47 protein-coding genes (2 of these 47 running past the window's edge) are annotated in these 57,131 nt (G+C 64.4%); 25 read left to right on the top strand and 22 right to left on the bottom strand.

Going from position 1 to position 57,131, the window contains the following annotated elements; all coding sequences use genetic code 11:
* Positions 1-341, top strand: the 3' portion of a protein-coding gene (locus AC56LY_RS14205) for a transposase (protein ID WP_499580519.1). The gene continues 61 nt to the left of window position 1, outside the view; only the last 341 of its 402 coding nucleotides appear in the window; the start codon falls outside the window, past its left edge; its stop codon occupies positions 339-341.
* A gap of 264 nt (positions 342-605) precedes the next feature.
* Here the strand turns inward: AC56LY_RS14205 and AC56LY_RS14200 are convergent, their stop codons facing one another.
* From AC56LY_RS14200 to AC56LY_RS14190, 3 genes are all read right to left on the bottom strand, one after another.
* Entirely contained in the window at positions 606-1,688 is a 1,083-nt protein-coding gene (locus AC56LY_RS14200) for a porin (protein ID WP_499580517.1), read from the bottom strand.
* A 138-nt stretch (positions 1,689-1,826) separates the two neighbouring features.
* Positions 1,827-3,230: a cation:dicarboxylate symporter family transporter gene (locus AC56LY_RS14195; protein ID WP_499580515.1), complete on the bottom strand. Its 1,404-nt coding sequence runs from the start codon at positions 3,228-3,230 to the stop codon at positions 1,827-1,829.
* Between the two features lie 26 nt (positions 3,231-3,256).
* Positions 3,257-4,624: a class-II fumarase/aspartase family protein gene (locus AC56LY_RS14190; protein WP_499580513.1), complete on the bottom strand. Its 1,368-nt coding sequence runs from the start codon at positions 4,622-4,624 to the stop codon at positions 3,257-3,259.
* A gap of 118 nt (positions 4,625-4,742) precedes the next feature.
* On the opposite strand from AC56LY_RS14190, the gene AC56LY_RS14185 reads away from it, so the two are divergent.
* Positions 4,743-5,483, top strand: a complete 741-nt coding sequence (locus tag AC56LY_RS14185) for a GntR family transcriptional regulator (protein WP_499580511.1) — start codon at positions 4,743-4,745, stop codon at positions 5,481-5,483.
* Between the two features lie 22 nt (positions 5,484-5,505).
* Here the strand turns inward: AC56LY_RS14185 and AC56LY_RS14180 are convergent, their stop codons facing one another.
* The 3 genes from AC56LY_RS14180 to AC56LY_RS14170 form a co-directional block, all read right to left on the bottom strand.
* Positions 5,506-7,005: a fumarate hydratase gene (locus AC56LY_RS14180; RefSeq protein ID WP_499580509.1), complete on the bottom strand. Its 1,500-nt coding sequence runs from the start codon at positions 7,003-7,005 to the stop codon at positions 5,506-5,508.
* 191 nt (positions 7,006-7,196) lie between these two features.
* Positions 7,197-8,075 (bottom strand): tripartite tricarboxylate transporter substrate binding protein, encoded by an 879-nt coding sequence (locus AC56LY_RS14175; protein WP_482899727.1) that lies wholly within the window; start codon positions 8,073-8,075, stop codon positions 7,197-7,199.
* Between the two features lie 228 nt (positions 8,076-8,303).
* A complete protein-coding gene (locus tag AC56LY_RS14170) occupies positions 8,304-8,960 on the bottom strand; it encodes a DUF4230 domain-containing protein (protein ID WP_499580507.1) in 657 nt (218 codons plus the stop codon).
* Between the two features lie 123 nt (positions 8,961-9,083).
* Between AC56LY_RS14170 and AC56LY_RS14165 the strand changes: the two genes are divergently transcribed.
* The gene (locus tag AC56LY_RS14165; protein ID WP_499580505.1) at positions 9,084-9,755 is read left to right on the top strand and encodes a methyltransferase domain-containing protein; all 672 of its coding nucleotides are present in this window, start codon (positions 9,084-9,086) and stop codon (positions 9,753-9,755) included.
* An 18-nt stretch (positions 9,756-9,773) separates the two neighbouring features.
* Here the strand turns inward: AC56LY_RS14165 and AC56LY_RS14160 are convergent, their stop codons facing one another.
* The 4 genes from AC56LY_RS14160 to hepT form a co-directional block, all read right to left on the bottom strand.
* Positions 9,774-12,602: an Hsp70 family protein gene (locus AC56LY_RS14160; RefSeq protein ID WP_499580503.1), complete on the bottom strand. Its 2,829-nt coding sequence runs from the start codon at positions 12,600-12,602 to the stop codon at positions 9,774-9,776.
* Positions 12,599-14,500: an Hsp70 family protein gene (locus AC56LY_RS14155; protein ID WP_499580501.1), complete on the bottom strand. Its 1,902-nt coding sequence runs from the start codon at positions 14,498-14,500 to the stop codon at positions 12,599-12,601. The genes AC56LY_RS14160 and AC56LY_RS14155 overlap by 4 nt, the downstream gene beginning before the upstream one ends.
* Positions 14,497-15,093 (bottom strand): DUF2760 domain-containing protein, encoded by a 597-nt coding sequence (locus tag AC56LY_RS14150; protein WP_499580499.1) that lies wholly within the window; start codon positions 15,091-15,093, stop codon positions 14,497-14,499. Before AC56LY_RS14150 ends, AC56LY_RS14155 begins: the two co-directional genes overlap by 4 nt.
* Before the next feature lie 121 nt (positions 15,094-15,214).
* Complete coding sequence (gene hepT, locus AC56LY_RS14145; RefSeq protein ID WP_499580497.1) at positions 15,215-15,652, bottom strand: type VII toxin-antitoxin system HepT family RNase toxin; 438 nt, start codon at positions 15,650-15,652, stop codon at positions 15,215-15,217.
* A 225-nt stretch (positions 15,653-15,877) separates the two neighbouring features.
* Between hepT and imuA the strand changes: the two genes are divergently transcribed.
* The 11 genes from imuA to AC56LY_RS14090 all read left to right on the top strand — a co-directional run bounded on the left by imuA (position 15,878) and on the right by AC56LY_RS14090 (position 25,473).
* Positions 15,878-16,585: a translesion DNA synthesis-associated protein ImuA gene (gene imuA / locus AC56LY_RS14140; RefSeq protein WP_343025089.1), complete on the top strand. Its 708-nt coding sequence runs from the start codon at positions 15,878-15,880 to the stop codon at positions 16,583-16,585.
* On the top strand, positions 16,515-18,050 hold the full coding sequence (locus AC56LY_RS14135) for a Y-family DNA polymerase (protein ID WP_499580495.1): 1,536 nt from the start codon (positions 16,515-16,517) through the stop codon (positions 18,048-18,050). The genes imuA and AC56LY_RS14135 overlap by 71 nt, the downstream gene beginning before the upstream one ends.
* Before the next feature lie 374 nt (positions 18,051-18,424).
* Positions 18,425-19,522: a calcium/sodium antiporter gene (locus AC56LY_RS14130; RefSeq protein WP_499582051.1), complete on the top strand. Its 1,098-nt coding sequence runs from the start codon at positions 18,425-18,427 to the stop codon at positions 19,520-19,522.
* A gap of 9 nt (positions 19,523-19,531) precedes the next feature.
* Positions 19,532-21,784, top strand: coding sequence for a hydrogen gas-evolving membrane-bound hydrogenase subunit E (gene mbhE, locus AC56LY_RS14125; protein WP_499580493.1), 2,253 nt, complete (start codon positions 19,532-19,534; stop codon positions 21,782-21,784).
* A complete protein-coding gene (locus AC56LY_RS14120; protein ID WP_499580491.1) occupies positions 21,781-22,206 on the top strand; it encodes an MnhB domain-containing protein in 426 nt (141 codons plus the stop codon). The genes mbhE and AC56LY_RS14120 overlap by 4 nt, the downstream gene beginning before the upstream one ends.
* Positions 22,203-22,589, top strand: coding sequence for an NADH-quinone oxidoreductase subunit K (locus AC56LY_RS14115; protein ID WP_499580489.1), 387 nt, complete (start codon positions 22,203-22,205; stop codon positions 22,587-22,589). Before AC56LY_RS14120 ends, AC56LY_RS14115 begins: the two co-directional genes overlap by 4 nt.
* On the top strand, positions 22,586-24,055 hold the full coding sequence (locus AC56LY_RS14110) for a complex I subunit 5 family protein (RefSeq protein ID WP_499580487.1): 1,470 nt from the start codon (positions 22,586-22,588) through the stop codon (positions 24,053-24,055). The genes AC56LY_RS14115 and AC56LY_RS14110 overlap by 4 nt, the downstream gene beginning before the upstream one ends.
* A complete protein-coding gene (locus AC56LY_RS14105; RefSeq protein ID WP_499580485.1) occupies positions 24,052-24,399 on the top strand; it encodes a Na+/H+ antiporter subunit E in 348 nt (115 codons plus the stop codon). Before AC56LY_RS14110 ends, AC56LY_RS14105 begins: the two co-directional genes overlap by 4 nt.
* Positions 24,396-24,662: an MrpF/PhaF family protein gene (locus AC56LY_RS14100; RefSeq protein ID WP_499557668.1), complete on the top strand. Its 267-nt coding sequence runs from the start codon at positions 24,396-24,398 to the stop codon at positions 24,660-24,662. Before AC56LY_RS14105 ends, AC56LY_RS14100 begins: the two co-directional genes overlap by 4 nt.
* Positions 24,659-24,979: a monovalent cation/H(+) antiporter subunit G gene (locus tag AC56LY_RS14095; protein WP_499580483.1), complete on the top strand. Its 321-nt coding sequence runs from the start codon at positions 24,659-24,661 to the stop codon at positions 24,977-24,979. The genes AC56LY_RS14100 and AC56LY_RS14095 overlap by 4 nt, the downstream gene beginning before the upstream one ends.
* 131 nt (positions 24,980-25,110) lie before the next feature.
* Entirely contained in the window at positions 25,111-25,473 is a 363-nt protein-coding gene (locus AC56LY_RS14090; protein ID WP_499580481.1) for a hypothetical protein, read from the top strand.
* Between the two features lie 55 nt (positions 25,474-25,528).
* Here AC56LY_RS14090 and AC56LY_RS14085 read toward each other — a convergent pair whose 3' ends face one another.
* The 3 genes from AC56LY_RS14085 to AC56LY_RS14075 form a co-directional block, all read right to left on the bottom strand.
* Positions 25,529-26,278 carry an AAA family ATPase gene (locus tag AC56LY_RS14085; protein WP_499580479.1) on the bottom strand — a complete coding sequence of 250 codons (750 nt, stop codon included), beginning with the start codon at positions 26,276-26,278 and terminating at the stop codon, positions 25,529-25,531.
* A 66-nt stretch (positions 26,279-26,344) separates the two neighbouring features.
* The gene (gene tyrS / locus AC56LY_RS14080; protein WP_499580477.1) at positions 26,345-27,568 is read right to left on the bottom strand and encodes a tyrosine--tRNA ligase; all 1,224 of its coding nucleotides are present in this window, start codon (positions 27,566-27,568) and stop codon (positions 26,345-26,347) included.
* A 226-nt stretch (positions 27,569-27,794) separates the two neighbouring features.
* A complete protein-coding gene (locus AC56LY_RS14075) occupies positions 27,795-29,717 on the bottom strand; it encodes a M61 family metallopeptidase (protein WP_499580475.1) in 1,923 nt (640 codons plus the stop codon).
* 211 nt (positions 29,718-29,928) lie between these two features.
* On the opposite strand from AC56LY_RS14075, the gene AC56LY_RS14070 reads away from it, so the two are divergent.
* From AC56LY_RS14070 to AC56LY_RS14055, 4 genes are all read left to right on the top strand, one after another.
* Positions 29,929-30,399 (top strand): Hsp20 family protein, encoded by a 471-nt coding sequence (locus AC56LY_RS14070; protein ID WP_183555607.1) that lies wholly within the window; start codon positions 29,929-29,931, stop codon positions 30,397-30,399.
* Between the two features lie 228 nt (positions 30,400-30,627).
* On the top strand, positions 30,628-32,175 hold the full coding sequence (locus tag AC56LY_RS14065) for a Do family serine endopeptidase (protein ID WP_499580473.1): 1,548 nt from the start codon (positions 30,628-30,630) through the stop codon (positions 32,173-32,175).
* A gap of 52 nt (positions 32,176-32,227) precedes the next feature.
* Entirely contained in the window at positions 32,228-32,890 is a 663-nt protein-coding gene (locus AC56LY_RS14060) for a response regulator (RefSeq protein ID WP_258835222.1), read from the top strand.
* Positions 32,887-34,239, top strand: a complete 1,353-nt coding sequence (locus AC56LY_RS14055; RefSeq protein WP_499580471.1) for an ATP-binding protein — start codon at positions 32,887-32,889, stop codon at positions 34,237-34,239. The genes AC56LY_RS14060 and AC56LY_RS14055 overlap by 4 nt, the downstream gene beginning before the upstream one ends.
* Here AC56LY_RS14055 and AC56LY_RS14050 read toward each other — a convergent pair.
* On the bottom strand, positions 34,236-34,724 hold the full coding sequence (locus AC56LY_RS14050) for a hypothetical protein (protein WP_499580469.1): 489 nt from the start codon (positions 34,722-34,724) through the stop codon (positions 34,236-34,238). The genes AC56LY_RS14055 and AC56LY_RS14050 overlap by 4 nt on opposite strands.
* A 155-nt stretch (positions 34,725-34,879) precedes the next feature.
* On the opposite strand from AC56LY_RS14050, the gene AC56LY_RS14045 reads away from it, so the two are divergent.
* Positions 34,880-36,010: a branched-chain amino acid ABC transporter substrate-binding protein gene (locus AC56LY_RS14045; RefSeq protein ID WP_499580467.1), complete on the top strand. Its 1,131-nt coding sequence runs from the start codon at positions 34,880-34,882 to the stop codon at positions 36,008-36,010.
* 26 nt (positions 36,011-36,036) lie between these two features.
* On the opposite strand, the gene AC56LY_RS14040 is transcribed toward AC56LY_RS14045, so the two are convergent.
* Both AC56LY_RS14040 and AC56LY_RS14035 read right to left on the bottom strand, forming a co-directional pair.
* Positions 36,037-36,771, bottom strand: coding sequence for a hypothetical protein (locus AC56LY_RS14040; RefSeq protein ID WP_499580465.1), 735 nt, complete (start codon positions 36,769-36,771; stop codon positions 36,037-36,039).
* Positions 36,772-36,898: 127 nt separating this feature from the next.
* Positions 36,899-39,304, bottom strand: a complete 2,406-nt coding sequence (locus AC56LY_RS14035) for a TonB-dependent receptor plug domain-containing protein (RefSeq protein ID WP_499580463.1) — start codon at positions 39,302-39,304, stop codon at positions 36,899-36,901.
* A gap of 208 nt (positions 39,305-39,512) precedes the next feature.
* Between AC56LY_RS14035 and AC56LY_RS14030 the strand changes: the two genes are divergently transcribed.
* Positions 39,513-42,704 carry an error-prone DNA polymerase gene (locus AC56LY_RS14030; RefSeq protein WP_499580461.1) on the top strand — a complete coding sequence of 1,064 codons (3,192 nt, stop codon included), beginning with the start codon at positions 39,513-39,515 and terminating at the stop codon, positions 42,702-42,704.
* A 234-nt stretch (positions 42,705-42,938) separates the two neighbouring features.
* Positions 42,939-43,961, top strand: coding sequence for an HTH-type transcriptional regulator GntR (gene gntR / locus AC56LY_RS14025; RefSeq protein ID WP_499580460.1), 1,023 nt, complete (start codon positions 42,939-42,941; stop codon positions 43,959-43,961).
* A gap of 6 nt (positions 43,962-43,967) precedes the next feature.
* Here gntR and cynS read toward each other — a convergent pair whose 3' ends face one another.
* Positions 43,968-44,417, bottom strand: coding sequence for a cyanase (gene cynS, locus AC56LY_RS14020; protein ID WP_499455110.1), 450 nt, complete (start codon positions 44,415-44,417; stop codon positions 43,968-43,970).
* A 249-nt stretch (positions 44,418-44,666) separates the two neighbouring features.
* Here cynS and AC56LY_RS14015 point away from each other — a divergent pair, with 249 nt between their 5' ends.
* Together AC56LY_RS14015 and AC56LY_RS14010 are read left to right on the top strand one after the other, a co-directional pair.
* A complete protein-coding gene (locus AC56LY_RS14015) occupies positions 44,667-45,179 on the top strand; it encodes a gluconokinase (RefSeq protein ID WP_499580458.1) in 513 nt (170 codons plus the stop codon).
* Positions 45,180-45,522: 343 nt separating this feature from the next.
* On the top strand, positions 45,523-47,304 hold the full coding sequence (locus AC56LY_RS14010) for a glycoside hydrolase family 16 protein (protein ID WP_499580456.1): 1,782 nt from the start codon (positions 45,523-45,525) through the stop codon (positions 47,302-47,304).
* Between the two features lies 1 nt (position 47,305).
* Here AC56LY_RS14010 and AC56LY_RS14005 read toward each other — a convergent pair whose 3' ends face one another.
* Together AC56LY_RS14005 and AC56LY_RS14000 are read right to left on the bottom strand one after the other, a co-directional pair.
* Positions 47,306-49,675 (bottom strand): GH36-type glycosyl hydrolase domain-containing protein, encoded by a 2,370-nt coding sequence (locus AC56LY_RS14005; protein ID WP_499580454.1) that lies wholly within the window; start codon positions 49,673-49,675, stop codon positions 47,306-47,308.
* Positions 49,672-51,048, bottom strand: coding sequence for an MFS transporter (locus tag AC56LY_RS14000; RefSeq protein ID WP_499580452.1), 1,377 nt, complete (start codon positions 51,046-51,048; stop codon positions 49,672-49,674). Before AC56LY_RS14000 ends, AC56LY_RS14005 begins: the two co-directional genes overlap by 4 nt.
* A 195-nt stretch (positions 51,049-51,243) precedes the next feature.
* Between AC56LY_RS14000 and AC56LY_RS13995 the strand changes: the two genes are divergently transcribed.
* On the top strand, positions 51,244-52,512 hold the full coding sequence (locus tag AC56LY_RS13995) for a DUF2254 domain-containing protein (RefSeq protein WP_499580450.1): 1,269 nt from the start codon (positions 51,244-51,246) through the stop codon (positions 52,510-52,512).
* Positions 52,513-52,758: 246 nt separating this feature from the next.
* Here AC56LY_RS13995 and AC56LY_RS13990 read toward each other — a convergent pair whose 3' ends face one another.
* A complete protein-coding gene (locus AC56LY_RS13990) occupies positions 52,759-52,932 on the bottom strand; it encodes a hypothetical protein (protein WP_499580448.1) in 174 nt (57 codons plus the stop codon).
* A 52-nt stretch (positions 52,933-52,984) separates the two neighbouring features.
* Here AC56LY_RS13990 and AC56LY_RS13985 point away from each other — a divergent pair, with 52 nt between their 5' ends.
* Positions 52,985-53,938, top strand: a complete 954-nt coding sequence (locus AC56LY_RS13985; protein WP_499580447.1) for a formylglycine-generating enzyme family protein — start codon at positions 52,985-52,987, stop codon at positions 53,936-53,938.
* A gap of 115 nt (positions 53,939-54,053) precedes the next feature.
* Here the strand turns inward: AC56LY_RS13985 and AC56LY_RS13980 are convergent, their stop codons facing one another.
* The gene (locus tag AC56LY_RS13980; protein ID WP_499580445.1) at positions 54,054-56,261 is read right to left on the bottom strand and encodes a hypothetical protein; all 2,208 of its coding nucleotides are present in this window, start codon (positions 56,259-56,261) and stop codon (positions 54,054-54,056) included.
* Positions 56,262-56,283: 22 nt separating this feature from the next.
* Positions 56,284-57,131, bottom strand: the final stretch of a protein-coding gene (locus AC56LY_RS13975; protein ID WP_499580443.1) for a type VI secretion system Vgr family protein. It continues 2,113 nt past the right edge of the window; 848 of the gene's 2,961 nt are visible here — the last part of the coding sequence; the start codon falls outside the window, past its right edge; it ends in the stop codon at positions 56,284-56,286.

Here is a 57,131-nt window from a genome sequence, read left to right as displayed (position 1 = left end):
GGTCGCTGCAACGCTGCTGCCCGCATTGCGGTTGCCGGCAACTGAACCGGCATGGCCAGGCCAATAACCGCCAGCGCTTTCGCTGTCGCCAGTGCCTGCGTACATTCAACGACCTGACCGGTACACCGCTGGCGCGACTCAGGCTGCGCGAGAAGTGGCTCGATTACATTGTCATGCTGCGCGAGGCCCGATCGGTGCGGGCAGCGGCGGCGCAGGTTGGCGTGCACAGCAATACCGCGCTGCGCTGGCGGCATCGTTTTCTGGACGAGACTGATAAAGAACGGTTGTGGCCTGCTGATAAAGTGCGCCGCAGGCTTAAAAAGTCCACGACGGCGCAATGAAGTTTGCCATGACAGGCGGGGCATTCCGGTGCCTGCGTCATGAAGACGTGGTTCGGGCAGCGGCGCCAGGCATGTCTACAAGCGCCTGAAGGCCGACATCGTTGCGCCGGTACTCACAAGAAAATGGTAGCGTCATTTCAGTGGCGGGCTATCCCTCCTGGTTTTGGTGGGGTAATTTCTGCTCGTCGATACCCGGCAACATGCAAGCGCTCATTCGGCCACCACGCATCGGCCGAATGAGCGGTTTTGCATGGTGCTTCGTTTCTAGAATGTGTGACGCATTCCCATATTGAACTGGCGATTGCCAGTGCCCGCTTCCGAATTGTTACCTGCTGTGTAAGCAGCACCGTTTTGATTGCTTACCGCGCCGTAGGACGTGTACAGCGTGCTGCGTTTCGAGAGCACATAATCATAGGCGATGCCCCAGCCGCGCGCGTCCTGGTCAAAGCTTGTTTCGTCGTCTTTGCGCATCACCGAGGCCATCAGGACGCCGCCGGGCACCGGTGCCGAGAGACCAAGCAGGATGACGTTGCTATCGGTCGAGGCAGTAGGTGCGATGCCGCCGTAGGGATTGCCTGCACTGCGCAGCGGGGCGCTGTTGAAACCTTTGTCCTTCCCGTAGCCGCCATGCAGTTTCAGGACACCGAAGTCATGGGTGGCAGCCAGGAGTTTGTTGCTGCTCGATCCCCGTGTCACGGGAAGTACGCCAGGTGCTGTTGCGACATCGGTGTTCCGGTTGTTGTAACCGAAACGTACGGCGAGTTTTCCGGCACTGTAGCCGAGCGAAGCCCCCATCTGCCGTCCAATCCTGCTGCTCTCGGTCTGTTCGCCGAAGCCATAGGCCAGGGTGCCGGAAAATCCCTGAACGGTCGGCGTCGCATATACCACCGAGTTATTCATGCGGACGTTGGTCCCCGAGTCGGGGAACAGGTTCTTGGACGTTCCTGCGTAGCCGGTCTTGAATGGGTCGGCTACCTGCGAGAGCGTCAAGTGCCAGGGGGTGTACTGACGCCCGAGCGTCAGCGTGCCGGCCCGGGTTTTGAGGCCGACCCACGCCTGGCGATTGAAGAGCGTGTTGTTCACGTCGAGTTCGCCCGTGTCCATGCGCACGCCGCTTTCCAGTGTGAAGATGGCAGATACCCCATTGCCGATTTCTTCGCTGCCGCGAAAACCGAGACGCGAATACGACGAGGCGCCGCTGGTAATCTTGCTGACATTCCCGGCTTCGCCGCCCCGTTCGCCTGCATAACCGACATCGGCGATCCCGTAAATGCTGACATTCGACTGTGCGATTGCAGTGTGCGCGGCAAGCGCGGAAACCAGCGCGGCCATCATTTTCTTGTTCATGTGTGTCTCCTTATTAATTGCATCAGTGCTGTAAAGCTGAGGTATGCGGACCCTGTCCCGGGTCTGGCTGCATACCTCGTTTGACTTCGCCGGCAAACGTTTTCCCGAACGCCGCCAGGCGCAAACGCCGTTTCCGGTTCAGGCCCGATGGGTCTGGATACCCTCGGGGTGGGGTGTGCCATCGCGGCTGTCTTCGGGCAGGAGGTTGCCGTCGGCCAGGGCCGAATCGGCTTGCGCGATTCCCGGAAAACGCTCCGGATACAAATGGCGCTCCGCAACGCTCGCATCGAAGGTGCCCGACCACTTTGCAATCACGACAGTGGCGACGCTGTTGCCGATCGTATTGCAGGTGGCGATCGCCATCGACAGGAAGCGATACACGCCAAAGATCACGGCGACGCCTTCGATCGGCAAAATGCCGGTCGAGGTGACGGTTGCGGCAAAGACCACGAACGAACCACCGGAGACCGTGGCTGCGCCTTTGGAAGTCAGGAGCATCAGCACGAGGATGCCGAGCTGGGCATCCAGCGAGAGCGGAATGCCATAGGCATGGGCAATGAACATCACACCCATCGCCATGAAAATCGACGTACCGTCCAGGTTGAAGGCGTAGCCTGTGGGAAGCACCAGGCCCACCGTCTGCTTGCCGCAACCCAGGCGTTCCAGCTTGATCAACAGACGTGGCAATGCGCTTTCCGACGAGGCGGTGCCGAGGACGATGAAGATCTCGTCCTTGATGTACTTCAGGAAACGCCACAGGCTGAATTTGCTGAGTTTGGCGATCAATCCCATCACACCGAAGATGAAGAGGAGAATGACTGCGTAGAAGCTCAGCACCAGCTGCGTCAGCGCGATCAGGACGGCGGCGCCACTGCTCCCGACCGAATAGGCTACCGCGCCGAAGGTGCCGATCGGCGCGAGTTTCATCACGAGGTTGATGAACGCGAACAGCACCTCGGAAATCTGGTCAAGGCCCTCATTGATCTTGCTGCGCTTGCCGTCAGGAATCGCCAGGATGCCGATGCCGGTCATGACGGCAAGCACGACGACCTGGAGCAGTTCACCTTTGGTGAAGGCGCCGATAAAATTGTCGGGAACGATGTGGGCAATAAACTCAAGGAATCCCTGCGGCGCTGCCTTTGCCGCAGCCGCGGGCACGGTGCCGCTTCCGGCGACCGTCGTCATGCCTGCGCCAATGTTCAGGACATTCCCGGCAACCAAGCCGATCAGCAGGGCCAGGGTAGAGACGATCTCGAAATACACGATCGCGCGCCAGCCGACCCGGCCGGCGCTCTTGATGTCACCCGCCGACGCGATGCCGTGCACGATCGTCAGGAACACCAGCGGGGCCACGCCACATTTAATGAGTGAAAGAAACATGTCGCCAAGAATCTTGAACTTGGCGGCGAACTGTGGGAAAGCGAAACCGAAAAGAATGCCGAGAATAAGTGCGAGAAGTACCTGGATGCCGAGCTTGCGGTACCACGGCAGGGTACTTTTCGGGGGGATGCTGTCGTGTGTCTGGTTGGTCTGTATTGTCATGATTGTCTCCTCCAACGGTCTGTGCCTTAAATGACTTTTGACAGTGCGACAGCCCGGTCCACCATGTCTGGCGCCAGGCCGAGATAGTTGGCCGGATCGGTCATCCTGTCGATTGCCGCACGGTCGAAATGCTCTGTCACGGCCGGCAAGGCCGCCAGGGCATCGGCCAGGGTCCCGCCCTGTTCATTCACGGCGCGGCATGCGTCGTACACGATATCGTGGGCCTGCTGGCGGCCGATGTGGGGCGCCATGCTCATCATGACGGCCTCGGCAACGATCAGGCCTTTCGTCAGGCCCAGGTTGTGTTTCATTTGCCCGGTGTTGACAACCAGGCCGCCCAGGGCAAACTTTGCCTGATGCAATGCCCCGGCGGTCAGGATGAAGCTCTCGGGAATCGCGATCCATTCGGCGTGCCATGGACCGGTCGCGCGTTCGAAGTCCTGGACCATGGCATCGACCATCAGCCCGGCGTGTTGCCTGACCGCCTTGGACGCGGCCAGCATCAATTCGCTGGAGATCGGATTGCGCTTTTGCGGCATCGTGCTGCTGGCGCCGCGCCCTTTGACGAACGGCTCGGCCACTTCGGCGAATTCGGTCGAGGCCATGATCATGATGTCGAGGGCGATCTTGCCGAGAGAACCGGTGATCAGGGCCAGCAAGTTCACCGCTTCGGCAAAGCCGTCACGCGCCACGTGCCAGGTCGTTGCCGGCACGCCCAGGCCAAGCTCGTCCGCCATGGCCTCCTGCACCTCGAAGCCTTTCGTTCCCAGCGAGGCAAGCGTGCCGGCAGCGCCGGCAAACTCCACCAGCGCAACGCGCGGACGCAGTTCCGCCAGGCGCTGCTGGTGGCGGTCGAACATGGCCAGCCAGATCGCGACCTTGTAGCCGAAGGTCACCGGCAGCGCCTGCTGCAAGTGGGTACGTCCGGCCATCGGCGTATCGCGGTGCTTGACCGCCAGGTCCGCAAGAATGCTGCGCAGTTCGCGGATGTCCGCGTCGATGATGTCCAGCGCATCGCATATCTGCAGTGCGACGGCGGTATCCATGATGTCCTGGGTGGTTGCTCCCCAGTGAACGTAACGGCCGGCGTCGCCGCACATCTCGACCAGTTGGTGCACCAGCGGCAGGATCGGGTAGCCAACGATGTCGGTCTCGGCGCGCATGTGGTCGAAGTCGATCCGGTCGATCCTCGATTCCCGGGCAATGACCTCGGCGGCTTCGGCCGGGATGACGCCGACCCTGGCCTCGGCTTTCGCCAGCGCTACCTCGGCGTCGATGTAGCGCTGGATCAGCGCGTGATCCGAAAAGACCGCGCGCATGGCGGGGGTGCCAAAGGCGTCACGGTACAGGATCGAATCGACGACGGTGCAAGCCATCGGAATGGAAGTGCTCATATTGTTTTCCTCTAAAAATCGGTGATCTTCTCGTCCGTGGCGTTGATATGTCCGGACATATGTAAACCTAATATGTCCGGACATAGAAAGCAAGGATTAAATGGCCTAAAATCCTGCTATGAAAAAAAACAATACCAAACCACTTTTCGCCCAGATCGCCCAAGAGTTGACGGACGGAATCGCCAAACACCTCTATCCGGTCGGGAGTGTCCTGCCAGGTGAACTGGAGCTTTGCGAGATTTACAATACGAGCCGGCATACGGTGCGGGCCGCACTGAATGAATTGCAGCAACGAGGACTGGTCTCGCGCAAGAAGAACGCTGGAACGCGGGTGGAATCGGCTACCCCGAAGAACGATTTTCGCTCGTCCCTGGACTCGATCGAAGACCTGGTGCAGTTCGGTTCGACACATGTCCGGGTGATGCAGTCAGCCCGCCAGCTCGTCGCACACGGAGAACTGGCCAAGACGCTCGGTAGTGTCGACGGTACGCCCTGGTTGTGTATTTCGAGCCTGCGCAAGGATAGCCAGACGGCAGAGCCGGTCGGCTGGACCGATGTCTATATCGATCCCCAATACGGTGACATTGTCGAGAAGGTCAAGGCATCCCCCGACGTCCTGATCAGCACCCTGATCGAACGGCACTATGGCCGCCGGGTCGTGGAAATTCGCCAGATCGTCCGTGCAGTGTTGATAGACGAAAACATGGCTGCGGCGTTGAACGTGCAGACAGGCATTGCTGGCCTGGAAATCGTTCGTCAGTATTTCGATGCGGCCGAAACGCTGTTTGAAGCATCGGTGAGTGTCCATCCTGCGAACCGCGTCGCCGTGGCGATGCGGCTGAAGCGTTCGGTTTCATAGCCGGCGGGCAGGTGGGCAGGTGTCAGGTCGCAAGTTGAAAAACGCGGTGGATGCTGTTGCCCGAAGAATCGACGGCCACCGTGACGGGCATGTTACGCACCTCGAATTCGTAGATCGCTTCCATTCCCAGATCCGCAAACGCAATCACGCGTGCCGATTGCACCGCTTTCGACACCAGATAGGCTGCGCCGCCCACGGCGACCAGGTAAGCCGCTTCGTGCTGGCGAATCGTCTGGATCGCCTCACGTCCGCGTTCCGCCTTGCCGACCATGACGAGTAGCCCGGTCTGTTCAAGTAATGGCGCAACGAATTTGTCCATGCGGGTCGACGTCGTCGGCCCGGCCGGGCCAACCGCTTCGTCGCCGACCGGATCCACGGGGCCGACATAGTAAATGGCACGATTGCGCAGGTCGACCGGGAGTGGCTCTCCGGCAGCCAGCATGTCCGTCAACCGTTTATGTGCAGCGTCACGGCCTGTCAGCAATTTTCCCGACAAAAGCAGCGTCTGCCCAACTTTCCACTGCCTGACTTCATCCTTGCTCAACTCGTCGAGATCCACGTGAATCCCGCCGTCAGTCGGCATCATGTCGGGAATCCCGTCCCAGATGGCCGGTTCGGGTGGCGTCAGCATGGCGGGGCCTTGGCCGTCCAGGAAGAACGTGACAAACCGTGTCGCCGCGCAGTTCGGGATGAGCGCAATCGGCAAGGTGGCTGCGTGGCAAGGCGCCTCCAATACCTTGACGTCGAGGACGGTCGTCAATCCCCCCAGTCCCTGGGCGCCGATCCCCAGCGCATTGACACGGTCGGCCACTTCCAGACGCAGTGCTTCGGCCGGCGTGGCGGGGCCACGCGCGCGAAGTGCGGGAAGGTCGATTTCCGAAAACAGGGATTTCTTTGCGAGCAGCATGGCCTGCTCCGGACTCCCTCCGATCCCGATACCGAGCACGCCCGGTGGACACCAGCCGGCCCCCATTCCCGGCAATTGTTCGACAATCCAGTCGGCAGGCGAATCGCTGGGATTCAAGGTGGCAAAACGCGCCTTGACGTCTCCACCGCCGCCTTTGGCAACGACGGTAACGCCTACCCCGCTACCGGCAACCATCTCGACCTGCACGATACCAGGGGTGTTGTCGCGTGTGTTTCGACGGGCGCCCAGAGGCTCGGACACCATCGATGCGCGCAGGGGATTGACGTCGCTGCGGTAAGCGCGCCTTACGCCTTCGTCCACCGCTTCCTGGACTGTGGGCACCGCGCCACCATGACGGGTGCGGAACTGCGCCTCCATGCCGATCTTCAGGAATACATGGGCAACACCCGTGTCCTGGCAGATCGGCCGTTTCGCCATGGCGCTGAGGCGGCTGTTGATCAGCAATTGCAGGATTGCGTTCTTTGCTGCCGCCCCCTGCTCGAGTTCGTAAGCATGCTTGAGAGAGTGGATGAAATCCGCTGGATGGTAGTAGCTGATGAACTGGAGAGCGTCAGCGACGCTTTCAGTTAAGTCTTCTGTGTAGATGACAGTCATGGAGCATGCTCGCTATATATGTTCGGACATATTAACTATAGTCTGTCCGCACATGGCACGCAACTCGTTGACGATTTGTTATCGGGCTCGTATCAAACTTCATTGTTTGTCCGTGACGATGACACATGAAAAAACGGGTGACCCGGCAAAGCCGCGTCACCCGTTTCAGGGCACTACCGAATCGCTGACAATCAGTCGACGGTTGCGCCGCTGTCTTTCACGACTTTCGACCATTTGGTGGTTTCAGCCTGGACGAACTTGGCGAAGTTCTCTGGCGTGTCGCCCACGTACTCGGTGCCGGTATCGGCCAGCACGCGCTGGAAGTCAGGCGACTTCATGACCTTCTGCGTTTCGGCGTTGATCTTGTCGACCACGGCCTTCGGCGTCTTGGCTGGCACGAACATGCCGTACCACGCATACGATTCGATCGGCAGGCCGGCTTCGGCGAAGGTCGGTACATCCGGCAGCAGCGGCGAACGCTTGTTGCCTGAAATGGCGATTGGCTTGACCTTGCCGCTCTTGATGTGCGGCATGATTGCGATGGTGCTGTCGAACATGATCGGGATGTGGCCGCCCAGCAGGTCGGAAATTGCCGGCGCCGAACCTTTGTAGGGCACGTGGACCATGTCGAGCTTGGTCACGCCGCGGAAGATTTCACCGGTCAGGTGTTGCGGGGTACCGTTACCGGCCGACGCGTACGAGAACTGGCCGTTCTTCGACTTGATCAGGGCCAGCAGTTCCTTGACGTTCTTGGCCGGGACCGATGGGTGCGCAACCAGCACCAGCGGCGCGCGCAGCAGGTTGGTGACCGGGATCAGGTCGGTCGCCGGGTTGAACGCCATTTTCTTGTACAGGCTCGGGTTGATCACGATCGGTGCGCTCGAGGTGATCAGCATGGTCTGGCCATCGGCCTTGGCGCGGGTGACCGCTGCCGAACCGATATTGCCACCGCCGCCGCCGCGGTTATCGATGACGAACGACTTGCCCAGCGCAGTCGTCAAGCCTTTGGCCAGCGGGCGCGCCGCGATGTCCGACGGGCCGCCTGCCGGCCATGGGACGACGACGGTCACGGTGTCGCTTGGCCACGTTTGGGCGAAGACGCTGGTGGAAAGAACGGTTGCCGCGAGAGCAAAGACAAGGGTTTTTCCGCTGGATGGGAAGACGCGCATGGTGTTGTCACCTCTATATAGTTGATTTATCTCGATAACCTGCTGAGGAGATTCTACACGAAGGGTCAGGCCGGTTGCGTCATCACAGGTGTAATCTTTTGTTTCTATGTGGGAATTTTTTACAACAGATTACGGTGTGGTGACAGCCTTGGATTGGCCAGTGCTGGCCTCCCACACCACGGTCGGCGTCCAGCCGGTGGCCAGCAGCGTGGCCTGCATCACGGTGGCCGCATTATCCTTCGCCGTGTTCAGCACCGTCGGCTGGCTGCAGGCAGCTTGTACTGCTTTCTGCGCCGTGGCCAGCACGTTGTTCATGGCCGTGGTGCGCGTTTGCGCCGATGGAATAAAGGCCTGCAAGCCCTGGTCGGTGATCGCATAGAAGTACGAGCCGCCCTTGTCGCGCGGTTCGTGGTTGATGCGCGCCTGCAGCGGCGAGGGCGCCGGCAGCACGACCGTCAGCGTGCGCGCCGTGTTGTCGATGTCTTCGTAGCGTGCCTGGCGCAGGTCGGTGGCCAGCGTGCAGTCGCCGCGCGCGACCAGCAGCACGCGGGTGCTGCCAAGCTGTACTTGCCACTGTGACCATGGAATACCGACGGCATTCGGCTGGGTGAATTCGATCACGTCCGAATAGTTCATCTTGAGCGACACCAGGTGGCCCATCTTTTCGAGCGACACCAGCGGCGGCGGTGCGGGCGCTTCGTCGACCGGGCGCTTGATAAGGGCGAAGGTGATGACGGCGGCAAGGACGGCGACGAGCAGGAGCGGCAGGTGTTGCGATGGTTTCATGGGCGGGCAGGGCGGGTGCGTTGGCGGAGTCGGCGCCAGTCTATCCGATCCTGTGGATGGTTGTCGTTCGCGGGTGTGACGCTACTGCCTGCGGCATAATGGTGTCATTACAGGAGAAACCCCATGCCCGGTCTTACCGATGCCGCCGTCCTCGACGCGTGGTCGCGCAACGTCGATCCCTGGACTGCCGCCGTGCGCGGCGGGGAAATCGAAACACGCACGCTGGTCACCAATGCCGCCATCGTCGACGCGGTGTGCAGCCTGGATCCGGCCACGGGCGTCGATCTCGGTTGCGGTGAAGGCTGGCTGGTGCGCGCACTGCCGGGCGTGGCGATGGTCGGTGTCGATGCGATTGCCGCGCTGGTCGAAAAAGCCGATGCCGCTGGCGGCGGCGACTTTTGCGTGCTGTCGTTCGAGCAGATCGCGCAGGGCCGGCTGGCGCTGGCAGTCGATGTCGCGGTCTGCAATTTCTCGTTGATCGGCAACGAGGCGGTCGATGGTCTGCTGCGCGCGGCGCCGACCTATCTGCGCGAGGGCGGCTCGCTGGTCGTGCAGACCGTGCATCCGCTCATGGCGTGCGGCGATGCACCGTATGTCGACGGCTGGCGCGCCGGCAGCTGGGCGGGCTTTTCCAGCGACTTCGCCGATGCGCCGCCGTGGTACTTCCGCACGATCGCGGGCTGGGTTGCGCTGTTTGCGAAAAACGGGTTGCGGGTCACCGCGATGCGCGAGCCGCTGCATCCGCGTACCGGCAAGCCGGTCTCGCTGATCCTGATCGGGCAGCTGGAAGCGTGATGCGTCGTTCGACCGCGCTTAACGCAGCAGCTTGAGCCCGGGCGGCAGCGCATCGCCCAGCATGCGCGCTTCGCTGGCCTGATCCAGTTCCACGACCTCGCGCACCATCGCCGTCCATGCCGGCGGCGCGCCGCTGGCCGCCAGGCGGCGCAGCACGTCACCGCGCACCGCGTCATCGATGTCGCGCGAGCGGTCGCCCGTCATGCGCGCGATGTGGGCGGCGGCAAAGCCGGCCGGCTCCACCTTGCGCCAGTCGAGCAGCAGGAGCTGACGCAGCCAGCCCTCGGCCACGTCGGGCGGCGCCACTTCGTGTGCGCTGGACTGGAACGACTGGCGCGCACCCACGCGGCCCAGCGCCCACAGATAGCGGCCGTAGCGCGCGCTGGCGCGGGCATCGAGCTTGCCGCCGGCAGGGATGTCGGCGATCTGCTTGAACAGCCATTCCCCGATCTCGGCCTTGTAGGCCGACGGGATGCGTTCGAGGGACGCGCCCACGCGCAGCAGGTCTTCTTCGCTGCCATCGACCAGCGTGACGGGGCGCCGGCCACGCTCGGCGGCATCGGCCTGCAGGTTGAAGGCGAAATCGTCCAGCACGCGCAGTTGCGCATCGAGCGACAGGCCGCCGGCCACGCGGCGCCACAGCGTCCACCATTCGGCGCGCACCTGGCTGTCCTTGTGGTGCTGCACGCCCGCTTCGAACAGTGCCCACAGCCCTTCCATGCGCCACTCGTCGAGCGGATGGCCGAAGCCGGGACGCAGGCTGTAGCCGGCCAGGTTCAGCCACGCGCGCTCGTGCTCGACCGAGCGGCGTCGGCCTTTCGCACGCGCCATCAAGGCGTCGAACAGGCGGCGTAGCAGCGGCGTGGTCCAGCTTTCGCGCGGGCCGAGCAGATGTTCCAGGCCAGCGCGCAGTTGCTTGACTTCCTTCGGCTCGATCTGTTTCGAGCGGGCGCCGAACACGCGCTCGATCTTGTCGATCGCTGCGTCCAGGTTCGCGGGCAGGGCCTCGTCCGGCGCGTCGATATCGCCGTCATCATCGCTATTGCCACGCAACTGGAACGCCAGCTGCCAGCGCCCGCCGCCGTCTTCGGCGACGCAATGCATTTCGAGCGAACCGGTTTCGCTCAGCGTCGTCACCAGGTGCACGGGAATCTCGGTCGTGGTGGTGGACCCTGAGGCGCGCAGTACTGTCGCAATCGGCGGCAGGCGCACCACGTCGGCCAGGTCGAGATCGACCAGGTCGCCGGCCTGCGGCGCCGCGCCGGCATCGGCAATCGTCGAGACCAGGTGAAAGCGCACCGGCCGGCCGACGCGCAGCGCGAAGCTGCGGTTTGCCAGCGTGACTTCCGTGGCAGCTGGCGTGCCGCGTGGCAGCAGGCAGACGGCGCGCAGCAGGCCGGCGCGTGCTTCGCCGTCGAGGAGCAGGTAATAGTTACGGGCCGCGCCGCTGTCGATCGCCGGCGCCAGGCCCTGGCGCGCCAGCGCGTAGGCGACGCCGCCACGGGCGACGGCGATATCGGGATTCTCGTTGTGCAGCACGCGTACTGGCGCATCGCGCCAGCCGCTCAGCGTGTCGACCAGGCGCCGCGCCAGTGCGGCGCCCCTGAACACGCCGCCGTTGAGCAGCACGGTATCCGGAATCGGGACCGCGCCGCCTTCCAGCCCGAGCGCCTCGCGCGATGCCGCTGCATGCTGGCGCAAAAAGCTCGCCAGATGCCGCGTGATGGCTGGGTCGCTTGCATACGGCAGGCCGAATTCGACGATGCCGGCGCGGGCGCGCGTCGGTTCGTCCTGCGCGGCGTTGAGTGGTAAAAAGCCGTCGAGCACGATGCGCTCGATGTCGCTGCGCAGCAGGTCGGCTTTGCGAGCGGAGCCGATCAGGCGGCTGCCGGCGCCGAGCAGCGTGACGGCGACCGACTCGGGTGCATCGTCGGCCAGCAGTTGTTCCTTGGCGGCGCGGCAGCGTTCCGTGAGCTGGGCCAGGCGCGCGGCCGACAGGCGCGTGCGCGCATTGTCATTGTCATTGTCTGCGCCGGCCATGCGCGCTTCGATCAGGTGGGCGAGCGCCAGGTCCATATTGTCGCCACCCAGGATCAGGTGGTTGCCCACGCCGATGCGCGTCAGGTGCGGCTCGCCGTCCCTGGTATCGACCTTGACCAGGCTGAAGTCGGTGGTGCCGCCGCCGACGTCGGCCACCAGCACCAGCCGCGCGTCGCCCAGATCGTCGGCCAGGCTGGCGCGATGGCGGTACAGCCAGTCGTACAGCGCGGCTTGCGGTTCTTCCAGCAGCGCGACCTGCGGCAGGCCGGCCAGCCTGGCCGCTTCGAGCGTCAGCGCACGGGCGCCTTCGTCGAACGACGCCGGCACCGTGAGCACGATCTGCTGGCGTTCAAGGGGTTGTTTGGGAAAGCGCGCATTCCATGCGGCGCGCAGGTGCGCAAGGTAGCTGGCGCTGGCGGCCACCGGCGAGACTTTGGGCACGTCGTTGTCGACACCCCACGGCAGGATCGGCGCCATGCGGTCGACGCCGTCGTGCGACAGCCAGCTCTTGGCGCTCGTGACGAGCCGGCCCGGCGTGGCCGCACCGAGCACGCGCGCCAGGCGCCCCAGCGCAACGCGCTCGACGCCGGCGACGTCCGGCTGCTGCCAGGGCAGTTGCAGGGCGCCGGGCGCGAGTTCGTCCGGCCCCGGGTGGTAGCGCATCGACGGCAGCAGCGGTGCGCCGGCCACTTCGCCGGGCGCCACCAACTGATCGATCTGGAATAGCTCGATGCCGCCCGGGCCATTGCGGCCGTAGGACAGCACCGTATTCGTGGTGCCCAGATCGATGCCGACGAGCCAGGTCACTGGACCCCGGCCGCCGTACGCACGTCGAACTCGATCTTCCAGCGCTGGCCGTCACGCGCCACTGCCAGCAGTTCGAGCGTGCCGGCGTCCGTCGCCAGCGCATGCAGTTTTACCTGCACAACATCACCTGCTGCGCGGCCATCGGCCGGCAGCGTGGCCTGGATCTCGTTCATTTCGTGCAGCTCGTCCGGGCCCCAGAATTCGAGCACGTCGCCGATGCGATCCTGGCGGCGCGTGGTGGAGCCGAAGAAGCGGAACGTGACCGGCTCGCCGATCACCAGGCCGAATTCCTGGCCCGGCAGTTCGAGTTCGCTGCCTTCTTCCATGCCGAACGGCGCCACGCACAGGGCTTCGAGTGGCGGCTCCATGCCCGGGATGGCCGGCATCGACGACTCCACGCCAACGTAGTACGAGCGCGCCGTGCCGCCGCGAATGCGCACGCCACCGCCGCGCCGCGCGTAGCTGAAGTAGGCCGCGCCGCGCGCGACAGCCAGATCGAGATCGGCGCCTTCGAGCATGCGCGCCGGTTCGGCGCCTTCCATGTACAGCCAGTCGTTGATGGTGTCCATCACGCGCTGGGCCAGGATGCTTGACTTGAACACGCCGCCGTTGAACAGCACCGCGCTCGGATGCAGGAACGTGTGGTCGGCCGTGACGCGGCCAGTGAAACCTTCGAGTTCGGCGGTGGCGCCGGCCTGGCGCGCAAGGAACGCGGCCAGGTGGCGCGTGATCGCGGCATCTTGCGCGTACGGCAGGCCAAGCTGGGTCAGGCCGGCGCGGGCGCGCACGGTTGGCCGGGCCGAAGCTTCCACGCGCGGGAAGAAGCCGTCGGTGATGAAGGCGGTGACTTCGTCGCGCGTGAGTTCGGTGCGGATCGAGCCGCCGATGAGTTTCGAGCCGCGGCTTGGCACCACGATCGGGTGCGTCGTCGCATTGGCGTCGGCCAGCAGCGCTTCCTTGGCGCTGCGGCAGCCGTAGGTCAGTGCGCGCATCTGCCAGGCGTCGAGCTGCGTGCCGTTGGCCGAGAGTTTGCGGGCCACGAAGTGGGCCAGCGCCAGGTCCATATTGTCGCCGCCCAGCAGGATATGGTCGCCCACGGCGACGCGGTGCGGTTCGAGCTTGCCATCGCGCTCAAGGATCGCGATCAGCGAAAAGTCGCTGGTGCCGCCGCCGACGTCGACCACCAGGATGATGTCGCCCGGTGCGACCTGCTTGCGCCAGCGGCCGCCGCTGCCCTGGATCCAGCTATACAGCGCTGCTTGCGGCTCTTCGAGCAGGGTTGGCGTGAAGCCGGCAAGGCGCGCGGCGTCCAGCGTCAGCTCGCGCGCGCCCGGATCGAACGAGGCAGGGATGGTGACCGTGACCGATTGCTGGTCGAACGGCGCTTCGGGGTGCGCAGCGTTCCAGGCCTGGCGCAGGTGGCGCAGGTAGTGGGTCGATGCATCCAGTGGCGAAACACGGGTGACTTCGTCCGGCGCATCCGTTGGCAGGATCGCGGCGCGGCGGTCCACGCCCGGGTGGCACAGCCAGCTCTTGGCCGACGAAACCAGGCGGATTGGCGTGGTCGCGCCGCGGTTGCGCGCCATCTCGCCGGCGATCGCCGACATGGTAGTCGCTTCGGTGTCGCTCCACGGCAGCGCGCGCTCGCCGGCCGGCAGTTCGTCCGGGTGCGGCAGGTACAGGAACGATGGCAGCAGCGGCAGCGCTTCGATCGTGCCGGGCGCGGTCAGTTGCGGGATCGGCAGCACGGCGTCAACGGCCTGTTCGCCATCGCTGGCCTGCAGGTCGACATACGACAGCGCGCTGTGGGTGGTGCCCAGATCGATGCCGATGGCGTAGCGCGGCTCGGCTGCATTGTTCAGCGATTCGTTCGATGGGGCGTTCACGATGTCGTTCACAGTTCCACCTCCGCCGGGGCCAGCACGCGCGCATCGTGGCGCTCGGCCAGTTGCGGCAGCGTGACGCTGGCAGCGCGCCAGCCGCGATGGCTCAGGGTGCCGTTGAACGGCGCCGTGCCGACCACGTTGCCGGTCAGGCGCACGCTGGCGGCATCGAAGCCTTCGTTCAGCGTGATGCGTGCACCCTCGGCTTCGCTGCGCACCGGCTCGATCGTGAAGTGCTCGCGCAGCACGCGCGCGCAGCCTTCGTGCACGACGCGTGCGGCGGCGCCGATGTCGGCGTCCGAATAACTGGTGAGGTTTTCGTGGGCGAAGTCGATCAGGCGCGCTTCGCGCTGGAAGAGGCTCAGCAGCTGCAGGGCCGAATCGGGCGTCGGCGCGCGCAGGGGCGTCGGCGCTGGCGCTGGTTTCACGACAGGTGCCGGTGCCGGTGCCGGTGCCGGGGCTGGCACTGGTGCCGGAGCGGCGGTCGGGCCGACGCCGTCATCGCGCACGCGCGCAGCAAATTCGGCGTCGCCGAGCGATTTGAACAGGGCGCCGAAGGCGATCGACAAGCGGCTGAAGAAGCCGGGCAAATTGGTCTGTTGGGTCATGGTTGTTTTGATTGGTCAGTGCGAAAGCGGCGACCCGGCGCATCCGGCGCCAGAGAATGCCGCTCCCAAAAGAGGCGCATGATACCAGCAGGCGCACCGTTGGCGCACTGACAAGACATTGTCAGGGTTGGCCGACAGCGCGCGCGCCGCTCGTCAGCGCTGCTGCGTAATCGGTGAAATCGCCAAGGCCGCGCTTGATGATCGTGACCAGGGCGGGCAGGGGCGCGGCCTGGTAATCCCATTCGGCGCGGCAGAATTCGCCGGTGCGCTTGAGGTTTTCGGCCAGGGTCGGCGCGATCCAGCCGTGCTCGGCCAGCAGCGTGATGACCTCGCGCTCGTCCTGCGGTGGCCCCAGGCGCGCGCAGCCGATCACGTAGTCACCCATCTCGATCGTCGCTTCCCAGGCCCGGATCACGTTGAGCGTGGCCGCATCCTGTCGCGTGATGTCGTCGGTGAACGTCGTGGGGTCGCGCTCGTATTCTTCGCGGGCGCGGTTGCAGCAGCGTTCGATGATGCCGGCTTTCTTTAGCAGGAGATCGGCACTGGTCATAGTGCTCATTGCGTTGCTCATTGACAACTCCATGGTCAGGGGGCACGAAGAAAATATATGGCGTCAGAAAGCCGGTCTACAAGGTGCTGCTACGGGCGTAGGGCGCTTTGCACGGCATTTAATCTCCATAAATCCAGCTAAGCGGCTTGATGTAGACAAAATGAAAAGCTCTTGCCAAGCCCCGTTTCAACGAGTACTGTACGTTTATACAGTACTTGCATTGTTATCACTACCATGAACCCTTCTTCCATCCTTGCCGCACCAGAGGCATTGCACCCATCGCTGTGGCGCGCATCGCAGCTGGCGCATGCCGACACGCGCTGTATCGACACGGGCCACGCCACCTTGTCGGGCCAGTTGCCCGGCGGTGGCTGGCCCGGCGGCACCCTGGTCGATCTGTTGCTGCAACAACCCGGCATCGGCGAAATGCGGCTGCTGCGCCCGGCGCTGGCCGCCTGCGCATCGCGCCGCATCGTGCTGCTTCAGCCACCGCATCCACCCCAGGCGCTGGCGCTGGCCGCGCTGGGCCTCGATCCATCCCAATTGCTGTGGCTGCGCTCGACGCGCAGTGCCGATGCGCTGTGGGCGGCCGAGCAGGTCTTGCGCAGCGGCAGTTGCGGCGCGCTGCTGTTCTGGACCAACCACGTGCGCAGCGACAGCCTGCGCCGCCTGCATCTGGCGGCGCAGGGGGGCGAAACCCTGTTCTTCATGTTCCGCCCCCTGTCTGCAGCGCAAGACGCGTCGCCCGCGCCGCTGCGCCTTGCGCTGCGTCCGGCTGCTGGCGGCATGACGATCGACTTCCTCAAACGCCGGGGACCGCAGCGCGACGCGCCGCTGTTCCTGCCCCTTGGTTCTTCACTACTGCAACGCCATGCGCCTCTGGATCGGCCTGTATTTGCCCCAGCTACCGCTCGAAGTCTTCAGCCCACGCTGGTGCAATAGCAATAGCGACGGTGCCGATGGCGCCGATGCTGCCGATGCTAGTGCTGCGGGTGATCCCGGCATCGTGGTTCTGGAGCAGGAGCGGGTGATGGCCTTGTCGAAGGCGGCGCACATCGAAGGCGTGCTGCCCGGCATGCGGCGTGGTGGCGTGCTGATGCTGATGCCCGACGCGCGCATCGTCCAGCGCAGCCACGAGCGCGAGGCCGAAGCCTTGCAGGCGGTGGCGATGGCGATGCTGCAGTACACGCCGCAAGTGGCGCTGGCCGAAGAAGCCACGCTGCTACTCGACATCGGCGCCAGCCTGCGCCTGTTCGGCGGCATCCGGCAGTTGTGCGCGCAGGTGCGGGCCAACCTGCGCACACTTGGCTTTACGGGTTGCATTGCCTGCGCGCCCACCGCGCGCGGCGCCTGGCTGCTGGCGCGCCGTAATGCGGGGCGCGCGGTCAAGATGGCGTCGCTCGTGCGGCGGCTCAATCGCCTGCCGGTGAGCCTGCTGCCGCCGGCGCGGCCGTTCGCGGCCTGGTTCGATGGTCTCGGCTGCCGCCGACTGGACGAATTGCAGCGCCTGCCCCGGCCCGGCCTGCAGCGGCGCTGCGGGCGGGCGCTGCTCGACATGCTCGACGCCGCGTATGGCCACAGTCCCGAACTGTTGCAATGGATCGAGCCGCCCGAACGCTTCCAGGCCCGGCTCGAACTGTTCGACCGGCTCGAACACGCCGACCTGCTGCTGGCTGGCGCCCACCACCTGGTGCTGCAAATGACGGGCTGGCTGTGCGCGCGCCAGCTGGCGGTCGAACGCATCCTGCTGCTGCTCGAGCACGAGCGGGGCAGGGTGGCCTGTCCGCCCACGGCGGTCGAAGTCGCGCTGGCCGAACCCACGTGGCGCGACGAACACCTGATGCGGCTGCTTCGCGAACGCCTGGCCAAGCTCGAACTCGTCGCACCCGTGATTGGCATCCGGCTCGAAGCCCAGCAATTGCAGGCGATGGCGCCGCCGACCGACTCGCTGTTTCCCGATCCCGGCGGTAGCGAAGAAGACCGCATGCGCATGATCGAACTGCTGGTCGCGCGCCTGGGCCCTGACAACGTGCTGCAGGCGCTGCCCCATGCCGACTACCGGCCCGAGATCGCCAATGCCTGGGTGCCGGTGCACCAGAAAGTCAGTGCGGCGGCGCGCGCTGCGCAAATGCCGCTCGATGTGCAAAGCCTGCCCCGGCCAAGCTGGCTGCTGGCCAAGCCGCTCGCGCTGCTGATGCGCGACCACCGGCCATTCTATGGCTCGCCATTGCGGGTGGCATCCAATCCCGAGCGCATCGAGGCAGGGTGGTGGAGTCAGACGCAAACGCGCGATTATTTCATCGCCGAAGGCAAGGACCACGCGCTGTACTGGATCTACCGCGAGCGCATCAACGGCTCGGGCGAGGATGCCGCGCCGCGCTGGTTCCTGCATGGCTTGTTCGGGTGAGGTTTCTGCTTGTGTATCAGACGCAGCTGGACGACTTTCTGTGCGGGGCTCATGCAAATTCCTGCCGCACTGTGGGTGTGGGAAACCATGCCTGGCATCGGCCGGCGGGGCTGACGCGCCGGCGCGTCGCGCTGCCACGGTGAGGCCGTTTGTGCTCGCGCGGCGCCCGTGCAACAGTCGTGTTGTGGGTAGCAAAATCGATTCGGGTGTGCGTGCCGTCCGGCTTCAAAGCGTCCTATAATTGGCGGCAAAGCTGCTCCAGGCGAGTCAGCAAGCGAGCTGGTCCGGCGACGTCGAGTCGTCAGCGGCAAGCCTTGCTTTGCCTTGTTTTGCCAGGAGCATTGCCGGTGTTACGTGAGAAGGAGGCGCCAATGATGGACGTGCTCTTGTTCTTGTTCGGACTCATTCTGCTTGTCGCCGGCGCCGAGGCATTGGTGCGCGGTGCTTCCCTTCTGGCACTGTCGGTCGGCATGTCGCCCCTCGTGATCGGCCTCACCGTCGTTGCGTTCGGTACCAGTGCCCCCGAGCTGGCCGTCAGCCTGCAATCGGCTGCGTCCGGCAGCGCTGACCTGGCGCTGGGCAACGTCGTAGGCAGCAATATCTTCAACGTCCTGTTTATCCTCGGTATATCGGCCCTGATTGCACCGCTGCTCGTGGCGCAGCAGGTCGTGCGCCAGGAAGTGCCGTTCATGATCGGCATCTCGCTGCTACTGCTCGCACTGGCGCTGGACGGGCGCATCGGTCGTGGCGATGGCGCCCTGCTGTTGGGTCTGCTGATCGTCTACACCGCCTTCCTGGTCTACCAGTCGAGGCGACAGCATCGGCCCGACGACGCCAGCCTTCCAGACGGCGTGCCCGGCCCGTCCAAAGGCTGGGACAGCCACCCGGCAATGCAACTGCTGCTCATTGTCGCCGGACTCGGCCTGCTGGTGCTGGGGGCCACCTGGCTGGTGGACTCGGCCGTCAGCTTCGCGCAGTACCTCGGCGTTAGCGAGCTCGTCATTGGCCTGACCATCGTTGCGGCCGGCACGTCGCTGCCCGAGGTGGCCACCTCGATCATTGCGGCGCTGCGGGGCCAGCGCGATATTGCGGTCGGCAATGTGGTAGGCAGCAATGTATTCAATATCCTGGGCGTGCTGGGCCTGTCATCGCTGGTGACATCGTCGGGGATAGGGGTTGCCCCTTCGGTGCTCGCATTCGACCTGCCGGTCATGATCGCGGTGGCAATCGCTTGCCTGCCCATCTTCTTCACAGGCAATCTGATTGCTCGTTGGGAAGGCGGGCTGTTCCTGGGGTTGTACGCGGCCTACATGGCTTACGTGCTGCTGGCGGCCCAGCAGCACGATGCGTTACAGCCGTACAGTACCGTCATGGCGATGGCGGTATTACCCCTGGTCGCCATCACACTGGCGGTCGTTGCATGGCGCGAGTGGCAGGGGCGGCGCATGCAGCAGGACAGGTCATCCCGCTAGGCGCCCGCCATGGTGCAGACAGCGCTCCCTGTCGCATCGCAGGCGGTCTGGCTCCGCGGGGCCTGGCTGTTGCCCCTGGCGTTGCTGCCGGTAGTGGCCGGCCTGCCAGCCGAACCAGCAAGCTGGTCGGTTTCCTGGGTGGCGCCGCTCGGCATCCGCCTGGGGTTTGCTGCCGATGGCCTGGCGCGCCTGTTCCTGCTCCTGGTGTGCGCCGTCGGCGCGGCGGTGCTCGCGTATACGCCCGGCTATCTGCGCGGCCATGCCCGGCTGGGCCAATTGATGGGCCTGCTCATTGCGTTCACGCTGGCCATGGCCGGGGCAATTCTTGCCGATGACCTGTTGTTGCTGTTGCTGTTCTGGGAGGCGACCAGTGTGCTGTCCTTCCTGCTGGTGGGTTTCGAGCATGACAGCCACGACAGTCGTGAAAGCGCGCGCCAGGCGCTGCTGATCACCGGCGCCGGCGGGCTGGCGCTGCTTGCCGGGATCGTCCTGATCCTGCTGGCTGCGCCCGGACTGCGGCTGAGCGACCTGGCGCACCTCGATCCTGCCGTGCTTGCCGAGCCGCGCTTCCAGGCGGGGGTGGCGCTGGTGCTCGCTGGCGCCATGACCAAGTCGGCCCAGTTCCCGTTTCACTTCTGGCTGCCGGGCGTAATGGCCGCGCCGACCCCGGTCTCGGCCTATCTGCACTCGGCGACGATGGTCAACCTCGGGGTGTACGTGATGGCCCGCTTCGACGAAGCGATGGGGGCAGTTGCATGGTGGGAAGGAACGCTTCTGTCGATCGGCACACTCACCGCCTTGTGGGGCGCCGTGCTGGCACCCCGTGAACGCGACCTGAAACGCATTCTGGCATGGTCGACCGTCTCCGCGCTGGGCATGCTGACCGTGCTCATCGGCTTGCCCAACGACCTGGGCGCGCTGGCCTTTGTCGCCTTTCTGCTGGCCCATGCGCTGTACAAGGCGCCCCTTTTTTTCGTGGCCGGCAATATCGACCATGCGACCGGAACGCGCCTGGTCGACCGGCTGCGCGGGATGCGCCACGCTATGCCGGTCACTGCGCTGGTGGCGTTGCTGGCCGGCCTGTCGATGGCCGGTCTGCCGGCCACGGTCGGCTTCGTTGCCAAGGACAGCATGAAGGCCGCCAAGGAGATCAGCGACGTCTTGTGGGTGGTCGAAGGCGCCAGCCTGCTGGTAAGCACCGTCGGCGTGGCGGTCGCCAGCGTGGCGACCGTGCGCATCTTTTTTGGCCCGCCAACCCATCCCGCAGACCATGCGCCACACGAGGGCGGATGGCGGCTCACGATCCCGCCGCTGGCGCTTGCCGGCATCGGCATCGTGCTCGGTTTGTTTCCTGCACTGGCCGAACCGCTGCTGATCGATGCCGCCCGGCTGATCTCCCCCACGCTGACACGCGCCGATGTCTCGCTCGACACCGAATGGCTGCTTCGCATCGAGAGCTTTGCCATTGTCTGGGCGGTCGGGGCGCTCGTGTATGCGGGATGGAACCACCTCTACCGGGGCCTTGATCGACTGCGCTTTCTCGACCGCGCCGGTTCGGCTGCCGCGTATGGCGCCGCGCTGCGCGGCCTGAAACACGTCGCCGGCGTGCTGGCACGCACCCTGCAGGCGCGGCGCCTGAGTCGCTACATGGTCGCAACGGTTGCCGCCACGGTGCTGCTCTGCGTGCCCTGGGCATTCGACCTGGACGTTGCGCCATTCACCGCGATCACCCCCGACGCTGCCGGCGTACTGGTCGGGTGCGCTACCGTCATCCTCGGAGCCGCGCTGGCCGTGCGGGCCCGGGACACGCTCGGCCAATTGCTCGGCGCGGGCGCGGTCGGCACCGGCAGTGCGATCGTGTTCCTGTTCCAGGGCGCGCCCGACCTGGCCCTGACCCAGCTTGCCGTGGAAACCGTCTTCGTGGTGGTGGCAGCGGTGGCATTGCGCCGCTACCACCAGCGGCAGGGCGCCGGGGCGGGCGAAGAACGTGCCGATGCCTGGCGGGCCGGCGTCGCACTGGCGTTCGGCCTGCTGCTCGGCGCCGTGCTGCTGGCGCTGTCCGGCCGGCCGTTCGACGCCGCCATGGCCGATTATTTCCTCGCGCAGAGCGTACCCAATGCGCACGGACGCAACGTGGTCAACGTCATCATCGTCGACTTTCGCGCCCTTGACACGCTTGGCGAGATTGCCGTGGTCATGCTTGCGGCACTGGCGACGTGGCCGTTGACACGCCTGCTGCCAGCCAGGAGAACAGGCCGATGAATGCCGGGCGCTCGATCGTGCTGGAGACCACGGTGTCCTTCCTTTACTGGATCATGCTGGGCGCCGCCGTATGGCTGCTGCTGCGCGGGCACAATGCGCCCGGCGGCGGCTTCGTCGCCGCGCTGGTGGCGGTGGCGGCGACGGTCGCCCACGCGCTCGTGCGGGGCACGGCCGCCGCCCGCGCGCGGCTACCGCTCGGGCCGCTGAGCCTGAGCGCCCTCGGCCTGGCGCTGGCCGCGGTCAGCGGCCTGCCGGCGCTGGCGCTCGGCCAGCCTTTCCTCACCCACTTGTGGGGTGAACTCGGCGCCGGCGCCATGGCGCTCAAGCTCTCTACTGTGATGCTGTTCGACCTTGGCGTGGCGCTGTGCGTGTGGGGGGCGCTGAGCGGATTCTGCCTGCGGCTCTTGGGGAGCATGCGATGATCGAGTGGGCAATGGCGGCGAGCGTGACCCTGGTGGCTGCCGCCGGCCTGTACCTGGCGAGCTCGCGCGACCTGGTGGCAATCTCGGTGGGGCTGGCCTTGCTTGGTGCAGCGGTGAACCTGTTCGTGTTCGCAGCCGGCCGCCTTGGCCAGGCAGCGCCGCCACTGATTGCGCCAGGCGCGGCTGCGCCCCTGGCGGCGGTGGCCAACCCGGTACCGCAGGCACTGGTACTGACGGCGATCGTGATCGGTTTCACCTTTGCCTGTTTCGGCATCGCTCTGGCGCTGGCCCTGGCCGCTCACGACGACCGCGCTGACGCCGATGCGCTCGAACAAGCCGAACCGCCCCCGAGGCCTGACGGTGGCCCCGGGGAGCTGCCATGAGTGGTCTACTGGCGGCCGCGCCGGTGCTGGTGCCGCTGTTCACGGCAGCGCTGACGGTTGCGCTGGCCCGGCGCCCGCGCCGCCAGCGTGCCGCCAGCCTGGGCGGGGCGCTGATCCTGCTGCTGTGCTGCGCGGCATTGCTGCATGGCGCTGCCGGCGGCGCGGTGGTGGTAACGCAATTCGGCGCCTGGGCCGCACCTTTCGCGATCGTCTTTCGTATCGACCGCGCCGCCGCCCTCATGCTGACCGTCAATGCCGTGCTGGCCGTGGCCGTGCTGGTCTGGCCCAGCCGGGGCAGTGCGCTGGCCACGCCGTTCGGCCCGCCGCTGGTGCATGGCTTGCTGGCCGGCGCGTGCGGGGCCTATGCCACGGCTGACCTGTTCAACCTGTACGTCTGGTTCGAGGTGATGCTGATCGCGGCCCTCGGACTGATCGTTGCCGGCCGCACACCGGCGCAGCTGGAGGCTGGCCTAAAATACCTGGTCCTGAACCTGTTCGGCACGGTCGTCCTGCTGGCCGCGGTGGCGGGCCTGTACGGCCTGACCGGCCAGCTCGACTACCACGCACTCGGGATGGCGCTGGCCGGGCGCGGCGACGATCCGCTGGCCTTGCTGCTGGGCGCGCTGTTAATCATTGCGCTGCTCATCAAGGCCAGCGCTTTCCCCTTTTTGTTCTGGCTGCCGGCCGCCTACCCGGTGCTGTCGCCGCCGGTGCTGGCGCTGTTTACGGCTTTGACCACCAAGGTCGGGGCCTACGCCTTGCTGCGCGTTCTCCATGAAGTCTTTCCGGCCGGCGCGCCAGCCTATACGCCCGTCCTGGGCTGGCTTGCCTGTGCCACCATGATTGCGGGCGTGATGGGCGCGGTGTATCACTACGACCTGCGCCGCATCCTGGCCTTCCATAGCGCGAGCCAGATGGGCTATATCCTGTTGGCGGCGGCGCTTGGCGGCGCTGTCGGGATCGCTGCGGCGCTGTTCTTCAGCATCCACCACATCCTGGTCAAGGCCAACCTGTACCTGGTTGCAGGCATGATCGCCCGCAGGGCAGGGCACTACGACCTGCGCAAAATCGGCGCCCTGGCGCGCAGTGAACGGGCGCTCGCCGGCCTGTTTGCGCTGAACGCGGTGGCGCTGATCGGGATGCCGCCGCTGTCCGGCTTCTGGGCCAAGCTGCTGATCCTGCGTGAAGGGTTTGCCCAGGAACATTACCTGTGGATGGCGGTGGCCGTATGCACCGGGGGGCTGACCCTGCTGTCGATGGCCAAGATCTGGATCGAGACATTCTGGAAACCGCACCCGGCGCCGCCTGCCACGCCGGGTGCGCCCCTTCCGGCGGGCGCGTGGGCCAGTTGCGGCGCGCTGTCGTTGCTGGCCCTGGCCATGGGCCTGATGCCAGGCCCGCTCATCGATTTCCTGGTGGCGGCCGCCGGCACGATGGCGCCACCGGTGGCCAGGCCTGCACCATGAAACGCATCGCCGCCGGCCTCCTGATTGTGTGGCATCTGTTTGCCTCCATTGCGCGTTCAGGTTGGCAAATTTCGTGGCGCATCCTGCGTGGTCCGCATGATCTTGCCCCCGGTTTCGTCGATTACCGGTTCCAGCCGATGCAACCTTGGGCAACGACCGTACTGGCCTGCCTGATCTGCCTCACGCCGGGGACCACGGCGGTTGACGTCGACGCCGTCGCCGGACGAATCCGCCTGCATATGCTCGACACCGGTAATGGCGCCGATGAGGCGGCGCTGCAGGAAATCCGTGATCTGTTTGAAGTTGCCGTGCGAATGCTCTTTGCTCAAGAGGAGATGTCATGACAATACTGGTCGAGGTGTTTCTTGGCCTGGCACTGTGGCTGGTCCTGGCGGCCTTGCGCCGCCTGCCCGGAGCTGCAAACCGGCTGGTGGCCATCGATGTTCTCAGCGCCTGCGCCCTTGCGGCATGCATACTGGCCGCCGCGCGTACCGGGCATACCGCTTTCCTGGACGTTGCGCTCGGCTTCGCCCTGATCGCATTCCTCGCCACCGTTTGCTGGGCCAACGCGCTGCGCGCCGAGGCGCCTGGGCGGGACGCGCCATGACGGCCCTGGGTTGGACGCTCATGATTGTCGGCGCAGCACTGCTCGCAGTGGCGGCGCTGGGCCTGCACAGGCTGCCGGACGCCCTGTCGCGGCAGCATGCGGCAACCAAGGCGGCGACGTTGGCGCTTGGCCTCATGCTGGCCGGCCTCGCCGTGCTGCAACCGGGATCGGCCTGGTGGATCAGGATCGGCGCGCTGGTGACGGTACTCGCCGCAACCGTGCCGATTGCGTCGCACGCGCTGGCGCGCGCCGCCGCGTCCTGGCCGGACGCCTCAAGGTCGGATGCTTCAACACCGGATGCTTCAGCGCCGGACTGATCCGCGACGCCGTCATCAACGGCGCTGCATGGATTGTTCAAAGAAACTCTGCGCCCCCAAAGCGCGCCAGCGAACGGTACGGTTAGACCGATCGGGCATCATTACGCTGTCCACACTCGACAGGGGAACCCATGAAACGATCGATCCACCTCGCTGCTCTGGCCGCAATGACATTCGCTGGCGCGGCCCACGCCGCCACGCAGCAGACGCTGGAAACGTCCGGCTTTACCGTCAAGATCGTGCAGCAGTGCGAAGAGGGCAACGTCACCTGCGACGACGTGCGCTACACCGGCACCAGCAAGAAAACCGGCAAGGCAATCAAGCTGCGTGGCAAGACCATGCATTCAATGGCAGCCGATGGCGTCACGCCCGGCGCCTTCCAGGGCTACGTGTTTCGCTCGGGCCGCGTGAACTACACGGTGTACGCCGATGGCCGGCTGGTGGTCACCGAAGGCAAGAAAACGCTGGTGAACCAGCGGGGCGAATGGAAGTAGTCCTGGCCCGCACTCGATGAACCGAGAATAGCGTCGCCCGGTTAAATCACCATGCTCAATCCGGCGCCAGCAACTGTTCCAGCCGGCGCGGATAGTGATTCAAAAAGTCGCGCGTCACGGCGTAATGTTGCGTGTCCTCATACGCGATCTCGGCAATGCCGGCACCGTCAAATGCCAGGATCTTCGCGCCAGGGTACGCAAGCAGAATCGGCGAGTGCGTCACGATGATGAACTGCGACTGATCCTGCACCAGCATGTGAATCGCCCGCAACGCTGCCAGCTGGCGATTGGGTGAGAGCGCCGCCTCGGGTTCATCGAGCAGGTACAAGCCATTGCCCCTGAATTTGTCGAGCAGCACACTCATGAATGCTTCGCCATGCGAGCGCGCATGCAGCTGCTTGTCGCCATATCCGCCGAGGGCAGTGGTCTCTGGCATCCGGTCGAGGTAGGTCGCAAGATTGTAGAAACTTTCGGCCCGAAGAAAATAGCCGTCCTTGGGCCTGCGTGTGCTGCGCGACATCCGAATGTGATCCGCCAGCCGGGTGTGCTCGCCGGACGTGTTCAGCAAGCGGTTGTTCAGCGTGCCGCCTTCGATGCCAAAGCCCAGTGCCAGCGCGATTGCTTCCAGCATGGTCGACTTGCCGCTGCCATTTTCACCAACGAAGAAGGTCACGTCGGCGTTGAACTCGATCGATTGCAGTTCGCGCACGGCAGGAATGTTGAACGGGAAGTCATCGAAGCCGACCTCGTTGCCGAAGTCGGCCCACACGCGTTGCAAGTAAGGCTTGGCGCTGAAGCGATGCATGGTAAGGGCGCAAGAATCGGCAGTGCCGCCAGTGTGCCACAGCCTGTGCCCGCCGGCCTGGCAGCGTTACCCTTGTCGATCCGCGAGCACGATGCGCACATGCTGCTTGCGGCCGGCCGAGAGCAGCCACTCGTCACTGCCGGCGGGCAGCGCGATATCGGCATCGTTCACCGCCACGCCATCGAGCCGCAAGCCGCCGCCCGCTGCCAGGCGTCGCGCTGCACTGCGCGATGCCGCCAGGCCGGCATCGACGGCAAGTTCGGCCAACGTGATCCCGGCAGCGCGACGCGCGGCATCGAGCGCGAACGTCGGCATGTCGTCGCGCCGGGCGTCGCCAAAGGCCGCTGCCGCAGCGCGCAGCGCCGCATCGAGCGCGTCCTGTCCGTGCGCCAGCCGCGTCGCTTCATTGGCCAGCACGATCTTCGCGTCGTTCAGCGCCGCGCCCTGCAACGCGCCCAGGCGCCGCACCTCGGTCATCGGCAGTTCGGTGAACAGTGCGAGAAAGCGCGCCACATCGCGGTCATCGACATTGCGCCAGAACTGCCAGAAGCCGTATGGCGACAGGCGGTCGGCGTTGAGCCACACGGCGCCGCCGGCCGACTTGCCCATCTTCTTGCCGTCGCTCGTGGCCAGCAGCGGCATGGTCAGGCCATACAGGTCCAGGCCCGACTGGCGCCGGCCCAGATCGATGCCGTTGATGATGTTGGCCCACTGGTCGGCGCCGCCGATCTGCAGCGTGCAGCCATGACGGCGCGCCAGTTCGGTGAAGTCGTACGCCTGCAACAGCGTGTAGCCGAATTCCAGGAATGACAGCGAGTGTTCGAGGCGCGAGCGGATCGCATCGAACGTCAGCATCCGGTTGACGCTGAAGTGGCGCCCCACCTGGCCCAGGAAGTCGAGGTAGCCCAGGCCATCGAGCCATGCGGCGTTGTCGACCACCGGCACGTCCGGGCCGAGGTAGCGTGCGAAGGCGCGGCCGATGCCGGCGATGTTCGCGTCGATGGCCGGGCCGTCCAGTAGCGGCCGCGTGGTGTCGCGAAAACTCGGGTCGCCAATGCGTGTGGTGGCCCCGCCAATGAGCAGCAGGGGGCGATGGCCCGCGCGCTGCAGCCAGCGCATCAGCATGAGGCCTTGCAGGTGGCCGACATGGAGGCTGTCGGCGGTCGCGTCAAAGCCCAGGTAAGCGGTGATGGGGGTGGCCATGGCGTGGCGCAGGCCAGCGACGTCGGTGCACTGGTGGATGAAGCCGCGTTCTTGCAGAACGTCGAGCAGGTCGATCGGGATGGACATAGAGTCTCCTGGAGATGGAACGCCCAGGAAGACCGGTTACCCGTACATGTCCGCCTGAAGCGGACCGGGTTGCGTGAAAGCCCCTACCGCTGCGAGGTGCGGTAGGCGTAATAGCTGGCTGGGGAAGTCACGATGAAAGTCATGGATCGATCTTAGCCGCATGCCGGCGCATGCGTCAAGCGTCGCGGCAGTGCCGCGACGCTTGCTTCAGTGTGTGCTTTAGCGCTTACTTCAGGGCCTTGAACAGCACCTCAAGCCGGTCCTTCGTGCCCGGAATGCGTTCCAGGCGCGGGTAGCGCAGGCCGTCGCGGTAATCGAGTGAGATCGTGCGCAGGTTGTTCCCCTTGCGTACCAGGAGTTCGAGCGGCGCCTTGCCATCCTTGGCGGCGCGCACCGCTGCCTTGAGCACGTCGCCCTTGTAGACGCGGTTGTTGACCGCAACGATCGTCGTGTTGGCCGCCAGGCCCGCGCGGAAGCCCACGCCGTCCCAGATCACGCCCGTGATGCCGCCGTCGGCGCGCACCTGGAAGCCCAGCGAATACGTGAAGTCGGTGGTCTTGTTGCGCTCTTCTGCGCCACGCGCCCCGTCGCTTGGCGTGTCGCTGTAGACCAGCTTCCAGCCGGCGCGCTTGAGGCCATCGAGCGGAGCCCCCGGGCCGTGGCCGTCCAGGCGCGCACGCAGGAACGGCGCCCAGTCGTATTTCTGCACCTTGTTCAGCGCGGCCACCACGTCGTCGAACGTGTAATAGGTGGTCTGGGTGCTGCCGTTGTCGATGCCGAAGAAGGCGCGCGCGAAGTCCTGCAGGCCGCGCTGCTCGCCCGACATCTCGCGGATCATCGTGTCGACGTCGAGCCAGATCAGCATGCCCTCGGTGTAGTAATCCTCGCTGCGCTGCCAGTTGCCCCAGCCGATCGGACGGCGCCCGTTGATGATCGGATCGTTGACGGTGTCCTGCACTGCGCGCCAGTCGCGGCCCTGCGTAGCGTCGTAGCGCGCCGCGTCGGCTGCCAGCGCATCGCGTGCGTGGGTTTGCGACACCAGGCCCGAACGCGCGGCAAGCACCTTGCCCCAGAACTGGGTCTGGCCTTCGTACAGCCATAGAAGCTCATTCTGCAGCGGCGTGTTGAAGTTGGCGACATCCTGGCCCGCAGGCCGGCGGAACTTGCCGTTCCACGAGTGGACGAATTCGTGCGGCAGCAGCTCGCGCCCGGCTTCGTTGCGGTTCCACTCGGTGAAGTAACCGAGCTTGACGCCGTTCTCGCTCGACTGCTGGTGCTCGCGGCCGATGCCGCCGAATTCGTCCGAGATCGCAAACAGAAAATCATACTGGCGATAGTGGTGCGAACCGAACAGCTTGAGCGCCTGGTCGACCATCGCGCGGTGCAGCTTGATCTGGTCCGGTTTGGCCTCGAGGTTTTCGGGATTGTCGGCTACCACGTTGAGCATCACCGGCTGCTTCGCGCCCGGTGCCAGGTCGATCCGCTTGAAGTAGCGACCCGCGAACAGCGGCGAATCGACCAGCGTGTCGAGATCGTGCGGCTTGAAGCGCACTTCGTCGCCGGTACGCGCTTCGACCGCGAGCGAGCTGGCGAACTGCCAGCCGGCGGGCAGGCGCAGCGTCGGCTGCACGGAGATGCGGCGCGCCCGGTAGCCGGCCGGGTACAGCGCCACCGACTGCCACTGCACGCCGAGGATATCGTCGGTCATCGTGATGCGGCCCTGCGTCGTATCGAGCGGCGACAGGAACTGGTATTCGGCTTCCAGCGTCGTCGCGCCTTCCGGCACCACGACGTGGAACGCATACACGTTGACCGGATCGCGCTTCCATTCGACCGGCTTGCCGCCGGCGCGGAATTTCAGGCCGGCGAGCTGGGTCAGCGGGATGTTCGGGCCGTGGTTCCCCGGCGCCCACTGCGGATACAGCAGCGTCATCGGGCCAGCCTGCACGGGCATCGACAGGCGCATCCTGAAAACCTGTTGCGACAAGTTGCTCGCGTCGACATGCAGCGCGATCGTGCCGGGATACGGCGCGTCGCCGACGGCGGGAAGCTGGGCCGAGGCAGGCAGGGCCAGTGCCAGGGCCAGAGTCAGGGCCAAAGCGCTCGCCGGACGGGCAGCGCGTGCGAAGAAGGTGCGGGATGCGGTCATGGGAAAAGGCAGGGAAGGGAAGCCGGGCAGTGTAGCACCGCGCGTAACGCGGTATTTTCGCTACTACACGATACAAACAAAATTTGGAAAAATATTTAAAATTCCGTATTTTGCTTGTCTTGATTTCGCGATGGATGGCATTAGATTGGTACCAGCGGATGCTCAACTGAGGTCCGCACCCTTATCGCTTAACTTTACAAGGATAGACATCATGCGTACTTACGACCTGACCCCTCTCTACCGTTCCGCCATCGGTTTCGATCGCCTGGCCAGCCTGCTCGAGCAACGCGCCGAGTCGCAGCCAAGCTACCCGCCGTACAACATCGAACTGGTGAGCGAAGACCAATACCGCATCGTGATGGCGCTGGCCGGCTTCACCCGCGACGAAGTCGAGATCATCACCGAGCGTGACAGCCTGCACGTTACTGGCCGCAAGCAGAAGGATGACGCCCAGCGCACCTTCCTGCACCGTGGCATCGCAGCGCGCGATTTCGAGCAGCGCTTCCAGCTGGCCAACCACGTGAAGGTCACCACCGCGTCGTTCGACAACGGCATGCTCACCATCGAACTGGTGCGTGAAGTGCCCGAGGCGCTCAAGCCGCGCAAGATCGCCATCGGCGATGCTGCCGGTACCACGATCAGCGGCGACAACGTCCAGGCGCTGGAACAGCGCGCTGCCTGAAATGGCGCAGATGATGCAGTAATGGTTTGAAAGGAGGGCGCCTGCAGCATCGGGGCGCCCTTGTCATATCTGGCGGGCCTCGTGTCTGCGCAGCCTCAAACCGTGTGCATTAAGGCGCGTCTAAGGAGTGTTGTCTGTCAACTTAAGTATGGTCTAAGACGGCTGCGCGACACTAGCCTCATCGAATCTCGATCACCGATTCACCGAATTTTCATCAGGAGCACATCCATGTCGAACCCAAGTGCCGTTACTGCCATCACTGCCAAACGCCTGACGCTGGCCCTGTGTGCCGCGGGCGTCATCGGTGGCGCGGTCGGTGCCATCGCTGTAAATCATAATAACGCCACTGCCAATGCCGCCGCCCCAAGCGTGCCTGCTGTTGTCGCGGCCGCCCCTGGCGCTGCGCCAGCTGCTGCCGTGGGCGCACCGTCGTCGACCGTGGCGCTGCCCGACTTCACGCGCATCGCTGCGCAACAGGGCAAGGCAGTGGTCAATATCCGCGTCGTTGGCGGCACCAAGACAGCTGCCCGTGGCGGTGCCGGCGGCATGCCAAGCCTCGACCCGGGCCATCCGCTGTACGAGTTTTTCAAGCAGTTTCAGGACCCGCGCTCCGGTGGTGAGCGCGGTGGTCGTGAAGCGCCCGTTTTCGGCGCTGGATCGGGCTTCATCGTAAGCCCGGACGGCGTCATCCTTACCAACGCACACGTCGTGCAGGGCGCTGACGAAGTCACGGTCAAGCTGCAGGATCGCCGCGAGTTTCGCGCCAAGGTCCTGGGCTCCGACCCGCGCACCGACGTGGCTGTGTTGAAAATCGATGCCAAGGGCTTGCCCGTGGCGCCGATCGGCAAATCAAAAGCGGTGCTGGTGGGCGAGTGGGTGCTGGCCATCGGTTCGCCGTATGGCCTCGAAAGCACCGTCACCGCCGGCGTGGTCAGCGCTACCGGCCGCTCGATCCAGGGTGACAGCAATGTGCCGTTCATCCAGACCGACGTCGCGGTCAATCCCGGCAATTCGGGCGGTCCGTTGTTCAACACACGCGGTGAAGTGGTCGGCATCAATTCGCAGATCTACAGCCAGACCGGCGGCTACCAGGGCCTGTCGTTCTCGATCCCGATCGATCTGGCCGTGCGCATCAAGGACCAGATCGTCGCCACCGGCAAGGTGCAGCATGCCAAGCTCGGTGTGAGCGTGCAGGAAGTCGGGCAGAGTTTCGCCGATTCGTTCAAGCTCGAATCGGTCGAAGGTGCGCTGGTGTCGAGCGTCGAACGTGGGAGTCCTGCGGAACGCGCGGGCCTGAAGTCCGGCGACGTGATTCGCGTTGCCAATGGCACGCCGATTGTCGCCTCGGCCGATCTGCCGGCCATGATGACGCTGGCCAAGCCGGGCGACAAGGTGGCAATGGACGTCTGGCGCGACGGCAAGCTGGTGCGCATCGATGCGACGCTGGCCGATGCGGCCGAGAAGCCGCGCCGCGCTCAAGCAGAAGAGGTGGGCAACGCCGTCGACAACAGCGCCCGACTGGGCCTGTCGTTGCGGCCCCTGGAGCCGATCGAGCGCCGCCAGAGCGGCATCGCCACTGGCCTGTTGATCGAAGATGCTTCGGGCGCCGCTGAAATGGCGGGCATCGAACCGGGCGACGTGCTCATTTCGGTCAACGGCCGGCCCGTGACGTCGGTGGTTCAAGTGCGCGAGATGGTGGCCAAGGCCAACAAGTCGGTGGCGCTGCTGATCCAGCGCGGCGGCGAAAAAATCTTCATCCCGGTGCGGATCGGTTAATTGGTTAAGATAGCGTAGCGCCCTCGGGTCGCACTTTTACAACGGGGGATGTATGCGGCTGCTGCTGGTGGAAGACGATACGATGATCGGCGAAGTGGTGCTCGACCTGCTCAGGGCCGAGCACTACGCAGTCGACTGGGTCAAGGACGGCGAAATGGCCGACACGGCCCTGCTGCAGAACCAGAACTACGACCTGGTGCTGCTCGACCTGGGGCTGCCGCGCAAGGATGGCCTCGAAGTATTGCGCTCGATGCGCGCGCGCAAGGACCGCACCCCGGTGCTGGTCGCCACCGCGCGCGACTCGGTGGCCCAGCGCATCGCCGGTCTGGATGCCGGCGCCGACGACTACGTTCTCAAACCCTACGATCTCGACGAACTGCTGGCGCGCCTGCGCGCGCTGCTGCGGCGCGCTGCCGGCCGCGCCGAGCCGATTTTCGAATACCGCAACATCACGATCAATCCGGTCACGCGCGAAATCATGGTCGACGGGACCCAGGTGTCGCTGTCGGCGCGCGAGTGGGCCGTGCTCGAAGCGCTGGTGGCGCGGCCCGGCGCCGTGCTCTCGCGCGCGCAGCTCGAAGAAAAGCTGTACAGCTGGCGCGATGAAGTCTCGAGCAATGCGGTGGAAGTGTATATCCACGGCCTGCGCAAGAAACTGGGCAGTGACCTGATCCAGAACGTGCGCGGTGTCGGCTACATGGTGCCCAAAGCATGAAAATGACGCACTCGCTGCGCGGGCGCCTGCTCTGGTTCCTGCTCGCGGCGATCACGATCGCGGCGGTGGCGCAGGCGACGATCGCCTACCGTACCGCGCTGCACGACGCCGACCAGATCTTCGATTACCACATGCAGCAGATGGCCCTGTCGCTGCGCTCGAGCACACCGTTGTCGAACGACGAAGCGCGTGCGCGGCAGGAAGCCGAAAGCGCCGGCGGCAACGACGACATGGTGGTGCAGATGTGGTCTCCCGACGGTGCCCAGATGTTCCACAGCGTCTCGCGCGCGCGCCTGCCGCAGCGCGCGGTGCTGGGCTTTTCGAACGTGCGCGCCAACAGCACGACCTACCGCGTGTTCTCGATCCAGACCTCGAATCAAACCGTGCAGGTCGCGCAGGACCTGGCCGTGCGCCGCAATATGGCCGGTAACCTGGCCCTGCGCACGCTGGGGCCCATCGCGGTCATGATGCCGATCCTGATGCTGGTCGTGTGGTGGGTCGTGAGCGGCTCGCTGCAGCCGGTGGCGCGCGTGCGCTCGCAGGTGGCGTCGCGCCAGGCCGACGATCTGTCCCCTGTCTCCGATACCGGCTTGCCCGACGAAGTGCGCCCGCTGGTGCAAGAGCTGAACCTGCTGTTTGGCCGCGTGCGCACTGCGTTCGAGGCCCAGCAGAACTTCGTGGCCGACGCCGCGCACGAACTGCGCACGCCGCTCGCGGCGCTGCGCCTGCAGGCGCAAAGCCTCGATCGCGCCGACACGCCCGAAGCGCGCCAGGTCGCGGTGGGCCGTCTGACGGCCGGCATCGACCGCGCCACGCGCCTGGTCGAGCAACTGCTGATCCTGGCGCGCCAGGAAGCCACCGCCGCCGAAGGCGCGGCTGCCAAGACCCGGCCGGTGGACCTGGCCGACCTGGCGCGCCGCACTGCTGCCGACCTGGCGGGCGTGGCCGCCGCCAAGGGCGTCGACCTGGGGCTGCAACAAGCCGACCCGGCCAGCGTCGACGGCCAGCCCGACGCGCTGCAGATCCTGCTGCGCAACCTGGTCGACAACGCAGTCAAGTACACCCCGGGCGGCGGCACCGTCGACATCTCGGTACTCAGCGGCGCCGGTACGGTGGCCGTGCAAGTGGAAGACAGCGGCCCCGGCATCCCGCCGGACGAACGCGAACGCGTGTTCGACCGCTTCTACCGCGTGGCCGGCAGCGAGGCCGCCGGCAGTGGCCTGGGCCTGGCCATCATCAAGGCAATCGCCGAGCGCCACGGCGCGGTGCTGACGCTGGGTTCTTCCGAGCGGCTGGGGGGCTTGATGGCGACCGTCACGTTCAAGACGCCGGTACAGACAAGTCTTTAGCAGCGCAGCTCGTGATAACGCTGGCGCAGGCTGAGGGTGTCCTGCGCCAGCGTCTCCTTCGATTCGCGATCTAGCCCGGGCTGCTCGATGCGTTCGTGGTCGACGATGGCCGCTTCGAGTGCGCGGCATTCGCGCTGTGCTCTCGCATCCAGCGCTTGACGTCGCAAAGCCGTCGTGTACTGCTGCTCGTTCATACCCAGAAGCGGTTTCAAGGCGCGGGCCATGCCCTCCTGTTGATATTCACGCGCGACTGTCGCGCCCACGCGGGACGTGCCCGACAGCTTGTCGACACCGCGCGCCGGCACCACGTCGAGCCGCTTCGCACCGAGGCAGGGCACGTCGGTATAGGCGATCTTGCCGGCCACTTCACATTTGTAGATCGTGCGGCTGGGCGCCGGCAGCTGCGCATGCGCGGGCAGCGAGGCAAGCAGCAACAACAGCGTGCCAGTGAAGGCAGCCTGGATTCTGAATGGGATGGTGTACATGGTGTCCGCCGCCGCCTTGCTGTCAAGCCAGGCAGGATACCGCAGCAGGCAGGGGCAAAATAGCGTCAATTGTCACGCCGACGCGGTGTCCATACTCACGGTAAAATAACCGGTTTGGCGGCTTTTTGTCCGCCTGTCTGCATACCGGGGAACCCATGAACAAGAACATATTGGCCGCCAGCGTACTGGCGGCAACGGCCGGCCTGGCGTCAAGCCAGGACATCGTCAAGATCGGCCATGTGGCCGGGATCACCGGGCCGGTGGCCTACTTTGGCAAGGACACCGAGAACGCCACGCGCATGGCGATCGAACATCTCAACGCGCGTGGCACCACGATCGCCGGCAGGAAGGTGACGTTTCAGCTGGTGGCCGAAGACGACGCGGGCGACCCGAAGCAGGCCACCAGCGTGGCGCAGAAGCTGGTGGACGCCAAGGTCAATGGCGTGATCGGGCATCAGACGTCGGGTACCACGATTCCCGCGTCGAAGATCTATCACACCGGCGGCATTCCGCAGATTTCGCCATCGAGCACCAGCCCGAAATACACGCAGCAGGGCTTCAATACGGCGTTTCGCACGATCGCCAACGACGTGCAGCTGGGCCAGGCCCTGGGCCGCTACGCGACCGGCGCCTTGAAGGTGCGCCGCGTGGCCGTCGTCGATGACCGCACCGCGTACGGCCAGGGCCTGGTGATGGAATTTTCCAGGAGCCTGCAGCAGCAGGGCGGCACGATCGTCGCGCGCGAATTCACCAACGACAAGGCGACCGACTTCAGCGCCATCGTCACCCGCATCCGCGCCACCAAGCCGGACATGGTCTTCTTCGGTGGCCTGAGCGCCACGGCCGGCCCGATGCTGCGCCAGATGAAGCAGCTGGGCATGAACGTGCGCATGATGGGCGGCGACGGCATCTGCTCGGACGAGATCTTCAAGCTCTCCGGCGGCACCATGGTCGATGGCCAGGTCGTGTGCGCGGAAGCGGGCGGCGTGCGCGGTGAAGGCAAGGCCGGCATGGACAAGTTCCGCGCCGACTACAAGAAGCGCTTCGGCATCGATGTGCAGATCAACGCGCCGTATGCGTACGACGCGACGATGGTGATGGCCGACGCGATGGTCAAGGCCGGATCGGCCGTCCCTGCGAAATACCTGCCATTCCTGGCCAAAGCCAATTACAAGGGCGTGACCGGGCCGGTGGCGTTCGATGCGCGCGGCGATGTGCGTGACGGGACGATCACCTTGTATGGTTTCAAGGGTGGCAAGCGCTCCTTGATCACGGTCACTAAGTAGGGTGGACGGCTGCGCCGTCCACGCGTTCAAACAGTCATCAGGTGCCGGAAAGTCGGCTCGATATTCTTCGCATGCAGATGGCGCACGATGTCCTCCAGCGTCGCGTCTTTCAGCAGCAGGCCTGCCGGTGGCGCAGGTGCAGACGCAGATGCAGTCATGGGCGCGGGCGCAGCCACCGGCGCACTCACCGCAGCCGGTTCGAGCATGCGCCATGCATGCTCGAACTGCTCCGCATCGATACTCTCCAACCCTTCCAGAAACCCAACCTGCCCGTTCGGCGGCGGCTGCATGTCCAGTCCCGGTTCGTCGGCAAACGACGCGCCCATGCCCGGGTGGATGAAGGCGGCCCACTTGCCGGTGCGCGGGTGCAGGCAGGGCGGCAGGGCGACCGGCGCGCGTACCGCGTCCGGCGCCAGCTCGACCTCGGGGAAATACGCATCGCGCAGGCGTTCGAGAAAAGCCTGCGCGCGCTCGGCCGGCACCGCCGTCGCGAGCGACAGCCACAAATAATATGCATCGCCGCCCGAGATGCTCACTGCGGGTGCGGGCAGCTTGAGCGTCGTCTGCAGCGCATTGGCGACTTCGCACAGGCGCGTCCAGTGCGCTTCGCTGTCGGCGCCCCTGGTCTTGCGAAACGGGATCATCATGGCGCGCGTCTGACCGTCGCCGCCCGTCAGGCTGACCGGCAACGCAAGGATGTCGGACGGCAGCACGTCGGCGGGAAGATACAGCCGCATCAATTCGGCAATCAGTTTGTGCATGGTGCTTTCAGGTGGAGTACGTACTTGGACGACAGGCACCATTCTGACACAGCGTGCCCGCCCGGCCAGCCCCAATAAAAAACGGCCTGCAATCGCTTGCAGGCCGTTGTTTCAACTCAGGTGCAGATCAGAACCGGTGCGCCAGGCGCGCGAACAGCGCCGCGCCATTCAGGCCGAACTGCACGCTCTCGTACTTGAAGCCGTTGTCGGTCTCGTTCGCATCCTGCACGGTTGGCTTGACGTCGAAGATGTTGGTGCCGCCCACCGTCAGGCGGGTCTTCTCGGTGAAGGCCCACGTGAAGGCCAGGTCGGCCGACGTTTTCGCTTCGTACTTCTGGTTCGGCACTGGTGGACCCGAGAACGTGCCCAGGGTTTGCGGACCGAAGTGGATCACGCGCAGCGCGGTTTCCAGCTTGCCCAGTGCGTAGTCGAAGCCCAGCGTGGCCTTGCGCCGTGGTGCGCCTTCTTCGATGAACAGGCGTTCGCGCTCGGACAGCAGCACGTCTTCAAAGCCGGCCAGCGCGGCCGGCGCTTTCACGCGCTGCACTTCGGTCTTGCTGAAGTTCGCGGCCAGGAACGTCGTCAGGCGGCCCGCGCCCAGAGTGGACCGGTTCGAGATCGTCAGGTCCAGGCCCTGCGTCTTGGTGTCGACCGAGTTGACGAAGAACTGCGCCTGGCCCACGCCCAGCTGCTGCAGCGTCGCGCCCAGCGCCGGGTAGTTGTCGGCATCAAAGCGGCCCGACAGCACGATGCGGTCATCGATGTCGATGCGGTACAGGTCGGCCGTGACCGACGTTGCCTGCGTGGGCGACCAGGTCAGGCCCAGCGTGTAGCTCTTCGATTCTTCGTCCTTCAGCTGCGGGATGCCGGCAGCGGCGGCCACGCGGCCACCGTTTGGCGCCAGCACGACGTCCAGTGGCTGGCCGCTGACGAAGTCGGTGAAGGTCGACGAGAAGTAGGCCTGCTGCAGCGACGGTGCGCGAAAGCCCGTGCTGGCCGAGCCGCGCAGCAGCACGTTCGGCGCCAGGCGATAGGCGGCGGCGAGCTTGCCGGTGGTGGTCGAGCCGAAGTCCGAGTAGCGCTCGTAGCGCAGCGCGGTCTGGATCTTGAGGCGGTCGGTGAGATCCGTTTCGATGTCGACGTAGGCCGCGTTGCTGTGACGGTCGGTATCGGTTTCGTCGCCCGGCTGGAAGCCCGGGAAGCCCTGGCTGCCGGCGTTGCCGCCAATGCCCACGCCATCGGCGTCGATGTACGAACCGGCTTCGCCGGCAAAGATCTGGTAGTTCTCGCGGCGGTGCTCGAGGCCGAACGCGACGTTCATGCCCTTGAACACATCGCTGTAGAAGCGGCTGATGTCGGCGTTGGTGGTCGCCTGGCGGAACGAGAACGCGCCTGCGTAGAAGCGGTCGGCGCTGCGGCCCTGGCCACCACCCAGCAGATCCAGATTGGCGATCGAGGCGTTGAGCGTGTTGGCGATGTCGTACTTCAGGCGGTTGTAGCCGTAGGTCTGCGACAGGTCGGCATTCCATTCGCCGGCCGTCCAGCGGTAGCCGACGGTGCCCCAGCGGTCATCGACCTTGCCGTTGATGAACGGCACGAACCCGTCCGGGTACATCGCGGCCGAATTGCGCGACGGGATGTCCTCGGAGCCCAGGCCTTCGCGGCCGAAGGCGGCCGACGAGGCGTCGCGCTGCTGCACGCCGGCGGTGAAGTAGAACTTGCCGCCCGCACCGGCCGGGAATTCGCCGTTCAGGTAAATGGTCTGGTTTTCGGATTTGGTGTCGCCGATGATGCGCGGGTTACCAGGCTCCGAACGGTTCGAGCGGCCGCGATCCGAGTATTCGCCGGTGATGCCCAGCACGCCGCCACCAAGGGCCACGCCGCAGTAGGCCGACGCCTGCCAGTTCTCGCCATCGCCTTCGGTGTACTGGCTGTAGCCGGCCACCGATTCGCAGCCCAGGCTTTTCTTCAGGTCGATGTTGATCACGCCCGCAATCGCGTCCGAGCCGTATTGGGCGGCGGCGCCATCGCGCAGCACCTGCACTTCGCGGATCGCCATCACGGGGATGCCGTTCATGTCGGTGCCCGTGTTGCCGCGGTTGCGCGCGCCGAACAGGTTCACCAGTGCGACCGTGTGGCGACGCTTGCCGTTGACGAGCACCAGGGTCTGGTCCGAGCCCAGGCCGCGCAGGGCGGCCGAGTCGATCAGGTCGGCGCCGTCGGCGCCGGTCTGGCGCGTCGAGTTGAACGATGGCGACAGGTTGCTCAGTACCTGCGCGAGGTCGAACTGGCCGCTTTGTTCGGCCGCTTTCGTCATCGGGATGAAGTCGATGGCGACCGGGGTGTCGGTGCTGGAGGCGGCGCCGACGCGGCGCGAACCAACGACGCTCACGCTGGGCACGACGGCGTCAGTGGTGATGGCGGGTGCGGTTTGCGCCTGGACGGCGACCGGGGCGAGGGCAAGTGAAGCGAGAATGGTGCTGCCATACAGACTGGACAACACGGAGCGGGGCATGATTTTGAGTTTGAGCACAGGTTTCTCCGAAGGATGTTCGGATACTATCAATGGATCCTTCGATTACCGTTGCAATGTGGCATTAACACAACGTTCTGATTGTATAACTTTGTATTATCAAGTCGGGTGCATAACTAATTTCCTGCGGTAAATAATGCGCGTGAGGTCAAAAAGGTCGGCTATACTGTGTTTTTATACAGTATTTGTCATTTGACATGAGCCCGGCGTGACACAGCCTCCGACCAACCAGCCTCCCGCAGCCACGACCCTGCCGCCCTATGCCGAGTTGTTCTGCCTGTCGAACTTCTCGTTCCTGCAAGGGGCGTCGCATGCCGAGGAGCTGGTCCTGCGCGCGGTGCAGCTCGGGTACTTCGCGCTGGGGATCACCGACGAATGCTCGCTGGCCGGCGTCGTGCGCGCGCATGCCGAGGCAAAAGAAGCCGGCCTGCCGCTCATCATCGGCGCCCACTTCCATTTGCAGAACCCCGATGGCAGTCCGGCGCCATCACTGATTTTGCTGGCGCAGAACCGCCAGGGCTACGGCAACCTGTCCGAATTCATCACGCTCGGACGCACGCGTGCCGAGAAGGGCACGTACCTCTTGACACCCGATGACCTGGCCGAGCCGGCACCCGAGAACGCGCATCTGCGCCACATGCCCGATTGCCTGGCGATCCTGCTGCCGCCGTATCCGGGGCACGAAGCGCAGGACGTCGACCGCCTGCATGCGCAGGCGGCGTGGATGGCCACCACCTTTCCGGGGCGCGCCTGGCTGGGTCTGACGTCGCTGCACCGCGCGTTCGACGATGCGCATCGCGCCACGGTCGAAGAAGTCGGCTGGCAGCACGGCTTGCCGATCGTGGCGCTGGGCCACGTGTGCATGCACGTGCGCTCGCGCAAACCGCTGCAGGACACGCTGACTGCCACGCGCCTGAACAAGGCGGTGGCCGACTGCGGCTACGGGCTGGCGCAGAACGCCGAGCAGCACCTGCGCTCGCGCCTGCGCCTGGCCAATCTGTACACGCCACAAGTGCTGGCCGAGACGGTGCGCGTGGCGCGCCTGTGCACGTTCTCGCTCGACGAACTGCGCTACGAATACCCGGACGAAGTGGTCCCGCCCGGCCACACGGCGGCGAGTTTTTTGCGCGCCGAAACCTGGATCGGCGCGCACCGGCGTTTTCGCGAGGGCATCCCGGCCAAGGTGCAGGCGCAGATCGAGCACGAGCTGGCGCTGATTTCCGAGATGCGCTACGAGCACTACTTTTTGACGGTGTACGACATCGTGCGCTTCGCCCGCTCGCAGCACATCCTGTGCCAGGGCCGCGGCTCGGCGGCCAATTCGGCTGTCTGCTATTGCCTGGGCATCACCGAGGTCGATCCGGCCCGCGCCAGCCTGCTGTTCGAGCGCTTCATCTCGCGCGAGCGCAACGAGCCGCCCGACATCGACGTCGACTTCGAGCACCAGCGGCGCGAAGAAGTCATCCAGTACATCTACAACAAGTACGGGCGCGATCGCGCGGCGCTGGCGGCGGTGGTGATCAGCTACCGTCCCAAGAGCGCGCTGAGGGACAGCGGCCGCGCGCTGGGCATCGACCTTGGCATCGTCGAGAAGGTGGCCAAAACCCACCACTGGTTCGACAGCCGCGCCGATCTGCTGGGCCGCCTGGCCGAGACCGGCCTGGATCCCGAAGCACCGCTGTCGCGCCAGTGGGCCACGCTCGCGCAATCGCTGCTGAACTTTCCACGCCACCTGTCGCAGCATCCGGGCGGCTTCGTCATCGCGCGCGGCAAGCTCTCGCGCCTGGTGCCGATCGAGAACGCCGCGATGGCCGACCGCAGCGTCATCCAGTGGGACAAGAACGACCTTGAGGAACTGGGGCTGATGAAGGTCGACGTGCTGGCGCTGGGCATGCTGTCGATGATGCGGCGCGGGCTGGAGCTGGTGGGCCAGCGTTACGGCAACGTGTTCGAGATGCAGGACATCCCGGCCGACGATACCGCCACCTACGACATGATCTGCCAGGCCGATACGGTGGGCGTGTTCCAGATCGAGTCGCGCGCGCAAATGAGCATGCTGCCGCGCATGCGCCCGCGCGTCTTCTACGACCTGGTGATCGAGGTGGCGGTGGTGCGCCCCGGCCCGATCCAGGGCGGCATGGTCCATCCCTATCTGCGGCGCCGTCAGGGCTTTGAGCCGGTCGTGTATCCGAGCGCCGAAATGAAAGTGGCGCTCGAGCGCACGCTGGGCGTGCCGATCTTCCAGGAGCAGGTGATGCAGGTGGCGATCCTGGGCGCGGGCTTCACGCCGGGCGAGGCCGACCAGCTGCGCCGCGCGATGGCGGCCTGGAAGCGCAAGGGCGGGCTGGAACATTATTACGAGCGCATCACGAGCGGCATGCTCGAACGCGGCTACACCCTTGAATTCGCCGAGGCGATCTTCAGCCAGATCCAGGGCTTCGGCGAATACGGCTTTCCCGAGTCGCACGCGGCCAGCTTCGCCTTGCTGGCGTATGCCAGTTCATGGCTCAAGTGCCACGAGCCGGCGGCGTTTCTATGCGCGCTGCTCAACAGCCAACCGATGGGCTTTTACAGCCCGTCGCAACTGGTGCAGGACGCTCGCCGTCATGGCATCGAGGTGCGGCCAGTGGATGTCGCCGTCAGCGGCTGGGATTCGGCACTTGAAGAATACGATCCGCACGAGCGCACGCGCCAGCCGGCGGTGCGCCTCGGCCTGTCGCTGCAGCGCGGGATGAAGATCGATGCGGCCGAACGCATCGAGCAGGCGCGCGCCGTGCGGCCGTTTGCCGATGTGGCCGACCTGGCGCGCCGCGCGGGCCTGGACCGCAGCGACCTGCAGGTGCTGGCGGCGGCCGGCGCGCTGCAATCGCTGGCCGGGCACCGGCGCGAGGCATTGTGGGAAGCCTCCGGCGCCGCGCCCGACAAGGACCTGCTGCGCCCAACGGTACCGCGCGAAGAAGCGCCGGTGCTTGCGGCGCCAAGCGAAGGCGAAGAAATCGTCGGCGACTACCGCGCGCAGGGCCTCACGCTGGGCCGCCATCCGCTGGCGCTGCTGCGCGAACGCCTGCTGGCGCAGCGCTTCCTGCCCGCGTCGATGCTGATGGATTTCCAGAACGGCCAACTGGCGCGCGGCTGCGGCCTGGTGACGGTGCGCCAGCGCCCCGGAACGGCCAAGGGCGTGCTGTTCCTGACGCTTGAAGACGAAACCGGCAACGTCAACGTGATCGTGTGGCCGTCGCTGGTGGAGCAGCAGCGGCGCGAAGTCCTGAACGCGCCGCTGCTCGGCGTCTACGGCATCTGGCAGCGCGAGGGCGAGGTGCGCCACCTGGTCGCCAAGCGGCTGGTGGATCTGTCGCACCTGCTCGGTGGGCTCGATACGCGCAGCAGAGATTTCTGCTGATGCACAGCCGGGGTCAGGTCTGACATTCGGACACGACCTCAGCCTTAGTCACTTCCAAAAGTCTCTTGCCCAGTTGAGCATGGTTCTGTGCCAGCTCGTTCCGACAACTCGACTGTCGAGATCGTGTCCGAATGTCAGACCTGACCCCGGCTTTTCTTCTGGTCGCCAACTTTCCTGTGGCGGCAGGCCGTTGCGTTGATAGAATGGTTATTGCATCAATATCACGGGAACAGCATGGACAAGACAAGCCGGGGCAGGGGAACGGGGCGCGTGACGCTCGAGCAGGTCGCGGGCATGGCCGGTGTGTCGATCATGACCGCTTCGCGCGCACTGAGCCAGCCGCAACTGGTGTCCGAGAGCACGCGTCTCAAGGTCGAACATGCCGTGGCCGAACTGGGTTACGTGCCCAATCGCGCCGCGCGGGCGCTGGCGTCGTCGCAGTCGCATGTGATCGTGGTGCTGGTGCCGTCGCTGTCGAATGCCGTGTTCACGGCTGTCCTCGAAGGCATCCACGACGCTGTCGCCCCGGGCCAGTACCAGCTCCTGATTGGCAATACCTATTATTCGCAGCTCGAAGAAGAAAAGCTGTTGCGCACCTATCTGCAGTCGAACCCTGACGGGATCCTGTTCTCGAGCCAGGTGAGGAGCCCCGCCGTGGCCAAGATGCTGGCGGCATCGAAGGTGCCGGCGGTGGCCATGATGGATTTGTCCGATGATCCGGTCGTGCTGTCGGTCGGCTTTTCGCAGTACGAGGCCGGCATGGCCATGACGCGCCACCTGATCGCCAAGGGATACACACGTATCGGCTTCATCGGCGCCCAGCTCGACGAGCGCACGCTGCGCCGCGCCGATGGCTACCGCGCCGCGATGGCGGCGGCGGGCCTGGCCGATCCTGGCCTGGAGTTGATGGTGCCCGAACGCTCGACCATCGCGCTGGGCGCCGGCCTGATGGCGCAGCTGATGGCGCTGCGGCCCGACTGCGACGCCGTCTTTTGCTGCAACGACGACCTGGCCCACGGCGCCGTGTTCCACTGCCAGCGGCAAGGCATCCGCATCCCGCAGGACATCGCGGTATGCGGCTTCAATGACTTGCCCGCGTCGGCCTGGATGATGCCGTCACTGACAACGGTCGACACGCCGCGCTACCAGATCGGCTTCGAAGCCGCTGGCCTGCTGCTGCAGGTGATCAAGGGCGAAGAGCCGGCCGAGCGGCGCATCGACCTTGGCTTCACGCTGCGCGACCGCGAGAGCGCCTAAGCGGGATCAGTAGGTTTTGTAGGGCAGGAATTTGCCCGACAAGACCACGTTCACGCGGTCACCTTTCGGGTCCTCGGTGCGCTGGATGTCCATCGAAAAATCGATGGCGCTCATGATGCCGTCCCCGAATTCTTCGTGGATCAGCTCCTTGATCGTGGTGCCGTACACGCTGACCAGTTCATACCAGCGGTAGATCAGCGGGTCGGTCGGCACGGCCGTCGGCAGCGAGCCTTTGTACGGCACGATCTGCAGCCAGGCGATCGCTTCGTCGGACAGATCGAACATTTTGCCGACCGCTTCGGCCTGGGGTTTGGTCAGGGTCATCTGGCCCAGGCAGGCGGCGGTGGTCCATTCCTTTGACAGGCCCGTGGCCTCGGTCACATCGCGCCATTTGATGCCCTTGCGGACCTTGGCGGATACGATCAGTTTGGTGACATCTTCACGGCATGAAATCATGTGGCTGCTCCAGAAAGTGGTGGGGATCTGCGTGTTCACGCATTACCTCAGCAAAGCGCGTGCCATGAAGGAAGTCGACGGCGAAGCAGATAGACCAGGCCGCCAAGGCAAGCAAGAAGTCACCACGCAGCCCGCGAACTACGCACTGCGCAGGCGCAGGCGCCCGAAATGGGTGCACGGCCAGCGGGTTTACATTTCCAGGCCGCGAGCGCACAATCGCGGTATATTTGTTAGCGGTAACATAAGGCAATGACCACAGAACCAATGAGCGATAAAAAGGGAACGGCCTGGATCATCATGGGCGTGAGCGGCTGTGGCAAGAGCCAGATCGGCGCGCGCCTGGCGAACCAGCTCGGCGTGGAATTCATCGAGGGCGATGCCTATCACTCCGACGTGAACATCGCGCGGATGTCGGCTGGTACGCCGCTGACCGACGACGACCGCCACGACTGGCTCGTGACGCTGCGCGACCTGCTGGCGCGGCGCGAGGGCGGTGCGGTGCTGTCATGCTCGTCGCTCAAGCGCAGCTACCGCGACCTGCTGCGGGGCGCCGGCGGCGACGTGCGCTTCGTACACCTGGCCGGCGAGCGCAGCCTGCTGGCCGAGCGTGTCAGCAATCGTCCCGGCCACTACATGCCGCCATCGCTGCTCGACAGCCAGTTGACAACGCTCGAACCGCTGCAGCCGGACGAAGCCGGCATCACGCTCGACATCCGCGATACGCCAGCGCAGCTGGTGGCGCAGATTCTCGCGCGCTCCTAAGCAAACAGCCGCAGGCTCGTCACGACCGGCGCTACGTCAGCGCGCTGATCGCCCTGACGTAGCGGGGCAAGGCACCGCTACGCATCTCCCATCAGCAGCATGTAGGTCGTCGTCCGGCTGACAATGGTATCCCCCCCCTATGCGTGTCGGGTAATCGGTACGCCAAATGCAGATGTGTTTGACGCCTCCCGAAAATCGGACTATATTTTTTATATCGTTTTGGAAACCTTTCCAATCCAGTATTGCGCACCAAAACCATTCGAGACCAACGCAAAGTTGGCGGCGTGTGGCACGGCAATCCGGCACGGCCACATTTTCTTGTCGTGAGAAAAGAGGAGTCAACGTGAGTCACCTACACCAGCAATACCACTCCAGATGGAAGCCGTTCCAACTGCTTGTCGCCGGCCTTGCGCTGGCCTGCAGCGCGCAAGTGACCGCCAGCGTCACCAACCCCGTCATCGGCCAGCTGCTGTGGTCCGAAGAATTCAATGGCACCAGCGTGAATACCAGCGTCTGGAACCTGCAGGACGGGAACGGCTGCCAGATCGGCCTGTGCGGCTACGGCAACGCCGAGCTGCAATACTACAGCCCGAACAACGCCACCATCGCCAACGTGCCGTTCGAATCGGGCACGCGCGCGCTGGCGATCCAGGCACGCAGCCAGACCGTGGGCAGCAACCTGTTCACGTCGGCGCGGCTCGACTCGCGCAACAAGGTGCAGGTGCAGTACGGGATGATCGAGGTGCGCATGGCCACGCCGAACCTCGGCACCGGCCTGTGGCCCGCTGCCTGGCTGCTGGGCGTGAGTCCGCAGACCTGGCCGCGCAACGGCGAGATCGACATGATGGAGATGGGGCACAAGGCCGCGGCGCGGGCCGAGGGCGGGGCGCCGTCGTCGAACCATTTCGTCGGCGCCAACGTGATCACCTGGCAGCAGGCCGCCTGCGTGTCCGGCAACGAGAGCTGCGCCGCATCGACTGCGTGGCAGACCGATAACTGGCACGTGCCGACCACCTCGCTGGCGAACCGGTTCGTTACTTACCGCTTCTACTGGACCGAGAGTGAAATGCGCTTCTCGGTCGTCGACAACGGCGTCGAGCACAATCTTTACAACGCGCCGCTGCCGGTCAATTCGAGCGCGCTGCAGGCGCCGTTCTACCTGCTGCTGAACATGGCCGTGGGCGGCAACTTCACCGATGCGGCCAATGCCAGCCAGGTCACGGCGCCGCTGCCGGGCACGATGTATGTCGACTATGTGCGCGTGTACCAGCTCGATGGCAAGGGACAGGTCAAGCTGGGCAACCAGAGCGTGCCCGAAGTGGCGGGCAAGTTCGGCATCTTCACCGATAACACGGCGGTCAATGCCAAGCTGGTGGCGGGCACCAGTTCCGACATCTTCCTGTGGAATGCCGCGTCCAGCGGCGCCGGCAACACGGCGCCGTACGAAGGCAGCAACGTCATCGCCTGGAACTACACGGCGCCGGGCCAGTGGTTCGGCGGCGGTATCCAGGCGCGCCAGGTGCGCGACCTGTCGAACTACCGCACCAACGGCACGGTCAAGTTCCGCATCAAGATCCCGGCCAACGTGGGCTTCCGGATCGGTGTGGGCGACACCTTCACCAACCAGAACTGGGTGAACTTCCCGGCCAATACCACCGCCTATGGGCTCACGCGCAACGGACAGTGGGCGCAGGCATCGATCCCCGTCTCGACGCTGCTTGGGCCACTGGTGGCGGCGCAGTCGCTGTACGACATCTTCATGATCTCGAGCATCGATGGCAGCCTGCCCACGTCCAGCTTCCAGTTCGCGATCGACGATATCGTCTGGGAGTCGGGCGGTGGCGGCACCACGACGCCGCCAGCGCAGACCGGGCCGACGTCGGTGAGCCAGACGTCGTCGACGATGCTGCAGTTCCGCACCACCACCGGCAGCTGGGCCGACGTGCACTACACGGTCAACAACGGCGCGCAGCAGAACGTGCGCATGCAACTGGCCAATGGCGTGAACACGTTCACGGCCGGTGGTCTGGCGATCGGCAACGTGGTGCGCTACACCTTCACGTACTGGGACGCGGCGCGCAACGCTGCCGTCGATACGGCGCAGCAGACCTACACGATGCAGTGATCTAGGGCACCAGTACCTGCAGGCGATACGTGCGGCCCGCGTCGATCCTGTCGATGCGGGCCGCAGCCAGTTCGACGCCGTCGCACGTCACCGTCACGCGATCGACCGCGCCGCGCCGGATATCCACCTCGAACGTCGCGCCGCGGAAGCGCCGCGTGACCGTCATGCCGGGCCAGCCGGATGGCAGTTGCGGATTGACCGTCAAGCCATTCGCATCACCCTTCAAGCCACACAGGCCTTCGATCAGGCAGCGATACACCCAGGCCACGGTGCCCGTGTTGAACAACTGGCTCGAGCGCCCGGCCGTGCGCGGGTACTCGTGGTACGCGCCGCGGTAGTAGTTGGGGATGAAGACGGGCAGCTGGCCGCGCTGCAGGTAGTCGGCCAGGTCCGGGCCGGGAATCATCTTGCGCAGCGCGTCGAAGGCGCGGTCGGCCTCGCCAATCGTGTACAGGCTGAAGATGTAGAACACGGCGGCGTGGTTGTAGACCGCGCCATTCTCGGCCGAGCCGGGATGCTTTTGCGTGACGCGGCCGATGTCTTCGCGCATCGCGCTGTAGGGCGGGGCGAACATCTGCACGCCGTAGGGAGTCTTTAATTGCGCATCGATCTCCGGCAGCATCTGCGCGCGCTGCGCGTCGTTTGCGGCGCCCGACAGGAATGCCCAGCTTTGCGGGTTCAGGTAGATGCGGCCTTCGGTATCGGCCGCCACGCCGAACTTGACGTCGTCGTCGGTGATGCCGCGTGCGAACCAGCTGCCATCCCACAGGTGCGCATTGGCAGACGCATTCATGGCCGCTGCACCAGCGCGGTAGCGCGCCTGCATCGCCTCATCATCGCGCGCGGCGCAGACGTCGGCCCACAGGTTCAGCGCGTAGGCGGCGGCCACGGTGAGCCAACCCGAGACACCGCGGCCCTTGTAGCCGACCATGTTCATCGGATCGCACCAGTCGCCCTGTTCGATGTAGGAAAGGCCCCGCGCATCGCGCCGCAGCAGGAGCCAGTCCATCGCCAGGCAGATGCGTTCGAACGCGGATTTGACGTCGCCAGCGTGCGCGGTGACCGGTACGTCGAGGATGGCCGCGTCGCCCGTTTCGTCGAGATAGGCTTGCAGGCAGACGGGCAGCCAGACGCAGTGGTCGGTGTGCGGAATCTGGTTGATGTATTTGAGTTCGGCGCCTTCGAACAGCAGAATCCCGTCCGGCATGGCGCCATTTTCTTCCTGCTGGCTCAGCGCGTGCAGGAAGGCAGCGCGGGCAGCGGCCGGCTTGACGAACACCATGCCCATATTGTCCTGCAGGTAGTTGCGGGTCTGCGGATCGGTGCTGAGACGATTGACGTCGCCGTGGTAATACACCTGGCGCGCCAGCCACGTGTTGACGAAATTATCCAGTTCGGGGTCGGGCGTGGCGATCTGCAGCACGCCGTCACCTTCGGCGATGTAGGCGGCGTAGTCGCGCGCGGCAGCGGCAAAGCCTTCTTCGCTCAGATAGCGCTGGCGCAGCTGGGCAATCTCGGCATCGTCGAACGCAGGGCCGAACAGCTGGCGGCGGGTGGCGGCCTCGCCGGGCGCCAGGGCCAGGCGGTACTGGACGACAGCGGCCGGGGTTTCGTAGCGCGCATCGCCACAGGGCAGCAGCGCGGGCGCCAGCGTCGATGGCGCATGCAGGCCGCCTTCGCCTTCGAACACTTTTTGCCCGGTTTCCCAGGCGTCGGGCACGTGCTCGCACAGCAGCACCGTGCGGTCTTTCAGCAGGCGGTTCTTGAAGAAATCATCCAGCTTCTGGTACGGCGTGATGCAGGTTGCGACGATGCCGCCCAGGTCGTGCCGGTACTCTGCCGACTGGTTCATCCACGACATGTAGCCGACCGTGAAGTACGGGTAGATGCTGATGCGGCGCGGGCGCTCCGACAGATTGGTGACGGCCACGGTCCACAGTTCGGCGACATCGTCGACCGGCAGCGCGAGCGTCAGGTCGATGCGGATGCCCAGTTTTTCGATCGTCCATTGCAGGTCGGTGCGCCCGACTGAGAACGCAAAATGGTCAAGCCCACCGCGCACCGGTTCGTACGGCGCCGAAAACAGCTCGCCCGTGTCTTCGTCTTTCACGTACACGAAGCGGCCCGGATGGTGGGCATAGTAATTCTGCTCCGGCTGCATGAACGATTTTGCTTCCATGTTCGGGCCGTGCGAGTACTTGCCGGGTTCGGGCTGCATGAACTGCGCGGTGGCGTAGCCGCGGCAGGTCGTCTGGATCATCATCCTGCGGTTCCACAGGAAGCCGCCCGCCTGCGGCATGGCGGTCGGGCTGGTGAGCACATAGCGGTCGTCTTGCGGGTACAGCATCGGGGCAATCTCCATTGGAATCATGGCGCCGCCTTGCGCGCGGCCAGTTCGGCGCCCATGCGCGCCAGGGCCTTGGCGTCGAGGTTATACAAGCACATCACCAGCACGGCCACCAGCGCAAAGGCAGCCGGCACGAACGACATCAGCCAGACGATGCCGGCCTGCGAGCCGACAGTCTGCGCCGCGTTGGGCACGTAGCCGAGCCACGTAAAGACGGCGCCGATGACACTGACCGCCACCGCGGTGCCGAGCTTTTGCGAGAAGGTCGCGGCGGCGAAGGTCATCGCGGTGGCGCGCCGGCCGGTGCGCCATTCGTTGTAGTCGGCGGTGTCGGCATACATCGAGAACGCCAGCGGCGACTTGGGTCCGAGCACCAGGCCCAGGCCCGCCTGCAGCACGAACATCAGGTCGATCCGGTCGGCCGGGATCAGGAAGAACAGCGACGACAGCACGGCGGTGCAGCTCATCAACAGGATCATCAGCAGCTTCTTGTCGATGAAGCGCGTGAGCAGCGGCGTGCAGGCTGCGCCGACGGCGGCAAACACCATATAGGTCGGCACGAAGGTCGCCATCAGCTCCGGGCGGCCGACGACGTACTTGAAGTAGTAGGCCGAGGTCGTGGTGCGCAGCGTGATCGTCACCATGATCACCAGGGCCAGCACGAACAGCACGACCCAGGGCCGGTTGGACGCCAGGTCGCGGATGTCGCGCCAGACGTCGCTCTTCTGGCCGGGCGGGGGCAGCACGCGTTCACGCGTATTGAGGAAGGTGATCAGGAACATGACCGATGCTGCGACGCTCCACGCGAGCATCGTCAGTTGCCAGCCGCGCACGTCGTCACCGGCGCCGAGCCATGCCACCATCGCCGGTGTGGCGGCTGTGACGAGCGTGCTGCCGGCGAAGGCGAAGATGAAGCGCAGGCCGTTGATCGTCGAGCGCTCCTGCGGATCGTTCGAGATCACGCCGGAGAGCGCGTTGTAGGGAATGTTCACGCAGGTGTAGAAGACCATCATCGCCAGATAACTGCCGTAGGCCCACAGCAGCTTGCCGTTGGCGTCCAGGTCGGGCGTGGTGTAGGTAAGCACGGCCGCCGCGCCAAGGGGGATCGACATCCAGATCAGGTAGGGGCGGAACTTGCCGAAACGGGTATTGGTGCGGTCGGCAAAGGCGCCGATCACGGGGTCGGTGAAGGCGTTGATCAGCTTGATCGAAGCGAGCAGGGTGGCCGCCTGCGCCGCCGAAATGCCGAAGGTGTCGGTATAAAAGATCAGCAGGAAGGTGGCGATATTGGCCCAATAAAAATTGAAGCCCATGTCGGCCACGCCATAGCTGATCTTTTCTCGCCAGGCGAGGTTGCCGCCCGTCGCCACAGGTGTCTCAGGCCCGCGCTTGAACATTGATTGTCTCCAGATATTTTTATGGTGATGCGAGCGTTGACTGATAACGCTAACATCGGGCAAGTATGGCGCTGCCGGGATGGCGTGTCAACACACTGCAGCGTGCCGGCGCGCCGTACTGAAATATGGTGGTTTTGATCATTGCTCTACACTGCCGGGGCAACTTACCATCACACGCTTTGACTAGAGGAGTTGATGACCACCATGATCCTGCCGGCCCGGATGCAATTCCTGATGAACCGCTTGCGCGAGCGACTGTGGGTCAAACCCATGATTGCCTGCGTTCTCTCCGTTGCCGGCGTGGCGCTGGCGCACCTGGTCGACAGCATCCCGATCGACTGGAAGGTACCGGAAATCGCGCAAGGCTCGATCGTCGACCTGCTCAAGGTGATCGCCGCCAGCATGCTGGGCGTCGCCACGTTCGCTGTAGCGTCGATGGTGGCCGCCTATGCGTCGACCGGGCAGTCGGCCACCGAGCGCGCGTTTCCGCTCGTGATCGCCGATGACGTTTCGCAGAATGCGCTGTCGATCTTTGTCGGCGCCTTCATCTTCGCCATCATCGGCCTGAGCGCGACCACCAACGATTACTTTGGCAAGCCAGGCCGCTTCACGCTGTTCGTGCTGACCCTTCTCACGCTGGTGATTGTCGTGCTCGTGTTCGTGCGCTGGGTCGACAGCATTGCGCGCCTGGGGCGCCTGGGCGCCGTGATTGCCAGGGTCGAACGGGCGGCCGCCGAAGCGATGGCGCGCCGTACCCGGCTGCCTTGCATGGGCGGCATGGTGGCCTTCGGCCCACCGGCCGGCCTGGCCTTTCACAGCCAGGCAAGCGGCTATCTGCAGCGGGTGGACATGGATGCCCTGCAGCGCATCGCCGCCGAGCGCAAGCTGCGCATCACGCTGGCGGTTGCGCCCGGCGCGCTGATCGTCTGCTCGCGCCCGATCGGGTACGTGCTGCCCGATGGGCAAGACGCCGGTACGATCGAACCGGACCTGATCGCCAAGGCATTTACCATTGGACCACTGCGTCAGTTCGACGAAGACCCGGGCTTCGGCATGGTCGTGCTGACCGAAATCGGTAGCCGCGCGCTGTCTCCCGGCATCAACGATCCGGGCACTGCCATCGTCGTGCTCAATGCGGTCTACCGGATCTTCGATGCATGGACCCATCCCGATTTCGGCGTCGAGCCGGACCATGACCGTATCGAAGTGCCGCCGCTGTCGCTGGACGACATGTTCAACGATATCTTCCCGCCGCTGGCCCGCGATGGCGCCGGGGTGCTGGAAATTGCGCTGCACCTGCAGTGGGTGTGCGGCGAACTGGGGCGCTGCGGCGATCCGCATCTGCGCGCCGTGGCGCAGCGCCAGGCCGACGAGGCTCTGGCACGGTCGGCGGCCGCCCTCGACTTCGCGCCGGACCTGGCACAACTGCGCCGCCGGCATGCTGATTATTGGGGGCCGGCATGACTGCTGGGACAGGCGGGATTGGCATGAGCGTCTGTGCCATTGCGCCGGATGAGAAGCCCTGTTGCTGGGGAAAGTTAATGGATTTCAATTCATGGCATGGATGATAAAAAAACTGATGTCGTCAATCCCGCTGGATTCCACGATTTCAGCGTCAATGGAGAATGGTGAATGACTGATATACCCGTCGACTATTTGGTGAATTGATGCAGATGGCTAATGCGATTTCTCGAATCGGACCATGCAGGATCAATCGACGTCAGTGTCGATCAACGATATCTGGCAAGCGCTGCGCAGAATTTCGAGGCCATCGAGCTGTGTACAAGGTTTGTACTGATTGCCGGTATGATAAACCTGAGTATTGTGGTCACCCATGTCTCTCGGCACCGTTGATCCGCCAGGAAGGACGTTCTCGTGGTCCATGAGAAGCTCCGATGCCCGGCATAGTTATACATTCCAATTTACTGCGTAGATTATGAAAAAAATCCATCTCGTTCTCGCCGTTTCCCTACTTGCCCTGCAGGTCGGCGTTCAAGCCGACACCAAAATCCAAGAAGATGCCAGCGTTGAAGTTCTGGAGGACGGTAACGTCCGTGATGCAGCGCCTACCTCACAGCAGATCGCAAGCCTCGTGGCACAGACGAAAAAGAACATGATCAAAATGCCGGCAGGCGCGTTCGACATGGGAGATTGGGGTCATGAGGTCAACCCGGAAGGCTTGCCCTTCGATAGCTATCCGCAGTCGAAACCGCTGCATAAGGTGAAGCTCAATAGCTTCTCCATGAGTAAGTATCCGGTGACCTATGCAGAATTCGATGTCTTTTCCGCTGCGCTAAGGCTCCCACGTGTAAACCAGCGGAAGAGTATCCAAAAATCGAGGACCGCTGCTCACCCTGCATTGGTGAGTTGGCATGGGGCAAAAGAATATTGTCAGTGGATGGGGAAACAAGCTGGGTTGACAATGGATTTGCCCACCGAGGCGCAATGGGAATACGCCGCGCGTGGCGGCGGCAAGCGCAATTTGTTCCCTACTGATAATGGGAAGGAAGAGCAGGGCAGGAACTTCCCATCATACGACCAAGAGAAAAAAGATGGTGGCCGCATTCAAATCGGAAAATTTCCTCCCAATTCCGCTGGATTGCACGATTTTGGTGTGAATGGCGAATGGGTGAATGACTGGTATGCCGCCGACTATTATGCGAATTCGCCGCGCGAGAATCCAACAGGACCGGCGTCGGGAGAGAAGCGGGTGGTGCGCGGTAATCTGGGCCAGCTCATCATGAACATGGAGCGAGAGGGCATGGATCCCTCAGACAAAGCCGGAACCTGGCCTCTTCTTCTCAACGAGCCGCGAGGGGCCGAAAAAGAGATTCCTTACACGAAGTTTTCGGGAAAAGGGTATGTTGGATTCCGTTGTGTCGTCAACTAGCCAACGTAGCATGATTCGCATACTTGGTCCATCTGCCCAGATGGTTGAATCGATTCCCCGCAGCCGATTCGTGCAGCATGAAGCAACGCGGGTGCGTCGCTTAATGAAATGACAATCACGAGTACATTGCGTCGTCGATGCCCATACGTGCTGCAACAAATTCTGGTTCTGTGTTCCAGATATACGGTTTGCTCACCAGCGTCTGAGCGCCGGCCAGTCGCTCTTCCGTTTGAACGCGGGCATTCGCGTAGCGGGTTCCCTGCAAGCAGTTATCGATCAGTGCAAAGCCCAGCGCCTGATTCTGTTTGTCGCCCAGGGCTGGGGTCATACGCTCGGCAATCGTCGCGAGCTGATTCATGGTCTGAGGTGATCCGAGGGACATTGCCATCAGTCGTGAAGCCTCCTGGCTGAGCGATGGATGGGTGCCTATCCCGATCAATGCTATCTGGCGATTGATCTGACCCGTGACTTCCGGGGGGGAGTAGCTGAACCAGCTGCCTGTCTTTTTGATCAGCTCATCCTGGATATTCTTCAGGAACTGTTCAGCACCGGAAGTGCCGTTGTCGATCGCCTTGTCGAGTTTGTCCTTGAAGTCGTCATACTCATCGTTGATTGCATCGCTAATCTTGTTTGCATAGTCAGCAAGCTTGGCCCCTTTTGCAATGACAAGGTAATAAAGTTTGCAGTAGTAGTCGTAGACCCGCTGATCCATGAAGTCCGCAATTTTGCCGTAGTCAGCCCGCTTCAGCTGGTACGACACGAACTTGAAGAATTCCTGGATCGTTTCATACCCCACTTCGCCGCTCAGGGCCCCTTCGCCGCCCAGCCCCCAACAAGCCCCGGCCCGGGCGCTGATCACGAAGCTGCCATTTCTGGTCCCGATCTTGAAAGCGCCTTTGAATCCAGCGCCCGCACTGCCTGCTGCACCAGCACCCACTTTTGCCACCGTCTTGAATTCGCCGATGGCTTCGCCCGGCTTGACTGTCACCGGCTTACCGTCGCCGGCGTCACCTTCAGGATTGAGCCATTGTATTTCGCCCTGGATGTCAATTGATACACGCACCCCGGCGAAGGCGTCCAGGCCTGCCTCGGCCCCGACGCGCATCTTGACGCCCTGCTTGTTGCGGTTCGCCGGTGGAACGCCCCGGATCCCCTGCTTGCCGGCGGTATAACCGATCCCGATATCGGTCTCGATAGCCAGGCTTGCGCCGACGCCGCCGGACAGTACCAGATCGCCGTATAGCCGCATATATCCCATCTCGAATACCTGGTCGCCAATCCTTGGTTGCACGTGAAAGCCCGCGAAATGCGGATAATAGACTTCGGTGCGAACTTTGCCTTCTGCAACCGCGAACGACGCATGGCCATTGCCCTTGATGCCGAACTCACCGGATTTCAGGCCGCGCAGGGCGCGCTTCGTCCAGGTCTTGTCGCGCCCGTCATGGAGGTTGCCTTTGAACGGATTGAAGTTGACTTCCAGTCCGGCGCCGGCGGAATAACGCATCAACTGCGCTTCCGCCGACAGATCAATGCGACGCTCGGCGCTGTCCGGGTCAACCTCCAGGTATTTCTCGAGTTCACCTTTATTGCGTTCGATGAAGGTGGTGATGTCCCCATTCATCGTGCTCGCCCATGCGGTCAACACGCCGGTATAGGCGTCCGCGTCTTCGGGTTTGAGTTTCCACTCCTTCGAAAATTTGCTCTTGTCCTGAACTTTCTCGGTAATGCGGTGCTTGATTTCCTTCACGTTCAGCGTGCCATCCTTGAAAAGCTTGCCCTCCTTGCGCTTTGCCTTTTCCCCTTCAACAAGATAGATCCGGTTGTCAGCCAGTACCTTCTTGAGCGAGGTGCTTTTCACATAGATCGGGGTCGGCTTCTGGCCATATTTCTTGGTCTTGAGCGCCACCATTTCGACCATCTTGACGCCTTCCTTGGCGTCCAGGCTCTGCAACGACTCGAGCTTTTTCTTGACCGCGTCGCTCGCGGCCGCCATTTCGCTGAGCGCTTTCTTCAGCGCCGCTTCAGCCGCGTCGATGTCGGGCTTGACGTTCGATTTCTGCGCTTCGCGCAACTTCATCGATGCAGCGGTAACGGCGCGGTTCGCTTCCTGCAAGGCCGCGATCTTGGCACTGTTGTCGTCCGCTTCCGCCAGCAGGGCGCGGTGCTCGTCCGGATAGCAGGCCAGGAAGGCATTTTTTTGCGGCCAGTAGATCAACATGCCGCCTCCCTCTGTGAGCTTGGCTTCTGTAAAGGTGTCGGCGGCCGGCGTGGTAGTGGCGACGGCGTGTGGCTTCGGTGGCGTTGCGGCGGCGGAATCGGTCATCGTGTCTGCTTCTACTGAAAATTCAATCCTGGTCTTTCAGGAATAACTGGATGTCTTCGGGTTTCGGTGTGAACAGGCGCTGGGTGCGGCCCATTGAGTCGGTGATCCCTTCGAGGACGGCGCCGCTGGCGGATTCCATGCGGTAGGGGACATGAGCCATGATCTCGCCGGTCTTTTCGTTCCGGACCACGAAGGCTTCGTTGAAAATCTCGGTGGGTTTGGACAGGGCCGGCAGACCGGTGCTGGCGTCATGCGGCCCGGTGAGTTCCTTCATGCTGGCCTTGAACTCCACCTTTTTAGGGCTGAACAATTCGATGTTGCCGCCCTCCAGTTTCAGCTGCGCACCCTGCGCATTGAGCAGGACATGCTGCTTGGCCTTGATGTTGACCGATGCCGTGACACTGGCGACTGTGATGGCCTTGTCGGCGGTCAGCCGGGTTTCGGCTGTCGCGCTTGTGCTGCTGACCTTGCCGCTTGCTGCATGAAGCCGGATGCCTGTTTCCTGGTTCGGCTTGTCGCCTGCAGTTGTTTTGCCGTACGTGAACAGCGTGATCCCGTTCTTGACAGCGGCGAACGTATTGCCCTGCGCGGCCAGATTGATGTCGTGTCCCGCGTTCAGTGCGCTCGTCATGCCAGCAGTAAAGATGGCATGCATTGGCGTGGTAGCAGCAATGCCTGCCGGCGAACTCAATTGTATTTGCGGCTGCGCGTAGCCTGGCTCCGCGCCTGCCCCGGTGACCTCTGTGGATCGGGGCAGCGGCGCAGCGCCGCCGCTGGTCTTGCCCTGCAGGGCATCCCGGCTACGCGCCATCGCGTCGCTGACGCGCAGCGGACTAGCACCTGCTGCCGTACCCGTTCCCGTACCTGCAG

The organism is Telluria sp. ZT3P25, assembly GCF_059685895.1.
This window is presented reverse-complemented; position numbering and strand designations above follow the sequence as displayed.

What these genes read in the sequence shown, in the direction of transcription:
- AC56LY_RS13995 (WP_499580450.1), top strand. Translation starts at nt 51,244, where the DNA reads ATGACCACCATGATCCTGCCGGCCCGGATGCAATTCCTGATGAACCGC.
- AC56LY_RS14070 (WP_183555607.1), top strand. Translation starts at nt 29,929, where the DNA reads ATGCGTACTTACGACCTGACCCCTCTCTACCGTTCCGCCATCGGTTTC.
- AC56LY_RS14150 (WP_499580499.1), bottom strand. Translation starts at nt 15,093, where the DNA reads ATGACCCAACAGACCAATTTGCCCGGCTTCTTCAGCCGCTTGTCGATC.
- AC56LY_RS14105 (WP_499580485.1), top strand. Translation starts at nt 24,052, where the DNA reads ATGAAACGCATCGCCGCCGGCCTCCTGATTGTGTGGCATCTGTTTGCC.
- AC56LY_RS14085 (WP_499580479.1), bottom strand. Translation starts at nt 26,278, where the DNA reads ATGCATCGCTTCAGCGCCAAGCCTTACTTGCAACGCGTGTGGGCCGAC.
- AC56LY_RS14060 (WP_258835222.1), top strand. Translation starts at nt 32,228, where the DNA reads ATGCGGCTGCTGCTGGTGGAAGACGATACGATGATCGGCGAAGTGGTG.
- AC56LY_RS14195 (WP_499580515.1), bottom strand. Translation starts at nt 3,230, where the DNA reads ATGACAATACAGACCAACCAGACACACGACAGCATCCCCCCGAAAAGT.
- AC56LY_RS14065 (WP_499580473.1), top strand. Translation starts at nt 30,628, where the DNA reads ATGTCGAACCCAAGTGCCGTTACTGCCATCACTGCCAAACGCCTGACG.
- AC56LY_RS14120 (WP_499580491.1), top strand. Translation starts at nt 21,781, where the DNA reads ATGAATGCCGGGCGCTCGATCGTGCTGGAGACCACGGTGTCCTTCCTT.
- AC56LY_RS14180 (WP_499580509.1), bottom strand. Translation starts at nt 7,005, where the DNA reads ATGACTGTCATCTACACAGAAGACTTAACTGAAAGCGTCGCTGACGCT.
- AC56LY_RS14100 (WP_499557668.1), top strand. Translation starts at nt 24,396, where the DNA reads ATGACAATACTGGTCGAGGTGTTTCTTGGCCTGGCACTGTGGCTGGTC.
- gntR (WP_499580460.1), top strand. Translation starts at nt 42,939, where the DNA reads ATGGACAAGACAAGCCGGGGCAGGGGAACGGGGCGCGTGACGCTCGAG.
- AC56LY_RS14055 (WP_499580471.1), top strand. Translation starts at nt 32,887, where the DNA reads ATGAAAATGACGCACTCGCTGCGCGGGCGCCTGCTCTGGTTCCTGCTC.
- AC56LY_RS13985 (WP_499580447.1), top strand. Translation starts at nt 52,985, where the DNA reads ATGAAAAAAATCCATCTCGTTCTCGCCGTTTCCCTACTTGCCCTGCAG.
- AC56LY_RS14095 (WP_499580483.1), top strand. Translation starts at nt 24,659, where the DNA reads ATGACGGCCCTGGGTTGGACGCTCATGATTGTCGGCGCAGCACTGCTC.
- AC56LY_RS14090 (WP_499580481.1), top strand. Translation starts at nt 25,111, where the DNA reads ATGAAACGATCGATCCACCTCGCTGCTCTGGCCGCAATGACATTCGCT.
- mbhE (WP_499580493.1), top strand. Translation starts at nt 19,532, where the DNA reads ATGGTGCAGACAGCGCTCCCTGTCGCATCGCAGGCGGTCTGGCTCCGC.
- AC56LY_RS13980 (WP_499580445.1), bottom strand. Translation starts at nt 56,261, where the DNA reads ATGACCGATTCCGCCGCCGCAACGCCACCGAAGCCACACGCCGTCGCC.
- AC56LY_RS14115 (WP_499580489.1), top strand. Translation starts at nt 22,203, where the DNA reads ATGATCGAGTGGGCAATGGCGGCGAGCGTGACCCTGGTGGCTGCCGCC.
- AC56LY_RS14135 (WP_499580495.1), top strand. Translation starts at nt 16,515, where the DNA reads ATGCGCCTCTGGATCGGCCTGTATTTGCCCCAGCTACCGCTCGAAGTC.
- cynS (WP_499455110.1), bottom strand. Translation starts at nt 44,417, where the DNA reads ATGATTTCATGCCGTGAAGATGTCACCAAACTGATCGTATCCGCCAAG.
- AC56LY_RS14130 (WP_499582051.1), top strand. Translation starts at nt 18,425, where the DNA reads ATGGACGTGCTCTTGTTCTTGTTCGGACTCATTCTGCTTGTCGCCGGC.
- AC56LY_RS14040 (WP_499580465.1), bottom strand. Translation starts at nt 36,771, where the DNA reads ATGCACAAACTGATTGCCGAATTGATGCGGCTGTATCTTCCCGCCGAC.
- AC56LY_RS13990 (WP_499580448.1), bottom strand. Translation starts at nt 52,932, where the DNA reads ATGGACCACGAGAACGTCCTTCCTGGCGGATCAACGGTGCCGAGAGAC.
- AC56LY_RS14170 (WP_499580507.1), bottom strand. Translation starts at nt 8,960, where the DNA reads ATGAAACCATCGCAACACCTGCCGCTCCTGCTCGTCGCCGTCCTTGCC.
- AC56LY_RS14165 (WP_499580505.1), top strand. Translation starts at nt 9,084, where the DNA reads ATGCCCGGTCTTACCGATGCCGCCGTCCTCGACGCGTGGTCGCGCAAC.
- AC56LY_RS14005 (WP_499580454.1), bottom strand. Translation starts at nt 49,675, where the DNA reads ATGATTCCAATGGAGATTGCCCCGATGCTGTACCCGCAAGACGACCGC.
- AC56LY_RS14200 (WP_499580517.1), bottom strand. Translation starts at nt 1,688, where the DNA reads ATGAACAAGAAAATGATGGCCGCGCTGGTTTCCGCGCTTGCCGCGCAC.
- hepT (WP_499580497.1), bottom strand. Translation starts at nt 15,652, where the DNA reads ATGAGCACTATGACCAGTGCCGATCTCCTGCTAAAGAAAGCCGGCATC.
- AC56LY_RS14050 (WP_499580469.1), bottom strand. Translation starts at nt 34,724, where the DNA reads ATGTACACCATCCCATTCAGAATCCAGGCTGCCTTCACTGGCACGCTG.
- AC56LY_RS14110 (WP_499580487.1), top strand. Translation starts at nt 22,586, where the DNA reads ATGAGTGGTCTACTGGCGGCCGCGCCGGTGCTGGTGCCGCTGTTCACG.
- AC56LY_RS14075 (WP_499580475.1), bottom strand. Translation starts at nt 29,717, where the DNA reads ATGACCGCATCCCGCACCTTCTTCGCACGCGCTGCCCGTCCGGCGAGC.
- AC56LY_RS14045 (WP_499580467.1), top strand. Translation starts at nt 34,880, where the DNA reads ATGAACAAGAACATATTGGCCGCCAGCGTACTGGCGGCAACGGCCGGC.
- AC56LY_RS14015 (WP_499580458.1), top strand. Translation starts at nt 44,667, where the DNA reads ATGACCACAGAACCAATGAGCGATAAAAAGGGAACGGCCTGGATCATC.
- tyrS (WP_499580477.1), bottom strand. Translation starts at nt 27,568, where the DNA reads ATGTCCATCCCGATCGACCTGCTCGACGTTCTGCAAGAACGCGGCTTC.
- imuA (WP_343025089.1), top strand. Translation starts at nt 15,878, where the DNA reads ATGAACCCTTCTTCCATCCTTGCCGCACCAGAGGCATTGCACCCATCG.
- AC56LY_RS14185 (WP_499580511.1), top strand. Translation starts at nt 4,743, where the DNA reads ATGAAAAAAAACAATACCAAACCACTTTTCGCCCAGATCGCCCAAGAG.
- AC56LY_RS14000 (WP_499580452.1), bottom strand. Translation starts at nt 51,048, where the DNA reads ATGTTCAAGCGCGGGCCTGAGACACCTGTGGCGACGGGCGGCAACCTC.
- AC56LY_RS14190 (WP_499580513.1), bottom strand. Translation starts at nt 4,624, where the DNA reads ATGAGCACTTCCATTCCGATGGCTTGCACCGTCGTCGATTCGATCCTG.